The sequence below is a fragment of the Micromonospora sp. SL4-19 genome (assembly GCF_047921475.1).
Taxonomy (GTDB): domain Bacteria; phylum Actinomycetota; class Actinomycetes; order Mycobacteriales; family Micromonosporaceae; genus Micromonospora.
Window position 1 is genome coordinate 1 of the sequence record NZ_JBLROB010000021.1, and the last position, 57,671, is coordinate 57,671.

Here is a 57,671-nt window from a genome sequence, read left to right on the forward strand (position 1 = left end):
CCCTCCTCGATCGTGCAGTCATCTTCAACGACCCGAGCCGCCCACCATTCCGGCCTCGGCATGCCGCCGACCAGCCCGGAAATTGGACATCTCGCCCCAGACGGCACACCCGGCCCCGCCGCCACCGGTCAAGATCCGAACAACATCGGGGAAACTGCCGCCTCCCTACACACGGAGGCCCCAACTTCACCGAAAGTGCGGCCTCCCCCAGCACGTCGCAGGGAGCACCACACCAGGGCGACTCCCTCTCGTGGAAGGGCCACAGCCTCGATGTGGCCTGACCGCCCGGAGCGGGGCACGGCGGGCCACGCCCGAAACCGCAACCACCGACGGAGCCCAGCCAACGACGACATCCGAGACGAGCGAAGCCCTACCGGTCGTCAGTCTCCTCGGAGACCCACCAACCACCCCGGTACAAGGTCCCCCGAGGCGGCTCCGCCGGAGCCGACCGGGACCGCCGCGACCGGCGCACCCGGCTGACCACGAACCAGCCGACCGCTCCGACGCAGACCACGATGACGACGTTCTGGAGCGTCCCGACGTACGCCTCGACGAGGTGCCAGTTCTCGCCGAGCAGGAACCCGGCCAGCACGAACGTGGTGTTCCAGATCAGGCTGCCCAGGGCGGTGTACAGCAGAAAGATCGGTACGGGCATGCGTTCGACGCCGGCCGGGATGGAGATGAGGCTGCGGAAGATCGGGATCATCCGGCCGAAGAAGACCGCCTTGACGCCGTGCCGGAGGAACCACGCCTCGGTACGGTCGACGTCCTCGAGCTTCACCAGCGGCAGCCGCGCCACGATGGCGCGCATCCGGTCCCGTCCGAGGGCCGCGCCGACGTGGTACAGGGCGAACGCGCCGAGCACCGAGCCGAGCGTGGTCCAGGCGATCGCGCCGGCCAGGCTCATCCGCCCCTGGCTGGCGGCGAACCCGGCCAGCGGCAGGATCACCTCGCTGGGGATGGGCGGAAACAGGTTCTCCAGGGCCACGGCGGCACCGGCACCCGGGCCGCCGAGCCGTTCGACCAGGCCGGTGACCCAGCCGACCGGTCCTTCGCCGGCGGGCTCCGCCGCCCGCGCAGTGCTGACACGGGGGCCGACCAGGAGCTGCGCGTTTCCGATCATCCGACAACGTTACGGGGCGCCGCCGCCATCGACCACGGAACGGGACGCGGCGGTGTGGTGGGGCGGCCGGTGGCCCGGTGCCACCGGCCGCCCCACGCGCTGGGAATGATCCGGATCAGTCCTGGTTGTCGTTGCCGCCGCCGCGCAGCGACTCGTACGAGTCGAGGATTTGCTGGAGGCGGGCGGCGGTGTCGGCGGGGATCTTCCCGTCGTCGGCGGCGTCGGCGACCCGCTCACGCAGGTCGTCGACCCGCTTGGCGCGGTCCTTCGGCTTGCCCCGGTCCAGCTCGGCGGCCTTCTTCCACAGGTCCTCGGCGATCTTGCGGTCGATCGTCCCGCCAGCCACGGCCTCGGCGAGCACGTCGGTGAACTGGGCGGCGAGTTGGCGCAGGTTGACCGGGGCCGGCGCGGTGCTGGGTTCGGTGGTGGCCGGCTCCGGCGCCGTGGACGACTCCGGCGCGGGTTCCTCGGCGGGCGCCCCGGTGCTCGGCGCGCCGGCCCCCGGGGGGTCGGAGGGGCCGTCGAGCAGCAGGGTGCCGAGCAGGCCGAGCAGGAGCACCAAGCCGGCCGCGACCAGCACCCCGATGAGCCGGTTCGACCGCGCGGGCGGGCGGGACACGGCCGGTGGCGGGCCCGGGCGTACCGGCGCGGCGGCCCGGTCGATGAGGGTCGGCGGATGCTCGGCCCGGATGACCGTGGGCAGGATCGCGGTCGGCGGATCGGCCGGCTGGCCGGCGCCGAACCGGGTGGCGAACTGGGCGGCGGTGGGCCGGTGGGCCGGGTCCACGGCGAGGCAGGCCAGGGTGAGATCGGCGAGGTCGGCGGGCAACCCGGGGACGTGCAGGGGCGGCACCGGGGGCTGCCGGTGCTGCACGTCGAGCACGTCCTCCCAGGTCTGCACGGGCAGCGGCGCCCGCCCGGTGAGGGTGCGGTAGAGCAGCACGCCGAGCGCGTACACGTCGCTGGCCGGGTTCGCCGGGCCGGGTTGCATCCGCTCCGGGGCGAAGTACGCGGGGGTGCCCATCAGCAACTCACCGGTCTGGCCGGCGAGGGGGTGCCGGGGCCCGGCGAGGGTGGCGATGCCGAAGTCGAGCACCTTCGCACCGGTCTCGGTGAGCATCACGTTGCCGGGCTTGATGTCGCGGTGCACCACGCCGATCCGGTGCGCCGCGGCGAGGGCGGCCGCCACCTGACCGGCCATCCGGACCGCCTCCGGCCAGGCGAGCGGGCCGCCGGCGAGCCGGTCGGCGAGGGTACGCCCCTCCACCAGCTCCATCACCAGGTACGGCACCACCGAGCCGTCGGGCAGCGTCGCCTCGCCGTAGTCGTAGACCTGGGTGACGTGCGGGTGGGTGAGCCGGGCGGCGGCGCGGGCCTCGCGCTGGATGGTGGCGCGCAGTTGCGGGTCGGCGGCGAGCTGCGTGGCGAGCGCCTTGACCGCGACGGGGCGGTGCAGCACCTCGTCGTCGGCGCGCCACACCTCGGACATCCCGCCGAGCCCGATGCGCTCGCGCAGAACGTACCGGTCGTGCAACCGCAGGGTGGGCGTGAACGGCGACATGGTGGTCCAGTCTGCCTGGCGCCCCGCACGCCGCACCAACCCGGTGCCCGGTCCCGCCCCGCCGGGGCGGGACTGGGCTGTTCCGGGCCGTCGCCCAGGTGGCGCCGGCCACCCGGGCGACGGCCCCTCGGCCCTGGGTCAGGGGCAGCAGGAGGGTGCGGGGGCCGGGCGGGGTTCCATGTGGTCGGCAAGCCGGCGCAGGGCGCCCGCGGCGGCCAGCCGGGTCGGCGCCAACCGGGGCGCGCGGGTCCGGTCGGGACGGACCGGCGCGTCGGGGCGGGCCGAGTTGACGTGACGCGTCACCGCGTCGACGGCGAGGACGAAACCGGTGGAGTGTTCCATGGTCAGCTCCTTGAGACAGGACCGGTGGAGGTGCGGACGACGAGTTCGGTGGGGAGCAGGACGTGCCCGTCGGCCGGGTCGGCCGGCGGTTCCAGCAGCAGTGCGGCGGCGAGGCGGCCCTTCTCCTCGGCCGGTTGACGGACGGTGGTGAGCCCGGCCGAGGCGGCCTCGGCGATGTCGTCGAAGCCGGTGACCGAGACGGGATGCACCGGCCGCGGTCCGACGCCGGCGAGCGCGTCGAGTACGCCGAGGGCGAGCACGTCGGAGCAGGCCAGCACGGCGGTGGGCGGCTCGTCGCCGGCCAGGCCGGCGGTAACGGCGGCGGTGCCGGCGGCACGGCTGTTGCCGGCGGCGTTGAGCACGGTGATGGCGGACCAGTGCACGCCGACGGCGGCGAACGCCTCGGCGAAGCCGGTGAGCCGGCCGCGCGTCGTCGGGTGCGTCGCGTCGGACGGGCCGGCCAGGCGGAGCGGTCCGGACGGGGCGTCGGGCAGCACGGTGTCGCCGAGGATGGCCACCCGACGGTGGCCGAGGGCGGCGACGTGGTCGGCGACGGACCGGGCGGCCGCCCGCTCGTCGATGCCGACGTAGCGGTCGTCCGGGCCGGCGTCCCCGCGCGGGGCGGTGGTGACGTACGGCAGCCCCCGGTCGCGGATCGCGTCCAGGACCCAGTCCTCGTCCCCCGCGCAGTAGACACAGAAGCCGTCGACCCCGGCGTCGTCGATGGCGGTGCGGACCCGGGCCCGCTCGGCGGGCAGCGGCACCAGCAGGAGGCTGGTGCCGTGCCGCTCGACCGCCTCGCTCACCCCAGTGAGGAAGCGCACCGCGAACGGATCGGTGAAGGCGTACGACAACCGGGAGGTGAAGAGGACGCCGATCGCGCCGACGAAGCCTCGGCGCAGCGAGCGGGCGGTCGGGTTGGGACCGGGATAGCCCAGGCGCTGCGCCGCGTCGAGGATCCTCGCCCGGAGCGCGGCCGAGAGCTGGTCAGGCCGGCTGTAGGCGTTGGAGACGGTGCTGCGGGACACGCCCACCGCGTCCGCGACGTCCTGCAGGGTCGGCTTCACTGTCAGCCCTTCTGAATCGATGCAGTAACTGAATCGATCCAGAGGCTACCCGCACGGGTCGGCGAGAGTCAATGGCCTTGGAGATGGCGACGACCCGGGCTTGCGCCGGGTGACCGTCGCGTACGTCCGGTCAAGGGACATGCCCGCGCCGCCGGGACACCCGGCGGCCGGTCAGCCCGGGTAGAGCTCGTCGCGGACCCGGCGGAGCAGCTCGGGGGTCCGCTCCGGTGGCGCGGCCTCGACGCAGAGCCGTTCCATGGCCAGCGCGTAGTAGTCGAGGTCGTCGCGCTTGTCCAGGTAGATGGCGCTGGTCAACTGCTCGATGTAGACGATGTCCGGGAGGTCCTCGTCGCCGAAGCGGAGGATGCTGAACGCGCCGCTGGCGGCGGCGTGGCCGCCGGCGGTGAAGGGCACGATCTGGAGCCGGACGTGCGGCGCGGCGGTCGCCTCGATCAGCGCGTCGAGCTGACCGCGCATCACCTCGGGGCCGCCGATCGGCCGGCGCAGGGCGGCCTCGTCGAGCACGGCCCAGAGCTGGGGCGGGTCGGTGCGGCGCAGCAACTCCTGCCGCTTCATCCGCAGGCCCACCCGCCGGTCGAGCTCCGCTGCCGAGGCGCCACGGTGGCCGAGCAGGATCACCGCCCGGGCGTATTCGGGAGTCTGGAGCAGGCCGGGGACGAACTGCAGCTCGTACGTGCGGATCAGCGCGGCCGCGACCTCCAGCCCCAGGTAGGACTGGAACCAGGTCGGCAGCACGTCGCCGTAACGGTGCCACCAGCCGGGGCTGTTCGCGTCCCGGGCCAGCTTGAGCAGCGCCCCCCGCTCCTCGCGGGCGGTGACGCCGTAGAGGGTGAGCAGGTCGGCGACGTCGCGCTCCTTGAAGCCGACCCGGCCCAGCTCCATCCGGCTGATCTTCGACTCGGACGAGCGGATCTCCCAGCCGGCGCTCTCCCGGCTCACTCCGGCGCCCTCGCGGAGCCGGCGCAGCTGCGCCCCGAGCAGCATGCGCAGCACCGTCGGCCCGCTGGCTGGACCTCCCTCGGTGGGCACCGTCGTCACCTGGCTGTCCTCCGCATGCCGACTGTCGCCAACCGGACGCCCCAGCCCGGCCGACGTGTAAGCATGCCATGGACCCTCAGTGAGGTGAACTCCTCCGGATGGCCGAGTCAGTTTCGTCGATGGAACTGAGGACCGGTGATCAGATGGTCGAAGTCACCGTCCCGCGCGCCGAGCACGAAGGCGGCGATCTCGTCCACGGTGTAGATCAGCGCCGGGCCGTCGGGGTGCCGGGAGTTGCGCACCGCGATCCCGGCGCCGCCGGGCAGTTCGGCCAGTTCGACGCAGTTGCCGCTCGGGTTGCTCCGGCGGCTCTTCTGCCAGCGCAGCGGTGGCAGCTCGCTGATGGGTACGCCGTTCTGGGGCTGCTGCATGGGGGGCGTCTTTCTGTGCGAAGAGCCGCCGATGCCGCGGGGAGGAGCGGTGGGTGGCGACGTGGTTCTGTCGACTCAGGACCGAGATGCACGTGCATCTGCTCTTGCATCCGCAATGGACAGCGAGCATGATAACGCACATGTGGTGTACCCATCTGTTCACTGTGGGTCACCCGATTCCCGGTCACGGCCGGGGAGGACACGGGGCTGGCCCGATCGGGTTCAGATCCCGGCCGGCAAGGCCGAGAGCTGCCGTGAAGGAGGGCGAGTGCCGGATCCGATGACCGTCGCCTCCGGCATTTCCGCCGCCGGCGCGCTCGTCTCCGCCTGGCAGCTGCGCCGCCGGGCGCTGCGTGCGGAGGCGGAGATCGATCTGCTCCAGGCCGAGCTGGCGGCCGAGCGGCACGCGGCCAGCCACGACCCGCTCACCGGGCTGCCGAACCGAAGAGCCTTCTTCCGGCTCGCGGCAGCCCTGCTGACCGACGCCGCCGGCGAGCCGTTGGTGGCGATCGTCCTCGACCTCGACGACTTCAAGGAGGTCAACGACCGCTACGGGCACGCCGCCGGCGACCAGGTGCTGATCAGCGTGGCACAGCGGTTGGCCGCGTTCGCCGGGGACAACCTCGTCGCCCGCCTCGGCGGGGACGAGTTCGCCGGGCTGCTGGCCAGCCCGGCGGTGGACCGGCGGTGGATCGAGCACGCCACCCGTCGCCTCTGCGAGGCGCTCGCCGCGCCGATCCCGCTCGGCGCCCGCACCGTGCGGGTGACCGCCTCCGTCGGGCTCGCCCCGGTGCACGGTCCGACCCAGCTGTCCGACGCACTCGGCCGGGCGGACGCGGCGATGTACCAGGCGAAGAGCGTCGGCGCGGCGCGGAGCCACCGCCAGCTCATGGACACCGCGCAGCTGGCCGAGTGCTGAGGGGTCGTCCGGCCGGCCGGTCGGCCGTTCAGTGGTCCCAGCGGCCCAGGTCGCGCAGTGCGCCACGGGCGAGGCTGACCAGACCCAACGGCGACAGCAGGCCGTCCACGATCCGCAGGGCGCGGACCCGGTCGGCCTCGGATCGGCCGGCGTCGGCCACGTCCGCCGACCAGCTCCACAGGTCGTCCAGCGCCCGCACCCCGAGGTGGTAGGCGAGCCGGACCGGATCCGGCTGGACCGGGCCGTAGCCAGCGCGGAACGCGGCCTCGTCCACCCGGCCCTCGGAGGCGAACGCCGGCCCACCGCCGAGCACGAACATCAGGTCGCGTTCCCGCGGGGCGAGCACCGCGTCGTCCCAGTCGATCAGCCAGACCTGCCCGCCCGGGCCGAGCAGCAGGTTGCCCAGGTGCGGGTCGCCATGGCACACGACCAGCTCCGCCGGCCGGAGCCGCAGCTCCGCGCCGAGCCGGTCGACCCGGTCCAGCAGCCGGGCGACATCGGTGCCCGCCGCCAGCCAGTGGGCGGCCACCTCCCGGGTCCACCGGTCGGCGGAGTCGTCGACCGCCCGCAGCCGCCGGTCGGTCTCGCGCACCGCCGCCGCGGTCGCCGCATGGGTGTGATCCTCCCGGGGCAGCCCGGCCAACTCGTCGGTCACCGGCACCGCGTGCGCGGCGGCGAGGACCGCGCCGTACCGGCGCCAGTGGGCGGGACGCATGCCGTCGGCGTCGGCCCGCTCATCGGAGAGCCACGGCACCACGGTGAGCCGGCGTCCGTCGTGGACGGCGCTCAGCCGCCCGTCCCGGGTGGTCAGCGGCGCCGGCACGCCCGGTACGCCCCGCCGGGCGAGCCGCGCGGTCACCACCAGCCCGGCCGGCGTGCCACCGCCGCTGAGCTTGACCGCGTACTCATGGCCGTCCCGGGTGCTGACCCGCCACAGCACGGCCGCGGGATCCGCGCCGAATTCCACGGGCACGGCCGCCACCACGGTGAGCCCGAAGGCCTCGGCGACCCGGGCGGCGAGCCGGTCGTCCACGTGCCCCCCGTCAGCGCCAGCCGTAGCCGGCGCGCAGCGCCTGGCCCACCCGGTCGAACCGTGGCCGGTCCAGCACTGCGCCCTCGCGGCGGATGCCGTCCTCGCGCATGGTGAGCACCCGGTCGAGGCGTACCCAGCTCGGGCGCTTGTCCCGGTCCCACTCCCCCGGACCGAGGGCGAGCCAGTGCCGCTGGCCGTCCCGATCGCTCTGGCTGGAGAGCATCAGCCCGAACAGTGTCCGGCTCTGCCGGCCGACCACCAGCACCGGACGGTCCTTGCCCTGGCGGGGGTCGTCCTCGTACGGGACCCAGGTCCAGACGATCTCCCCCGGGTCGGCCTGCCCGTCCAGCTCCGGGGCGTACATCAGCTCGCGCCGCTGGAGCGCCGTGACCTGACGGGGCCTGGCCGGCTGGGCCGGAATGCGCCCGGCGGTAAGGGCGGGCGCGACCGCGCCCCCGGTGATCCGGCCGAGCCGGGACGCCACACTCCTCAACAGACCAGCCACGGCCGGCAGCCTATCGTCCGTCCGCACCCGGCGCGCGCTCCAGACCGGTGGGAAACCCGGTGGCCGCGGGGCGGGACGGTCCGCGACGATCCTCCGGTGACCGTTCCCACCCGCCAGATCCGGGCCGCCTTCACCGCCGACACCGTCACCGTCTACCAGGCGTACGGCCCGGAGATCGCCGAGCCGGCGCTGGCCGCCGGCCGGTTCGTGCCGCCGTTCAAGCGGGAGCGGATGACCTGGATCAAGCCTTCGTTCCGGTGGATGATGTACCGCTGCGGCTGGGCTCGGAAGCCCGGGCAGGAGCGGGTACTGGCCGTGGAGATCACCCGGACCGGCTTCGAGTGGGCCCTGGCGCACGCCTGCCTGAGCGGCTACGACCGCCGGCTGCACGCCGACCGGACCGCCTGGAGCCGGCAGCTGCGCACCAGCCCGGTACGGGTGCAGTGGGACCCGGAGCGGTCCCTGCGGCTGGCGCCGCTGCCGTACCGCGCGGTGCAGGTGGGCCTCGCCGGCGAGGCGGTGCAGCGGTACGTCGACGAGTGGCTGGTCGGCCTCACCGATGTCACGCCGCTGGCCCGGGCGGTGCACGACCGGCTCACCGCCGGCGACGAACCGGGTGCGGCCGCCCTGTTGCCGGTGGAGCGACCGTACCCGCTCCCGGTCGAGGTGGCCCGGGTGGTCGACGCCAGTTCGGACTGAAGCGCGGAGGCCACCGCCCCACCGGGGTGGTTGACTCGGTCCTGTCGGGAGCGGAGGTGGTCGGCATGACCTTCGAGGTACGCACGCGCAGCCTGCCGGGCCGGCCGGCGGCAATCGGTTCGGCGGGAGCTTTCACCCTGGTGGTGGACCGCCCGGCGGACGGTGGCGGGGACGGGCTCGGCTTCAACGGCGGGCAGCTGCTCTATCTCGCCGTCGCCGGCTGCGTCTCCAACGACCTGTTCCGCGAGGCCCGGGCGGCCGGGATCACCCTGCACCGGGTCGAGGTCACCGTGCACGGCGGCTTCGCCGGCGATCCGCCCGTCTCCACCGATGTCAGCTACGACGTACGGGTCGACGGCGACGCGAGCGAGGCGCGGCTGCGGGAACTGGTGTCCCTGGTCGACGCGATCGCCGAGATCCCCAACTCGCTGCGGCGGGGCACCGCGGTGCGGCTGCGCCATGCCGAAGTGACTGCCACCGCCGACGCCGGTTGACGGCCGGGAGGAACGATGACTCCGGAGTTACCCCGCGACCTGCCGGTGATCGAGCGCAGCGCGGTCCGGCTGGTGGTGCTCGACGCCGCCGAGCGGCTGCTGCTGTTCCACACCCGCGACCCGGACCACCCCCGCCTCGGCACCTGGTGGGAGCTGCCCGGCGGCGGCCTCGACCCCGGGGAGACGTACCTCGACGCGGCGGTGCGAGAGCTACGCGAGGAGACCGGCATCATGGTCACGCCGTCCGACGTGGGCGCACCGACCTGGCGGCGGCGGGCCAGCTTCATCCACCGCCAGCTGCGCCACCTGCAGGACGAGGTGATCGTGCCGGTACGGCTGCCCGGGCGCGGACCCGACGTGGACGAGGCGGACCGGCTGGACTACGAGGTGGAGGACTACTTCGACTTCCGCTGGTGGCCGGTCGCCGAGGTCGTCGCCGCCCGGCCGCGCTGCTATCCCGGGCGGCTGCCCGCACTGCTGCCGGCGTTCCTGGCCGGCGAGGAGATCGACGAGCCGTTCGAGCTGTGGTCGTGACGCCGGCCGCGGCAACGGCGTGACGTAACCGGCGGCAACCGGCACAGTGGAGCTGTGAACCCTCTCCACGAAGCCCTCGCCCACTACGCCGAGCGGCTGCACCGCGCCGCCGGGGACGCGCACCACGTCGCCTCCCCGCTCGGTGCCTGGCTGCTCCTCGCGCTCACCGGCCCCGCCGCCACCGGCGACGTCCGCAGGGCGCTGGAGGAGGCGCTCGGCACCGACGTGGATCGCGCCGCCGAGGCGGCCCACGCGCTGCTGGCCGCGCCGCACCCGCTGGTCGCCGCGGCCACCGCGCTGTGGGAGCGGACGCCCTTCGCGGGGCTGGACGGCTGGCGCGCCACCCTGCCGCCGACCACCGAGCGCGGCCCGCTACCCGGCCAGGCGGCGCTCGACGCGTGGGCGCGGGAGCACACCGACGGCCTGATCGACCGGTTCCCGATCGGCGTCGCGCCGGAGACGCTGCTGATCCTGGCCAGCGCGTTGGCCACCAGGGTGTCCTGGGCGAGCCCGTTCCAGGTGACGTCGGCCGACCAGCTCGGCCCGGGCAGCGCGTGGGCGAGTCGGCTGAGCCGGGTGCTGCGTACTCCCGGGCGCGGCCACCGGTGCTGGATCGCGGCCACCGCACGGGCCGGTGACGTCGCGGTGCACGCCGCGCCGGCTCGGCCGGAGCCCACCCCCGACGGGGAGGCCGGCCTGCTGGTGGTGTCGGTCGCCGCCGCGCCGGACGTGCCGGCGCCGGACGTCCTCGCCGCTGCACAGGAGATCGCCGCCGGTGCCGCCACCGCCCCGGACGGGATCGGACCGGGCCGGCGATCGCTGTACGACCTGCCCCTGGGCGACACCCCGCTGTGGGCGCTGCGGGAGGAGACCACCCGCACGTTCGCGCGCGACGGCCGGGAGGAGTGGGCCACCGCCGTACTGCCCTGCTGGGCAGCGGAGAGCCGGCACGACCTGACCCCGGCCGGGTTCGGCTTCGACGCCGCCGCGCGAGCGCTCGGCACGCTGCTCGGCCCGACCGACCTGCCGTACGAGGCGGTCCAGTCCGCGGTGGCCCGCTACGGCCGGTACGGCTTCGAGGCCGCCGCGGTGACCGGGTTCGCCGTGGCGACCGGCCTGCCGCCGGAGGGCGTCGCCCGGGTGGCGGAGCTGCGGTTCGGTCACCCGTACGCGGTGGTGGCGGTGGCCACCGACGCCGCGGGCGGCCCGTGGCACGGCCTGCCGGTCTACTCGGCCTGGGTGGCGCAGCCGCAGGAGCTGCCCGAGGACGAGCTGGCGGACCCGCCGACGCAGTGGTGAGCCCGGGGCCTCCGGTCACGCGGCCGGAGGCCCCGCGGGCCACGTCAGGCGGCGACCCCCTCCGGCTCCCGTTCGGCGGCCCGAGCGGCGAGGCGCCGTTCCCGTTCCTGGGCGCCGATCAGGTCGTCTGGGAGGGAGTCCTCCACCTCCAGGTCGAAGCGACGCAGCAGGCGGATCGCGAAGCCGCCGAGCGTGACCAGGACGAGGGCCAGCCCGAAGCAGACGTACGCGAAGCCGATGCCCCGGCCGGGACCGGTGCCGATCACCGCCCCCACCGACCCGGCGAGCGCCCCGCCCGGGGCGAGCATCGGCTCGAACAGGGCGGTGGCGCCCGGCGCGAGCAGCGCGAACCCGATGGGCAGGGTGGACCAGGCGATGGTCTGGTTGAGACTGAACACCCGGCCGTGGAACCGCTGCGGCACCTTCACCTGGACGATGGTCGCGTAGATCGACTGCGCGGTGGTCATCGCCATGGCCAGCCAGCACATGCCGACGCAGATCATCGCCACCGAGGCGTCCAGGCCGATCAGCACGCAGCCGATCGCGGTGCCCAGGTTGGCGACCAACACACCGATCATCCGCCGCCGGCGCGGGCCGCCCCAGAGCGACATGAGCACACCGCCGGCCACCGCGCCGACCGCCTCGGCCAACGCGACCTGCGCCACCTGGGTGGGGGTGCCGAAGGAGAGCACCAGCGGGGTGACGAGCACCAGGGCGGGGGCGAGGAAGATGTTGCCCAGCGCAAAGTAGCCGAGCATCAGCCGGAAGCCGCGGTGCTGCCAGGAGTAGCGCAGGCCGTTGGCGATGGCCACCAGGAGCCGTTCCCGGGGCCGCCAGCCGAGCAGGTCGGGGAAGCGGACCACGGCCAGGGTGAGCACCGCGAGCACGTAGCTGGCCACGTCGACGAGCAGGATGCCCTTGAGCTCGATGGCGGCGAGCAGGCCGGCGGCGAAGACCGGCATCAGCAGGGTGGCCACGCCGGTGGAGAGCTGGGTGATGCCCATCGCGTGGCCGAGGTAGCGCTTCGGCACCAGCTGCGGCACCGCCGACTGGAAGGCGATCCGCTGGAACGAGCCGGCCACGGAACTGAGCGCCACCAGCACGTAGATGTGCCAGAGCGCGAGGTTGTCGGTCCACAGCAACGCGGCCAGGACCAGCTGGATCGACCCGGCGACGGAGCTGGCCAGCATCATGATCCGGCGCCGGCTGACCCGGTCGACGAGCGCGCCGGCCACCGGGAGCATCAGCACGCCGCAGATCAGCGCGAGCGCCCAGAGCAGGCCTAGGTCGGCCACCGACCCGGTCCGGTTGAACAACCAGATCGGCAGGGCGAACGCGGTCAGCGCGGAGCCGGTGCTGGAGACGAGCTGCCCGACGGTGATCGCCAGGAACCGGCCCATGCTGGGCTTGACCGTGGCCTTGTCCGGCAGCTCCGCCGCGTCGACCCGCAGGTGGTCGAGGACCGCCCAGCCGGCGTCCTCGCCCCGCGCCTCGGGGGCGAGCGCCGAGACGTCCCCGGCGACGACCGCCGGGTGGACCAAGGTCACGATCTCGGCCAGCTCCTCGGCCCGGTACTTGAGGAAGAAGTGGCCGGCCTGGTCGAGGACCACCAGCCCGAGGGTGTCACTGAGGAACTGCCACTCGGCGTACCGCTCACGGTAGTAGTCGGTGACCGGGTCCTCGGAGCCGACCACGGAGATGATCGGGGCGCGCAGCTTCGTCGCCCGCTGGTCGAGCAGGCGGGTGAAGTACTCCTCCGAGGCGCGGGAGTCGGCCCGCATGTTGCTGATGATCCGGTCGGCCTGCTCCGGGTCCAGCTCGTCGGTGTCCACGCCCATCGACTTGAGCCAGCTCGCGTAGTGCTTGTTGCTGCGCAGCTGCTCCAGTCGGTTGCGCAGGGTCGCGAAGAGGCCCTTCGGGCGGGCGAACGGGAACATCGCGCCGATGTAGACGGCCTCCAGGTCACGCCCGGCGGCCTCCACCTTGCGGGCCACCTCGGCGACGATGGCGCTGCCCACGCCGCAGTGGCCGTAGAGGGCGATCGGTCCCTCGACCCGCTCCAGGATCTCGTCGGAGACCCGGGTGGTCAGCTCGTCGAAGGGCAGCGCGTCCTCGCTGAGGCCGACGTCGTGCCCGGGGATGGCCAGGGACCACAGGGCGTGGCCGGCCGGCAGCGCGTCGGCGAGCGGCTGGTAGACGATCGCGCTGCCGCCGCCGTACGGGACACAGACGTGGGACCGCACCCGCCTGCCGGCGGGAATCGGCTTGGTCAGCTCGTAGAGCAGCCGGCGCGGGCCCTCCTCGACGGCGTCGCCGGAGATGAACGCGGCCAGCTCGCGGATGGTCCGCTGCTGGAACAGGTCCATCACGCCGACGGGTCGGCCGCCGTGCTCCGCCTTGCGGATCTTCGCGACCACCTGGGTGGCGAGCATGGAATGCCCGCCCAGGTCGAAGAAGTCGTCGTCGATGCCGAGGGTGTCGACGCCCAGCACCTCGGACCAGATGGCGGCGAGCATCCGCTCGGTGTCGTCGCGCGGCTCGACCAGCGCCACCGACGCCTCGCGGGTGACCACCGGCGCGGGCAGCGCCTTGCGGTCGAGTTTGCCGTTGGGGGTCAGCGGCAGCGCGTCGAGGGCCACGAACGCGGCCGGCACCATGTACTCCGGCAGGGTCTCCTTCAGCGCGGCCTTCAGGGCGGCATGCTCGGCGGGTCCGACGAGGTACGCGGTGAGCCGCTTGTCGCCGGGGCTGTCCTCGCGGACGATCACCGCCGCCTCGGTCACCCCGGGCTGTTCGCGCAGCGCGCTCTCGATCTCACCCAGTTCGATACGCAGGCCGCGCAGCTTGACCTGGTGGTCGAGCCGGCCGAGGAACTCGATGACGCCCGCGGGCCGCCCGGCCGCCGCGGCGCCGGTCGCGGTGGTCGCCGGGTCGGCCGCGCTCTCCGGTGCGGTCGCGGCGGCGCCGGCCGCCTTCGGCGCGAGCACCCAGCGGGCCAGGTCACCGGTGCGGTAGAGGCGGGCGCCGGGTTCGCCGGAGAACGGGTCGGGGACGAACTTCTCGGCGGTCAGCGCCGGCCTGCGGTGGTATCCGCGGGCCAACCCGACCCCGCCGATGTACAGCTCACCCGCGACGCCCACCGGGCACTCGTCGCCGGCCTGGTCGAGCACGTGCAGGCGCAGGTTGGCGATCGGCGCGCCGATCGGCACGCCGGCCAGCCCGGCCAGCAGCGCCGGGTCGCAGGGCCAGGCGGTGACGTCGATCGCCGCCTCGGTGGGGCCGTACAGGTTGTGCAGCCGGCACCAGGGCAGCCGGGCGGTGAAGTCGACCGCGGAGGCCGGCGGCAGTTCCTCGCCGGAGCAGATCACCCGACGCAGCGCGGTGGCCGCCTCGATCCCCTCCTCGGCGAGGAAGACGGTGAGCATGGAGGGCACGAAGTGGGCGGTGGTGATCCGCTCGGTGATCAGCAGGTCCCGCAGGTAGCCGGCGTCCTTGTGGCCGCCGGGCTTCGCCAGGACCAGCCGGGCGCCCTCGCGCAGCGGCCAGAAGAACTCCCACACCGACACGTCGAAGCTGGCCGGGGTCTTCTGCAACACGGCGTCGTCGGCGCCGAGGCGGTACGCCTTCTGCATCCAGTCCAGCCGGTTGACGATGCCCCGGTGGGTGTTCGGCACGCCCTTGGGCCGGCCGGTGGACCCGGAGGTGTAGATGACGTACGCCAGGTGCTCGGGGCCGGCGGTCGGCTGCGGGTCGGTGCTGGGCTGGTCGGCCCAGGCGGCCGGATCGTCCAGGGCGACCATGGTGGCGGCGGTGGCCGGCAGCACCTCGCGGAGATGCTCTTGGACCAGCACCACCGGCGCGTCCGCGTCCGTGACCATGAAGGCCAACCGGTCGGCCGGATACTCCGGGTCCAACGGCAGGTACGCGCCGCCGGCCTTGAGCACGCCGAGCAGGCCGGCGACCAACTCGACGGAGCGTTCCGCGCAGACCCCGACCAGGGTCTCCGGGCCGATGCCGGTGGCGCGCAGCCGGTGCGCGATCCGGTTGGCGGCGGCGTTCAGCTCGGCGTACGTCAGGCTGCGCCCGTTGATGGTGACCGCGACCGCGTCGGGGGTGGCGGCGGCGCGCTCCTCGATGGGGCCGTGCAGCGTCTGCGCACGCGGGAAGTCGCCGGCGGTGTCGTTCCAGGCCGCCAGCAGCGCCCGCTCCTGGGCGGGAAGCAGCTCCAGGCGGGAGACCGGGGTGTCCGGCGCGGCGACGATCGACGCCAGCAGGGTGGTCCAGCGCCGGGCCATCCGCTCGACGGTGTCCCGGGTGAACAGGTCGGTGTTGAAGACCAGCTTGCCCCAGAGCCCGTCGACCGTCTCCACCGCGTGCAGCTCGAAGTCGAACCGGGTGGCCCGCAGCTCCATCGGGGTCCACTCGAAGCTGACCTCGTCGGCCCGCGAGAGGCCGGTGAACCGGCCCATCTCGTAGTTCTGCAGCACGAACATGGCCTGGAACACCGGGGACCGGCTCACGTCGCGGGGCAATCCCAGCTCGTGGACCACCTTGGCGAACGGCACGTCGGCGTGCTCGAAGCCGTCGAGCACGGTGCGCCGGGTGCGGTCCAGCAGCTCGGTGAAGGTCGGGTCGCCGGCCAGCTCCGACCGCAGCGGCAGCATGTTGATGAACATGCCGACCACGTTCTCCAGCTCGGGCGCGGACCGGCCGGCCACCGACGCGCCGACGGCGAAGTCGTCCTGACCGGCGTGGCGGGCCAGCAGCACCTGGTAGGCGGCGAGCAGCGTCATGAACAGGGTGCCGCCGCTGTCCCGGGTGAGTTCGTTGAGCCGTTCGGTGGCCGCCGGGTCGAGCTGGAACTCGACGAAGTCCCCCCGGTAGGTCTGGGTGGCCGGGCGGGGCCGGTCCAGCGGCAGCTCCAGCGGGGTGATCCCGGCGAGGCGCTGCTTCCAGTAGTCGACGTGTGCCCGGGCCTGCGGGCCGTCCAGCTCCTGCGCCTCCCAGACGGCGAAGTCGCCGTACTGGACGGGCAGGGTGGGCAGCTCACCGCCCCGATAGCGGGTGATCAGGTCGCGCAGCAGCACGTCCACCGACCAGCCGTCCCCGACGATGTGGTGCATGCCGAGGAACAGCACGTGGTCGTCGGCGACGCTCATCCGGTCCGGGGGAGTGCCGTCTTGCGGCGCGGAGGCCGGATTATCGTCGTCAGCCAACCGGACCAGCAGGGCGCGCAGCAGCGGCCCGTGGGCCAGGTCGAACGGCTCGGCGGCGGCCGCGTCGACCAGGGCCTGGCTCCCGCCAACGGCGTCCACGATGGAGAATGGGACCTCCACCGTCTCCTCGATCACTACGGTGGGACGTCCGTCGGAGTCGGCGGGGAACCGGGTCCGCAGCGACTCGTGCCGGGCGGTCAGCGCCCCCAGGGCGGCACGCAGCGCGTCGACGTCGAGCGGGCCGCGGACCCGCAGTGGCACCGCGATGTGGTACGCCGCCTCGCCCGGGGCGAGCTGGTCCATGAACCAGACCCGCTCCTGGGCGTAGGACAGCGGCACCTCGGCATCGGCGGGCCGGGGCGTGATCCGGGCCGCCGGGGCGGCCTGACGGGCGCGCAGCCGCCGGGCGATCAGCGCCTGCCGGGCCGCTTCCCGGGCCGGATCCTTCAGGTCGGTCATCAGCTGGTTTCCTCTTCCGCCGCGAGCAGCGCGGCGACCTCGGTGTCGGAGAGCCCGTCGAGTTCGGCGGCGATCCGCTGCTCGATCTGGGCAGCCAGGTCCGCCACCACGGGGCTGCTGAACAGCGCCCGCATCGGCAGTTCGACGTCCACCTCGGCCCGGATCCGGGCCATCGCCCGCATGCCGCGCAGCGAGTTGCCGCCGAGGGCGAAGAAGTCGTCCAGGGCGCCGACCTTGTCCACCTGGAGGATCTCGGCGTACACCTCGGCGACCAGGGCCTCGGCCTCGGTGCGGGGGGCGACGTAGCCGTCCTCGGCCGGAACGGCGGCGGCCGGGGCGGGCAGTGCGGCGCGGTCCAGCTTGCCGTTCGGCGTCAGGGGCAGCGCGTCGAGCCGGACCAGCGCCGCCGGGATCAGGTGCGTGGGCAGCTCCCGGGCCAGCTCGGCGCGGACCGACTCCTCGTGGGCCGGGCCGACCAGATAGCCGACCAGCACCGGCTCGCCCGAGTCGGTACGCACCGCGGCGGCGGCCGCCCGGACGTCGGGGTGGGCCAGCAGGGCGGCCTCGATCTCGCCCAGCTCGATCCGCATGCCGCGCACCTTCACCTGGTCGTCGCGGCGGCCCAGGTACTCCAGGGTGCCGTCGAGGCGCCGGCGGGCCAGGTCGCCGGTGGCGTACATCCGCTCGCCGGCCGGGCCGTACGGGCAGGGCAGGAAGCGCTCGGCGGTGAGGCCGGGCCGGCGCAGGTAGCCGCGGGCCAGCTGGGTGCCGGCGACGTACAGCTCGCCGACCACGCCGGGCGGGACCGGTCGCAGGGCCGCGTCGAGCAGCAGCGCCCGGGTGTTCCAGGTGGGCGTGCCGATCGGCACCGGCCCGGCCGGGACCGGCTCACCGGGGGCGATCCGGGCGGCGACACAGCCGACGGTGGCCTCGGTCGGGCCGTACTCGTTGATCACCGCGACGTCGGGATACCCGGCCCGCCATCCGGCGAGCTGCTCGCCGGTGAGCGCCTCGCCGCCGATCACCAGGTCGGCGGTGGGCGACAGCTCGCCGTCGAGCAGCGCCAGGTGGCTCGGGGTGACCTTGAGGAAGGCGGGCCGGCCACCGACCCGGGCCGCCGGCTCGTCGATCGCGGCGAGCCGGACCGTGCCGCCGGCCGTGAGCGTGCCGAGCAGGCCGGTGACGGTGAGGTCGAAGGAGACGGGCGAGTGCAGCAGCGCCGTGCCGGCCAGGCCGGGGTAGGTGTGCCGGGCCCAGGCCAGGTAGGCGGTCACCGCCCGGTGCTCCACCACCACGCCCTTCGGGCGGCCGGTGGAGCCGGAGGTGTAGAGCACGTACGCGGGGTGTTCGGGGCGCAGCGGGGCGCGCCGCTCGGCGTCGGTGAGATCGTCGCCGGCCTGGTCCGAACCCACCTCCCCGTCCAGCACCAGCGCGCCGGCCGGCACCAGCGCGGCGGTCTCCGGGGTGGCCACCACCAGGATCGGTTCGGAGTCCTCGAGGAGGTACGCGATCCGACCGGCCGGGTACGCGGTGTCCACCGGGACGTACGCCGCGCCGGACTTGAGCACGGCGAGGATCGCCACCACCAGCTCGCAGGAGCGGGGCAGGGCGAGCGCGACGCGACTCTCCGGGCCGGCGCCCCGGGCCACCAGCAGCCGGGCGAGCCGGTTGGCGGCGGTGTTCAGGTCGGCGTAGGTCAACGGCACGCCGTCGGAGACCAGGGCGGTGGCGTCCGGGGTGGCGGCGGCCTGCCGCTGCACCTCGTCGACCACGGTGGACGGCGACACCTCGGGCGCGCTGTCCGTCCCGGAGCCGAGCACCAGGTCGCGTTCGGTGTCGGTGAGCAGCGGCAGCGCGGCGACCGCCCGCTCCGGGTCGGCGACGACGGCGGTGAGCAGCCGGACGTACCGATCGACGACCGCCTCGGCGGTGGCGCGGTCGAACAGTGCGCTCCGGTACACCAGCCGGCTCTCGCCGGTGGTGATGTCGAACGCCAGGTCGTCCTTGGTGGTGCCCAGCTCCACGGGGTCAAGGCCGGAGTCGGGGATGAAGTTCAGCGCGGTCTGGAAGATCGGCTGCACCGACGGGTCGCGCTGCGGATCGATCGCCTCGACGATCCTCTGGAACGGGGTCTGCCCGTGCTCCATCGCGTCGACCAGGCCGCCGCGGACCCGGCCGACCAGCTCGGCGAAGGTCGGATCGCCGGAGACGTCGCAGCGCAGCGCCACCGGGTTGACGAACATGCCGATCAGCGGGCTCAGCTCGGCACTGTCCCGGCCGGCGGTGGAAACCCCGACCACCACGTCGGCGTCGCCGGAGATCCGGGACAGCAGCGCCGCGAAGCCGGCCAGCAACACCATGTACGGCGTGGCCGCCGCGCCGGCCGCGAGGGCGCCGACCCGGTCGAGCAGCCCCTCGGGCAGGTCGAACCGCACCTCGTCGCCGGCGAAGCCGAGCTGCGCCGGGCGGGGCCGGTCCAGCGGCAGGCCGGTCACCGCCGGCGCGCCGGCCAGGTGGCCGGTCCAGAAGGCGAGCTGGCGGTCCAGCTCCGCGCCGGTGAGCTGGTCGCGCTGCCAGACCGCGAAGTCGGCGTACTGGATGGACAGCTCGGGCACGGCCGGGTCCGCGCCGGTCAGCGCGGCCTCGCTGAGCGCGCCGAGTTCCCGGTGGAACAGCACCGCCGACTGGCTGTCGAAGACCGCGTGGTGCACCACGAACACCAGCGCCCAGGTGTCGTCGAGGCGGACCAGCCGGGCCCGCCACAGCGGCGGGGCGTCCAGCGGGATCGGGCTGCGGGCCAGGTCCTGGCGGAGCGCCTCGAACGCCGCGAGGCGCTCCGGCTCCGGCAGGTGCCGCAGGTCGTCGGTGGGGATCGGGACGGGCTCGTGGGCCCGCACCACCTGCGTCAGGGCGCCGTCGTCGACCCGCAGATGGGTCCGGAGCGCCTCGTGCCGGGCCACCACCTGGTTGACGATGTCGCCGGCGGTGTCCGCGTCGATCCCGGCCGGGAAGCGCCACGGGACGGAGACGTTGTATACCGGCGAGCGGACGTCGAGCTGGTTGGCCATCCACACCCGCTCCTGCGCGAAGGAGGCCGGGAAGGTCCATTCCTGGGTCATCGTTGCCCCCTTTCGTTCCCGACTGCGGGGCTCCGCTTCGCTGCACTCCTCGCGCTCACTGGCCTGCCTCGCGTACCGAGCGGGGCCGCATGTCGGTCCAGACGGTGTCGACGTGGGCCAGACACTCCTCACGGCTGCCGGCGAAGCCGGCGTCGTGCCAGCCCGCGGGGAGATCCCGGTCGGCCGACCAGATCGAGTACTGCTCCTCGTCGTTGCGCACGACCAGGAATCGGGGTTCGGCCATCTCAGTTCGCTCCAGGGGTGTCGGGGGTGTGCGGTTCGGCCATCGCGACGGCGATCTTGCGGGGGCCGGTGAACGGCTCCCGCCCGTGCGCGGCGGTCATGTTGTCCACCACCAGCACGTCGTCGCGCTGGTAGTCGAAGCGGACGGTCGCGGCCCGGTAGGCGGCGCGCAGGTGGTCCACGACATCGGCGGGGATCTCGCCGCCGTCGCCGTAGTAGGTGTTGGACGGCAGCCCGTCGGCGCCGAACATGGCCAGCAGCCCCTCCTGGTAGTCCTTGGGGAGGGTGGTGAGGTGGAAGAAGGTGGCGTGGTTGAACCAGCGGGGGGCGTCCGAGCCGGGCCGGTGGTGGACGACGTCCCGGACCGCTCGGGTGCGCAGGCCGTCCCTGCCGACCCACTCCACGGTGATCCCGTTCGCCTTCGCGTACGCCTCGACCTCGGCCCGGTTCTCGGTGTTGAACACCTCCTGCCAGCGGGTGCCGAAGTCGCCGTGGAAGTTGCGCACCAGCATCCAGCGCCGGCGGATGAACTCCTCGCGCACCGCCGGGTCGATCTCGGCGTACACCCGGCGCACGTCGGCCAGCGGGGTGGCGCCCTGGGTCTTCGGCGGGGTGATGCAGTAGAAGAACAGGGTCAGCGGCCAGCGCGCCTGGTACGAGTTCTCGTTGTGCAGGAAGATCTCCTCGTCCGGCGGATAGTCGGTCGAGGTGTAGACCCGGCCCTTGATGGAGTGCCGGGGCGAGGAACGTTCCGTGTAGGTCAGCGGTTCGCCGGACAGGGCACGGACCACCCGGTCGAAGCCGTCCACCCCGCCGACGTCGAAGCCGCGGAAGAGCAGCCCGCCGTGCTCGGCGAGGGCGGCGCGCAGCTCGGCACGCCGGGCGTCGATCAGGTCGGTCAGGACTCGGCCGTCGTTCTCGATGACCACCGGAAGCGTGGCAATCGTGTCGCTCATGCGGCCACCTCGCTCCGCTCGGCGGCCGCACGAGTCTCCACGGCACTGCGCTTGATGATTCGCTCGCTGCGCTCGCTCATGGTGCGGTGTCTCCTGTTCTTCGTGGTCACGCGCGGGGCAGTCGCGGGATGGCCGGGATCGCCGCCGGCGCGGCCGGCTGGTCGGCGGGCTGGGCGGCGCGCAGCTCCTCGATCCGGGCGGCCAGGCCGGCGACCGTGGGGGTCTCGAAGAGACTGCGCATCGGCAGCCGCACCCCGGTGGCCTTGCGCATCGCGGCGATGAGCTGCACCGCGACCAGCGAGTTGCCGCCGAGGGCGAAGAAGTCGTCGGCCACGCCGACCTCCGCCACGCCGAGGCCGTCCCGCCAGACCTGGGCGATGGTCTGCTCCAGCTCGGTGGCGGGCGCGGCCGAGCCACCGCCGGTGACGGTCGGCGCGGAGGCCGCCGGCTCGGCGTCGGCCTCCAGGCTGTCGGTGGTCACCCGGGCCGCCCGTCGGCGGATGTCGGCGACCGTGCGGGTGGCGATGACCACCTGCGCGCCGAGCCCCGCGGTGAGGCTGCGGCGGAACGCCTCCGCCCCGTCCACCGGCCGGATGTCCTCGGTCAGCGGGGCCGGGCCGGCCTCGGCCACGGCGGCCGGGGTGTCGGCCAGGCCGCCGGTGACCGCACCCTGGTCGACCCGGCGCAGCACGAAGTCGTTGATCGCGACGAGTTCCCGGCCCGCGTCGTCCGTCAGGGACAGGTCGGCGGCGACCACCTCGTCGGTGGCGCTGGCCCGGTGCCGCAGGTGGCTGTGGAAGCTCGCCGGCAGCGCCCCGCGCACCACGATCCGGCCGTACGACAGCGGCAGGTAGGTGCCGGAGCCCTGGCCCCGGCCGAACGCGGTGGCCACGTCCAGCAGGGCCGGATGCAGCCCCCACGAGGACAGGTCGCCCAGCGCGGTGGCAGGCGCCTCGACCCGGGCCAGCTCCTCCCCCTCGCCCAGGTGGTGCTCGGCCAGCCCGGCCCAGCGCGGCCCGAAGGTGAGCATGCTGGTCCGGCCCCGGCCGAACGACGCGTCGTCGTCCACCCGCCGCCCGGCGACCGCCGGCGGGCGTGCCGGCGGAGCCGGCTCCTCGGTCCAGCCGGCGGCACCCCGCACGTGGGTGCGCAACTGGCCGGCGGCGAGGCTCGCGACCGCGAAGTCCACCCCGTCCACGGCGGGGATCAGCTCCACCCGGTACTGGGCGACCGTGCCGTCGGGCACCGAGAACGGCTCCAGGAAGACGACGTCCCGCAGCTCCACCGCCGCCTGCGGGCCAGGGGCGGGCAGCGCGGCGGCCACCGCGGCGCGCACCGACTCCAGGTGGGCGGTGCCGGGCACCACCGGCACCCCGCCGATCCGGTGCTCGTCGAGCAGCCAGTGCGTACTGGCCGAGACCAGGCCGTGCAGCACGGTGCCGTCCGGGCCGGCCACCTTCGTGGTCAGCACCGGATGGTCCACCGGGCTGGTGACGGTGTCCCGGCCGGCGGCCCGGAACGCGGCCGGCGCATCGGTCTCCACGGCCATGCCGACCTCGGCCCAGCCGCCCCAGTTCTGCGACACCACGGGTGCGCGGAAGCCGACGCCGGCCCGCGCGAACGCGTCCAGGAAGGCGTTCGCCGCGCAGTAGTCGACCTGGCCGAAGCCACCGATCACCGCGGTGACCGAGGAGCAGAGCACCACGAAGTCCAGCGGCAGGTCGCCGAAGACCTGGGCGAGGGCGAGGGCACCGGCCAGCTTCGGGGCGAGCACCCGCTCCGCCTCGGCCCGCTCCTTGATCTCCACCATGCCGCCACCGGGCAGGCCCGCCGCGTGCACGATGCCGTCCAGCCCACCGAACCGGCCCTCGGCCGCCTCGCGTACCCGGCGCAGGTCGGCCGGGTCGATGACGTCGGCGGCGACCACCAGCACCTCGGCCCCGGCCGCCTCCATCCGGCGGATCGCCGCGATGGCCCGACCGGCCCGGTCGACTCCGCCGTGCACCGCCAGGTGTTCGTCCCAGCGGTCCCGTTCGGGCAGGCCGGAACGGGCCAGCAGCACCAGCTTGGCGCGTACCCGGCGGGCGAAGTCCTCGGCCAGCGTGACGCCGATGCCGCCGAGACCGCCGGTGATCAGGTAGCGACCCTCCTCGCGCAGCGCGCCCGGCTCACCCTCGGCGTCCACGGTGACCTGCTCGTAGCCGGCCACCCAGCGCCGGTCGCGGCGCACCGCCACCTCCGGCTGCTCCGGGTCGACCGGGCTGCGCAGCTCGCCGACCACGGCGTTGACGTCGCGGGCGGCGGCGTCAGCATTGACCGCGCTGACGGTGAAGTCCGCGTCGACCAGCCGGACGGTGAGGCCGGGCAGCTCCACCGGCAGCACCCGGGCCAGGCCGGCGAGGGTGGCGTGCTCCGGTCGGACCAGGTCGTCGCCCCGGACGTCGCCGATGCCGGCGGTGACCAGGTCGAGGGTGAGGCCGGGCTCGTCGGTGGTCAGGCCGGCGCCGGCGAGCGCCTGCACCAGGTGCAGCGCACTGAAGAAGCCCCGGTCCTGGGCGGCCCAGGCGGCGTCGAGGTCCGCCCCGGCCGGCTCCCCGTCGAGGGCGTACGCGTGCACCAGGCGACGCGGCAGGCCGGCGCCGAGCGCGGCGACCAGGGCCTCGTGGTCCTCCCGGGCGCCAGGGCGCAGCCGGAAGCCGTCGGCGGTGGTGGTGAAGGCGTCGCCGGCGCGTACCACGATCGGGTCGTCGCCGGCGGCCCGCAGCGAGGCGACCAGTTCCTCGCCGCGCGGGCCGTCGGCCAGGACCAGGCAGCGGCCCAGCGGCTCGATGGTCCGCGCCGGGGCGGCCTGCCGCCACACCGGCACCGCGAACCATTCCGGCAGCGCCCGGGGCCCGGTCTCGGCCGGGGCCGCCGCCACCTGCTCCACCGGGTCCGGGTCGACCCAGTAGCGGCGCCGTTCGAACGGGTACGTGGGCAGCGGCACCCGCTGGGCGTCCGGGTCGACGGCCAGCCGCACCGGCAAACCCGCGCACCAGAGCGCGCCGGCGGTGCCGAGCAGGGTGGCCAGGTCCCCGGTGGACTCGCCCGGGCCCGGCAGGCTGCCCAGCGGGGTGAGCTTCCGCTGCGCCTCGGGCGCCTTGGCGACCTGCATCCGGGCCAGGTTGGCCAGCTGCCTGCCGGGGCCGCACTCGAGCAGCGCCCAGGTGCCTTCGGCGAGCAGGGTGGCCACGCTGGCACCGAAGCGGACCGGCTGGCGCAGGTGCGCCGCCCAGTACGCCGGGTCGGTGGCCTGCGCCTCGGTGATCCAGGTGCCGGTCACGTTGGACAGGAACGGCACGGCCGGCGGGCGCAGCGGCACGGTGGCCAGCAGCGCGGTGAACTCGTCGAGGATCGGCTCCATCATCGGCGAGTGGAACGCGTGCGAGGTGCGCAACATCTTGCTCTTGCCCTTGAGGGTGGCGGCGAACTCCTCGACGGCCGCCGTCTCGCCGGCCACCACGCAGGTGCCCGGGCCGTTGACGGTGGCGATGGCGAGCCCCTCTGGCAGCCGGTCGGCGACCGCCGACTCGTCCAGCGCCACGGCCAGCATCGAACCGGCGGGCAGGGAGTGCATGAGTCGGCCGCGGGCGGCCACCACCCTCAGCGCGTCCGGCAGGCTGAGCACGCCGGCGACGGTGGCGGCGACGTACTCGCCGATGGAGTGGCCGATCATCGCGGCCGGGGCCACCCCGGCCCGCTGCCAGGCGGCGGCGAGCGCGTACTCGATGGTGAACAGGGCCGGTTGGGTGTAGCGGGTCTCCGTGAGCTTGTCCCCCGCCTCCGGGTCCCGGCCGAGGATGAGGTCGCGGATGTCCAGCCCCAGCTCGGGGCGGAGCAGTTCGGCGCACTCGTCCACGGTGGCCGCGAAGGCCGGGTCCTCGGCGTAGAGCTGCGCGCCCATGCCGGCGTACTGGGAGCCCTGACCGGAGAACAGGAAACAGACGGCCGGGGCTGGACGGTCGGTCAGACCGCGATGCCCGCGCCGCGAGTCGCGGAGAGCGGCCGCCGCGGTGGGGAGGTCGGTGGTGACGACGGCGGCGCGGTGCGGATAGTCCTGGCGGCCGACGCGCAGGGTGTGCGCGACGTCGGCGAGCAGCCCAGCGCCGCCTCCGGCGCTGCTGAGCAGCTCGGCGCCGCCTCCGCCGCCGTTTTCCAGGTGGTCGGCGAGCCGCCGCACCGCGCTGTCGAGGGCGGTCGGGGTCTTCGCCGACAGCTGGAGCAGGTGCGCCGGGCGGACCCGCCGCTCCGCCCGGTACGCGGCCGGCGCCTCCTCCAGCACCACGTGCGCGTTGGTGCCGCCGATGCCGAACGAGCTGACGCCGGCTCGGCGCGGCACCCCGTCGGTGTCCCACTTGGTCAGCGTGTTCGCCAGGTAGAACGGGGTGTCGGCGAAGTCGATCGCCGGGTTCGGCGTCTCGTAGTTGACGGTCGGCGGGATCAGGCCGTGCTCCATGGCGAGCACCGTCTTGATCACACTGACGATGCCGGAGGGCTGACTGAGGTGGCCGATGTTGGACTTCACCGAGCCGATGCCGCACCAGGCCCGGTCGTCGGTGTCCTTGGTGTACACCGCGGAGAGGGCGGCGACCTCGATCGGGTCACCCAACGCGGTGCCGGTGCCGTGCGCCTCGACGTAGCTGATGGTGCGCGGGTCGATCCCGGCCATGCCGACCGCCTGGGCCACCGCCTCCATCTGGCCGTCGATGCTGGGGGCGGTGAAGCCGACCTTGCCGGCGCCGTCGTTGTTGATCGCGTTGCCGAGCACCACCGCGCGGATGGTGTCGCCGTCGGCGACCGCGTCGGAGAGTCGCTTGAGCAGGGTGACCCCGGCGCCGCTGCCCCACACCGTGCCGTTGGCGCCGGCGTCGAACGGGCGGCACCGGCCGTCCGGGGAGGTGAAGCCGTCCATGCCGAGGTAGCCGACGTGCGGTAGCTCGATGTTGACCCCGCCGGCCAGTGCCATGTCGCACTCGCCGTTGCGCAGCGCCTCGCAGGCCAGGTGGAACGCGACCAGCGAGGTGGAGCAGGCGGTGTGCACGGTCAGGCTCGGCCCGCGCAGGTTCAGCCGGTACGACACGTTGGTGGCGACGTAGTTCGGCGAGTTGCTGGTGGCGATGGAGACCGCGCCGTGCGGGCTGCCGCCGACCCGCTTGTTCCGGAGGACGTACCGGTGCAGGTAGGTGTTGCCGCCGGTGCCCGCGTACACGCCGATCGCGCCGTCGTAGCGGGCCGGGTCGTAGCCGCCGTCCTGCAGCGCGGTGTAGCAGCTCTCGAGGAAGAGTCGGTGCTGCGGATCGGTGATCTCGGCCTCGCGGGCGGTCATCCCGAACAGGCCGGCGTCGAACTCGTCGTAGCCCTCAACCAGCGGGGCCCGGTTCACCCAGCTCGGGTCGTCGACCTCCTCGGCGGTGGCGCCCCGGGCGAGCTGCTCCTCACGGGTCAGCTCGGTGACCGACTCGACGCCGTCGACGAGGTTGCGCCAGAACTCCCCGACGTCTGTGGCGCCGGGCAGGCGGGCGGCCAGCCCGACGATCGCGATCGGCTCGATTCCGTCGTCGGTGGGGTGCTCCGTGGCGATCTCGTTGTTCATCGGGGTCGTCCTTCGGTTGCGGGTGCCGGGGTGGCCGGCGGGGAGGGTTACGGCGTCACGGTTGGTTCGGTCGTCGGGGTGGGGTACGGCGGGCCCGGCCGCGCCGGGCGGCGGCGCGCAGCGCGGCGCGAGCCAGTTCCGGCCGGTCGGCGGCGCCGTCGAGGCTGGCGGCGAGAGCCCGCACGGTCGGGTGGCGGAACAGGTCGAGCATGGTGATCGAGCGGCCGGTGGCCTCGGTGAGCCGGGCGTGCACCGCGGCCAGGGCCATCGAGTGGCCGCCGATGTCGAAGAAGTTGTCGGTGACCCCGACCCGGTCCCGGCCGAGCACCTCCCGCCAGATGCCGGCGATCAGCTCCTCGGTGGCGGTGAGCGCGTCGGGCCCGGTGGGCAGCGGGACCCGGGCCGGCTCCGCGGCGGCGACGGTCATCGCGCCGAGGGCGGCCACCCGGACCGCCGGCCGGGGCAGCGCGGTGGCCACCTGGTCGGCCGGCGCGTCCGGGGCGGCGGCCAGGGCGCCGACCAGGGCGGCCAGGTCGGCCAGGAGCGCCTCGATCCGGCCGGTGTCGAACAGGTCCGGGTTGTGCACCACCTCGACGCCGGTACGGCCAGCCCGTTCCACGACGTAGACGGTGAGGTCGAAGGGCGAGCCGGGTTTCGGCACCGGCACCGGCTCGCCGGCCAGGCCGGGCAGGGCGAGCCGGGGCGGGACGAAGTTGAGCACGTTGAACAGCACCTGCACCAGCGGGGCGCGGGAGGTGTCCCGGCCGACGCCGAGCGCCTCGACGATCCGTTCGAGGGGGGCGCCGGGGTGCCCGGTCACCTCGTGCAGCTCGGCCGCGCAGCGGTCGACCAGCTCGGCGAAGCTGGCCCCGCCACTTCGGACTCGGACCGGCACGGTGTCGATGAAGAAGCCGATGACGTCGTCGAAGGCGGCCAGCCGCCGGTCGGCGACGATCGCGCCGAGCACGTGGTCGTCGGCCCCGGTGAGCCGGCGCAGCAGCTCGCCGAAGCCGGCCAGGAGCACGGCGGCGACGGTGGTGGAGCGCCGGCCGGCCAGCTCGCGAACCGCCCGGTCGGCGGCCTCGGCGAGCAGCACCGCCGCCTCGACGCCGGCGTAGGTCTGCACGGCCGGGCGGGGACGGTCGCGGGGCAGGTCGAGCACGGTCGGCGCGTCGGCCAGGTGCTCGGTCCACCAGGCCAGGTCGGCCGCGCCCCGGCGACGGTCCCGGTCGGCCCGCCAGCCCGCGTAGTCGGCGTACGTGGCGGGCAGCGCGGGCAGGGCCGGCGGCTCGCCGGCGACCACGCGGGCGTACGCGCGGGCGAGGTCGTCGTAGAGCAGCGCCTCGGACCAGCCGTCGAACACCGCGTGATGCATGGTCAGGGCGAGGACGTGCTCGGCTGCCCCGAGCCGGTAGACGGTGACCTGCCAGGGCGGCCCGGTGGCCAGGTCGAACGCGTGCCCGGCCCCGGCGGCCAGCATGCTGGCCAGCTCCGCCTCGGCGTCGGCGGCCCCGGTCAGGTCCACCACCGGCACGGCCACGTCGGTCGGCTCCTCGCCCACGGCGTACGGCACACCGCCGGTCTGCGGGATCCGCCAGCGCAGCACGTCATGGCGTTGCGCCACCGCGCGCAGCGCGGCGCCGAGCGCGACGGTGTCCAGCGGCCCGCGCAGCCGGTGCGCGACCGCGATGTTGTAGGGCGCGCTGGACGGAGCGAGCTGGTCCATGAACCACAGCCGCCGCTGCGGCGGGGAGAGCGTGGGCGGGTTGCCGGTGGTCAGCCCGTCGCCGTCGGCGGGGGTGGCGGCGCGGACCCGGTCGAGCAGCGCGGCGAAGGTCCGGCCGGTGAACACGTCCCGGGTGTCGACCTGTCGGCCCAGCTCAGCGCGGAGCGCGGCGACCAGCCGCATCGCGGCGATCGAGTTGCCGCCGGCGGCGAGGAAGTCGCTGCCCGGACGAGGTGCCGCGCCGAGCAGCCGAGCCCAGAGCCGCCGGACGGCGGCCTCGACCGGGTCGGCGCCGTCCGCCGGCTCCGGCGGGTCGGCCGGCTCGGCGGGGCCGGCCCCGGCGAGGTCGCGCAGCGCCGGCCGGTCCAGCTTGCCGGTGGTCGGGCTGACCGGCAGCGCGGCCAGCCGCACCGTCCGGGCCGGCAGCATCGCGGTGGTCAGCCGGGCTCCGGCGTACACCCGCAGCGCGTCGTCGTCGGGGGCGTCGGCGGGGGTGAGGAAGGCGACCAGTTCGGTGCCGGCCGGTCCGGGCACCGCCTCCACGGCGACCCGGTCGACGCCGGGGTGCCCGGCCAGCACCGCCTCGACCTCGCCCAGCTCGATCCGCTGGCCGCGCACCTTGACCTGCCGGTCGGCCCGACCCAGGTAGACGATTCGGCCGTCGGGCGCCTGGCGGACCAGGTCCCCGGTGCGGTACAGCCGCTCGCCGGGCCGGTCACCGAACGGGTCGGGGACGAACCGCTCGGCCGTCAGCCCGGGCCGGTTGAGGTACCCGTCGGCCAGGCCGGGCCCGCCGATCAGCAGCTCACCGGTCTCGCCGGGCGGCACCGGGCGCAGCTCGGCGTCCACCACGTATGCGCGGTGGTTGGGCAGCGGGCGACCGATCGGCACCGGGTCGCTGTCCGCGGCGGTGAGGTCGCCGCTGAGCGCCAGCACCGTGGTCTCGGTGGGGCCGTAGCCGTTGAGGAAGCGCCGGCCGGGGGCCCAGCGGGCGACCAGCTCGGCGGGCACCGCCTCGCCCCCGCAGAGCACCACCCGCCAGGACGGCACGTCCGCCGGGTCGAGCAGAGCGAGCACGGTCGGGGTGATGAAGCCCCAGGTCACCTCGTGCGCGGCGACGAACCGGGCCAGCCGGACCGGGTCGGCCCGGTCGTCGGTGCCGAGCAACTGCACCGCGCCGCCGAGCAGCAGCGGCACGAACAGGTCCATGGTGGCCGCGTCGAAGCCGAGCGAGGCGATGCCGAGGCTGCGTACGGCCGCGTCGGCGCCGGTCAGCGCGGTGACCCCGGTGACGAACTCGACCACGTTGCGGTGGGTGGTGAGCACCCCCTTCGGCCGGCCGGTCGACCCGGAGGTGAACAGCACGTACGCCGGGTCGCCCGGGCGCGCCGGGCAGGGCGCGAGCGGGGCCGGACCGGGCAGCCCAACCGTCTCGACGACTGCTCCGGGTCGCGGCGTGGCGTCAGACACGCCGAGCCGGAGTGGTCGTCCGCCGGGCTCGGCACCGAACTCGGCCGCCGCGGCGTCGCCGACCACCACCCGTACGCCGGCGTCGCGGGCGATCTCGCGCAGCCGCGTACGGGGGCCGCCCGGCTCGAGGGGCACGTAGCAGCCGCCGGCCAGGAGCACCCCGAGCACGGTGACCACCAGATCGGGGGTGCGCGTGCCGCACACGCCGACCCGGTCTCCCCGGCCGACTCCGCGCTCGCGCAGCGCGGCGGCCACCCCGGCGGCCCGGTCGAGGAGTTCGGCGTAGGTGAGCCGGTCGTCCCACTGCCGCACGGCCACCGCGTCCGGGGTGCGGGCCGCCTGGGCGATGATCAGGTCGGCGATGGTCGCGTCCGGCCAGGGCAGCGCCTCGCCGGTCGCGGCGCTGGCGGTCAGGATGTCGGTCACCGGTGGTCTCCCCGAGCTGGATCGGTGATCTGCAGGCGCAGTTCGTTGACGTAGCCGCGCCCCTGCGCGTCGGTCACCCAGGAGCGCTCCGGGTCGGGCAGCAGCTCGCTGACCACCACGGCCACGTCGGGGCCGGTGCGCGCGGCGGCGTCGACCATCGCGCACAGCGACTGCGCGTACAGCGGGCCGGTCAGGTCCACGTAGCAGGGCTTCACCTCGGTGCCGACCTTGACGAAGACCCGCTCGGGCAGGCCGAGCCGGTGCCGCCAGCGGCGTACCGCGAGGTAGCGCTCCGGCTCGCCGGCGACGCCCGCCAGCCCGCACTCGGCCACCGTGGTGCGCCAGGTGCGCCGGACGACGACCAGCCGGTCGATGGTGATACGGGGCGTGTGCGGGGCGGCGTCGAGCAGCTTGAAGCTGTCCAGCAGCAGGGCGGCGAGGAGGTTGCCGAACACCTCGGTCAGTGGCCAGCGTCGCCCGTCGGGGAACGCCGCGACGAACTCGGCTCCCACGCGTTCGACGAACACGGCGGTGGCCGGCACCATCCGGTCGAGGTCGGCGCCCCGGACGGTGTCGATGCCGATCTGCCGGTCCTGGGGGGCAGTCAGCTCGTACGTGGTGCGGGTGGTGGTGCGCGGGAAGTTCGCCGGATAGAGCACCCGCAGCCGGACCGGTCCCAGGTCGGCGTCGAGCCCGGCGCGCAGCTCGGCGGGGTCCGGGTGGAACGGCGTGAGCACCACGCTGTCGAAGGTGGCCAGCGCCGGGTGCAGCTCGCCGAGGACGAGCAGGAAGTCGCCGCGGTTGAGCGCGTCCAGGTCGGCGGCGGCGATCTGCACGTCGGGGCTGTGGATCCGGGCGGACGGCCAACCGGGCCCGGGGGCGGCGAACAGCTCGGCGGCCCGGGCGGCCAGGTCGGCGCTACGCAGGTTCAGCTCGGCCTGCCCGGGCGGCACGTCGGCCAGTCCGAACAGCTCCCGGCAGCGGGCGGTCAGCCCGGCGGCGGCCCGGTGCAGCGGGCCGTCCGGCGCGAGCAGCATTCCCTGCGCGGGCGCCCACACGTCGGCGAGCCGGACCGGTCCGTCCCCGGCGAGCTCGTCGTGCAGGTCGGCGACGACCGCGGTGCAGCCGGCGCCGACCTCGGCCGTCAGCCAGCGGGCCGCGGTCAGGACCACGGCCAGCGGGGCGGCCAGCGCGTCGCGTACCGCCCGGCCGACCTGGACGTCGAGGTCCCGGGCGCTCTCCTCGTAGACGATCGTGCGGCCGGCGTACATCTGGCCGGCGTGCCGGGTCGCAGCCTGCCCCGTGATCGCGGTGAACTCGGTGTTCAGCGCGGCCAGCGCGGCACCGAGGCGGTCCGGCTCGCCGGCCGCGGCCGCCACCGCGTCCCGGGCGGCCCGGAGCCGGTCGAAGTCGGCGCCGGCCGCCGCCCGGGCCGCCGGATCACCGATCGCCGCGATCCGCTCGGCCAGCACCTGCTCGGCGGCGGGGCTGGTGGGCAGGGCGGCGTCCCAGGCGAGCAGGCCCCGCTCGACCAGCCGGTCGAGCAGCAGGAAACCGTCGTCGGCGGTCCGCAGGCCGCCCTCGGCGCGGACCCGCTCCACCAGCTCCACCGCCGGCGTCCGGCCGTCGCACCCGGTCAGCAGCCGGGCCTCCAGCGGGGCCAGCTCGACGGACGGGTGCAGCGGCCGGAGCAGCCGGTGCCCGTCCACCGTCAGGTGCGGCGGCCGGGCAGGCGGCCACCAGCTCCGCACCGCCAGGTCGGCGCGGAGCCGGTCGGCGTACGCGGCCAGCGCCCACGCCTCGAAGTGCACCCGGCGGCGGCGGACCAGGCCGGGGCCCGGCGCGATCCGGGTCCCGGCGCGCTCCGGTTCCAGCACGCCCCAGCACACCGGCCCGAAGAAGCCGATGGTCTCCGCCTTGCCGCAGTAGCGCTGCCAGTAGCGCAGCAGGGCGATCTCCCGCTTGCGGCGGGGCTTGTTGCGCACCGCCGGGTCGGTCCGCAGCAGCCCGTCCAGGGCCGTCAGCATGTCCGGGTTCTGCCAGGTCACCGCCTCACGCAGCAGGGGGTCCGCGGCGATCTCGCCGGCCGTGACGGACCCGTCGGCGAACGCCTCCCGCAGCGCCTTGTCGAACGCCTCCCGGATGCCCTCCCCGGCGAGCAGTGCGTCCGCCGCGGCCGCGGCCTCCGGGGCGGCGAACCGGGCCAGGCCGGCGGCCGGGAAGCCGGCGGTGCGCAGCACCACGTCCCGCCAGACCGACCAGCCCGTCCGCCCGAGCGGCAACAGGTGATTCATCGGGGGTCCGTCCCCTGGGTGTCCACGATGTGCAGCCGCAGCTCGCTGAAGTAGCGGCGGCCGGCCACGTCGGGCACCCACGCCTGGTCCGGCGTGGGCAGCATCTCGCTGACCATCAGCGACACGCCGTCGCCGCCGTCGACCCGGGCAGCCCGGACCATGGCGCAGAACATGTTCGCGAAGGCGGGGCTGCCCAGGTCCACGAAGCAGGGCTTGGTCTCGGTGCCGAGCTTGACGTAGACCTGCTCGGGCAGGCCGAGCCGGCGGCGCCAGTCCCGGACGGCGAGGAACCGCCCCCGCTCGCCGGTCGCCGTGGCCAGGCGGCTCTCCCCGACCGTGGTCCGCCAGGTCTGCCGCGCCACCACCAGGTTGTCCAGTGTGATCCGGGGGGTGTACGGGGCGGCGGCGACCAGCTTGAACCCGTCGACCGCGTGCGCGCTGAGCAGCTCGGCGAAGATCTCGGTGAGCGGCCAGCGCTGGCCGTCGGAGGCGGTGGCCACGAGCTGCCCGTCGACGTCGGTGACGGTCAGGTCCACGGTGGGCAGCACCCGGCCCGGCTCGCCGCCCGGGGCGGCCTGGAAGGCGAGATGCCGGTCGGTCGGGCCGGCCAGCGACTCCGAGGTACGGCTGGTCCGGCGCGGCCAGTCGGTCGGGAAGAGCAGCCGGATCCGCCGCTCGCCCAGATCCTCGGCGAGCGCCGCGCGCAGCCGCTCGACGTCGGGATGCGAGGGGGTGAAGACCGCGCAGTCGAACGACGACCAGGCGGCGTGCAGCTCCCCGAGGACGACGCGGTACTCGCCGCGGCGCAGCGCCTCCGCGTCCGTGGCGCAGATCTGCAGGTCGGGGCTGTGCATCACGGCGTTGGACCAGTCCGGCCGGGCGCCCGGGAAGACCTCGTCGATCCGGTCGGCCAGGTCGGCGACCCGCAGCCGCACGTCGGTGGTGCCGGGCGGCAGCGCGTCCAGCCCGAACAGCCCGGCCCAGCGGGCGGCGAACTCGGCGGCGACGGCGTCCACCGGCCGCTCGCCGCCGCCCCAGAACAGGCCCTGCGTCAGGAACCACAGGTCGGCCAGGGCCACCGGCCCGCCGTCCGCCTCGGCGCGCAGCTCCTCGTAGAGCCCCCGGAACACCTCCCCGTACGCGTCGGCCAACGCGTTGGCCATCCACCGGGCGGCGCGCAGCAACACGTCCAGCGGGGCGGCGAGCACGGCGAGCAGCGGCGCGCCGAAGACCACGTCCAGGTCGCGGGCCGTGTCCTCATAGCAGATCGTCCGGCCGGCGTACATCTGGCCGGCGCGGCGGCTGGCCGGAACCCCGGTCAGCTCGGTGAACGTGCCGTCGAGGGCGTCGAGGGCAATACGCAGCCGCTCCGGGTCGCCGGCCGCGGCGGCGACGCTGTCCCGCGCGGCACACAGCTGGTCGAACCCGGCCCGGGCGGCCGCCCGCGGCTCCGGATCGCCGATCGCCTCGATCCGGGCGAGGAGCACCCGCTCGGCGTCCGGACTGACCGGCAGAGTCGCGTCCCAGGTGATCAGTTCCCGCTCCACGAGGCGGTCGAGCAGGGCGTACCCGTCGTCCGGCCGGCGCAGCCCGACGGCCGGGTCGGCCACCAGGTCGGCGGCGGACCGCTGACCGTCGGCCGCGGCGAGCAGCGCGGCCTCCACCGGGGACAGCGGCACCGGCGGGCGCCCGGGGCGCAGCACCGTGCGGTCGCGGATCGCGAGCTGCGGGCGCAGCATGGGCGGCCACCAGCGGCGTACGGACAGGTCGGCGCCGATCCGGTCGGCGTACGCGGCCAGCGCCCAGGACTCGAACCACACCCAGCGGCGGCGGGTGAGCCCGGTGCCGGGGCGTACCCGGACGGCCTCCGGCTGGTCGGGGTCGAGGGTGACCCAGCAGCTGGGCCCGAAGAAGCCGACCGTCTCGTTCTTCCCGCCATAGCGCTGCCAGTACTTGAGCAGCGCGCGTTCCCGGTCCCGGCGCCGCACGTTGCGGGGCGCGTCGCCGCCGCCGCGGACCAGCCCGTCCAGCGCCACCAGCGCGCCCCGGTTCTGCCAGGTGACCGCCTCGCGCAGCAGCGGGTCGGCGGCCAGCTCGCTGAGCCGGTGGGCGGCGGCGCGGACGGCCTCGTCGAACTCCTTGTCGTACCGGTCCTCGCCGGTCTCGCCGGCGAGCAGCTCGTCCGCCGCCGCGGCGGCCCGGGGGGCGGAGAGGAGGTCGAGTCCGGCGGCCGGGAAGCCGGTGGTCCGCAGGATGGCGTCGCGCCAGACCGACCAGCCGGTGCCACCGAGTGGCACCCGGTGTGCGCCCGCCGGGGCGACGGCCACCTCGGGGGCCGGCGGGTTCGCGGCGGCCGGGGCGGCGGTGGCAGCCGGTGACGCCCGATCGGGCCGGGGGGCGGCGACCGCGGCGGCCAGGTCGGTGCGGATCGCCGCCAGCAGCTCGGGGAGCCCGTCGTTCAGGAAGAAGTGTCCGCCCTCGACATCGCGGAGGGTGAACCCGGCGGCGGTGTGCTCCGCCCAGGCCGCGCTGTGTGCGCGGGTCACCGCCCGGTCGTGGAGGCCGCTGAACGCGACGATCGGCACCGGCAGCGGCTCGCCGGGGACGTACCGGTAGCTGTCCACCCGACCGAAGTCGGCCCGCAGCAGCGGCAGCAGCAGCTCCACCAGCTCGGGGTGGTCGAGCAGCTCGGCGGGGAGGCCGCCGCCCTCGCCGAGGCGGCGCAGCAGTTCCTCGTCGTCCACCCGGGACAGCCCGTCGAAGAGGCTGGGGGCGGTGACGTGCGGGGCGCGGGCGCCACCGACGTACAGCCGCAGCGGCAGGGGCGCGCCGGACCGGCGCAGCTCCCGGACCGCCTCGAACCCGACCCGGCCGCCCATCGAGTGGCCGTAGACGGCGTACGGGCGGTCGGCCCGGGACGCGATGGCGGCGGCCACGTCGGCGACGGTGAAGCGCGGATCCTCGCTGATCCGGTTCTCCCGGCCGGGCAGCTGCACCGCCAGCACCTCGACGTCCGGGCCGATCCCCTCCTGCCAGCGCCGAAACGCGCTCGCGCCGGCGCCGGCGTAGGGCAGGCAGAACAAGCGTGCCGGCGCCTGGGGTCGGCTTCCGGCGGAGACGAACCAGTTCACCGTGGGCCTTTCTGCACAGGGTCGATCCAGTACCGCTGACGCGCGAACGGATAGGTGGGCAGCCCGGTACGGCGGACCGTGCCGGCGGGATGCAGGGCGTCCCAGTCGACGTCCCGCCCGGCCACCCAGTCCGCCGCCAGTTCGCGCAGCGCGCCGCCTTCCCCGGCGATCCGGGCGCCGGTGTCGAGCAGCAGGTCCAGCGCGGCGAGCGCGCCGGGCAGGTCGGCGGCGACCACGGCGGCCCGGTGCCCGAACGCCCGCCGGCCGAGCGCCAGGGTGGCGGCCACCTCGGGCAGTGCGGGGGCGCCGCCGGCCAGGTGGGCCCGCAGCCGGGTGAGCGCGGCGCGCAGCGCGGCCGACGTACGCGCGGACACCGGCAGCAGCCACGGACCGGCGCCTGGGAAGCCGATCCGGTCGTCCGGGGGCGGCTGCTCCACCACCACGTGCGCGTTGGTGCCGCCGAGCCCGAAGGCGCTGACCCCGGCCACCCGGCGCGGGTCACCGGGCCAGTCCCGCGCCTTGGTGGGCACGTAGAACGGGCCGGCGGCCAGGTCGATCTCCGGGTGCGGGCGGGTGAAGTGCAGGTTGGGCGGGATCACGCCGTGCCGGACGGCGAGCACCGCCTTGATCAGTCCGGCGATCCCGGCGGCGGCGTCGAGGTGACCGATGTTGGTCTTCACCGAGCCGAGCGCGCACGACTCGGCGGGGGCACCGGCGTACACCTCGTGCAGCGCGGCGACCTCGATCGCGTCGCCGAGCGGCGTACCGCTGCCGTGTCCCTCGATGAACCGGACCTCGCCGGGGGCGACCTCGGCGGTGGCGAGGGCGTTCGCGACCGCGGCGGCCTGGCCGGCCGGTCCGGGTACGGCGAAGCCAGCCCGGTCCGGGCCGTCGTTGGTGACCGCCCAGCCCGGCAGCACGGCGTAGATCCGGTCCCCGTCGGCCTGCGCGTCGGCGAGCCGGCGCAGCGCGACCACCCCGGCGCCGGAGCCGAAGCCGGATCCGTCGGCGCCCTCGTCGAAGGCGCGGCACCGCCCGTCCGGGGAGGCCAGCCCGCCGGGGGTGTGCCGGTGCCGGGGCCAGGTGACCGTGACGCCACCGGCGAGGGCGAGGTCGCACTGGTAGTCGGCGAGACTCTGCGCGGCGACGCAGACCGCGACCAGGGAACTGGAGCAGGCGCTCTGCACGGCGAGGGCCGGCCCGGTCAGCCCCAGCCGGTACGCGACCTGCCCGGGCAGGTGGTCGGTGAACTGCCGGCCGATCAGCCGGGCCTCCCAGTCGTCCGGATCCACGTCACCGACCACGGCCGGGTTGTCGAGCAGGTGGAACAGGAAGTACCGGTTGGCGGAGGTGGCCGAGTAGACCCCGATCAGGCCGGGGAACCGCTCGGGATCGTGCCCGGCGTCCTCAAGGGCCTCCCAGGCGGTCTCCAGGAAGAGCCGGTGCTGCGGGTCGGTCCGGGCGGCCTCGTCGGCGCCGAAGGAGAAGAATTCGGCGTCGAAGTCGGCCACCCCGTCGAGCCGGCCGGTCGCCCGGACGTGCCGAGGGTCGTCGCGCAGCCCCGGTCCGATGCCGAGGGCGGCCAGCTCCTCGTCGTTGTGATCGTGAATGGAGTCGACGCCGGTGCAGAGGTTCCACCAGAAGGTGGCCACGTCGGGGGCGCCCGGGAAGCGCCCGGCCAGCCCGACCACGGCGATCTCTTCGCCGGTGTACTCCCGTGCCGCGGTGGCCGGCGCGACCGGCGCGGGCAGCACCGGCGCCCGGACCGCCTCGGGCGGGGCGTCGAGCAGCGCCGCCTGGCCGGCCACCGTCGGGTGGTCGAAGAGGCGCAGCATCGGCAGCCGGACGCCGAACCGCTCGGCCAGCCGCTGCTGCACCTGCCCGAGGAGCAGGGACTGCCCGCCCACGTCGAAGAAGCTGTCGGCGCGGCCGACCGCGTCCCGGCCGAGCACCGCGCACCAGATGTCGTGCACGACCCGCTCGGTGTCGGTGGCCGGGGCCGCGTCGGTCGACAACGCGCTGGCCGGAGCGGGCAGCGCCCGCTCGTCCACCTTGCCGGTGACGGTCAGCGGGAACTCGTCGAGCACCACCACCGCACGGGGCAGCGCGTAACCGGGCAGCGCCGCGGCGAGGGCGGCCCGCAGCGCCGACGGGTCGGCGCCGGCCGGCCGGACGTACGCCAGCAGCTCGCCGTCGCGGGCGATGGCGCGCACGCCGGCCACGCCGGGCTGGGCGGCGAGCACCGCCTCGATCTCGGTCAGCTCGACCCGGTGCCCACGCACCTTGACCTGCCGGTCGAGCCGGCCGAGGCAGACCAGCTCCCCGCCGGGCAGCAGCCGGCCCAGGTCGCCGGTGCGGTACGCCCGGACGCCGCCGCCCTCGTCGACGAACCGGTCGCTGTCCTGGTTGAGGTAGCCCGGGGCAACGAACGGACTGCGCACCACGATCTCGCCGGTGTCGGGCCGGAGCAGCAGCTCGTAGCCGGGGAACGGGGTGCCGATCGGCAGCGGGCCGCCGGCGGCCGGATCCAGCTCGGACAGTCGGGTGACGTACCGGGCGACGAAGGTCATCTCGGTGGCGCCGTAGCCGTTGACCAGCTCGCATCCGGGGGCGAACCGGCCCCGGCCGCGGGCCGCGTCGGCGTAGGTTGCCTGCTCGCCGCCGAGCAGCACCACGCGGACCGCGTCCAGCCGCCGCTCGCCGAGGGCGTCGAGCAGATGGCGGTAGACGGTGGGCGTGCAGTGCAGCACGGTCGCCCGGTGCCGGCCGAGCTGCTCGACGGCGTACGCGAGCCCCTGCCGGCGCAGGTCGACCGGCACCACCGCGGCGCCGGTGAGCAGCGCCGGGTAGAGGTCGGGGATGGCGGCGTCGAAGCTGAACGAGGCGAGCAGGCTGAGCCGGTCGGCGGGGCCGACGGCCAGCGCGTCGATCTGGTTGTCGACGACGTGCGCCAGGTTGCGGTGGGTCTGCCCGACCGCCTTGGGCACCCCGGTCGAGCCCGAGGTGAACAGCACGTACGCGAGCGCGTCCGGATCGACCGGGACCGGCCGCAGCGGGGCGGGCGGTACGTCGTCCAGCGGCACCACGGCCAGCCCGTCGGCCAGTACGCGGGCCAGCGCGCGGTGCTCGGCGGCGCAGGCGAGGGCACTGACCCCGGCGGCGGCGAGCATGTGGCGCAGCCGGTCGGCCGGGAAGCCCGGGTCGAGCGGCACGTACGCGCAGCCGGCGGCGAGGGTGCCGAGGAGCGCCGCGACGGTCGGCACGCCGTGCGCGGTGAGCAGGGCGATCCGGTCGCCGGGTCGGGCGCCGGCGGCGACGAGCGCGGCCGCGTGTCCCCCGGCGGCGCCGGCCAGTGCGGCGTAGCTGACCTCGTGGGCCTCGCCGAGCAGGGCCCGACGATCACCCTGATGTGCCGCGACCGCGGCAAAGCGATTGACGATCAACGAATCGGCCATGTCAGGGAGCTGGCGTTTCCCTGCAGACGGCAGGCGCGCAGCAATCGACCAATGTGATCATGATCCCCCCCAGGACTTCACACTGGAGTCAGAATAGAGCTCGATATCTCGATGGAACCCGCATCGATCGATGTCGAGCCGAAGGGACGATGAGCAACCTGGAACCTCGGACGGCCGAAACAGTCCGATCATCCCTCTAGCGTGAAGACAATCTCCGGCGTAGGCATCTACCGACGAGTAATTCTCCGGTGAAACCGCCGTAAAGGCGCGGAATCTCCGCCGTCGCGGCCCCTTCGCCGCAGCTCAACCCGTGCTGTCGGGGAGCGGTCGTCAGTCATCGTACGGCGGATGCGGGATCGGGTCGACCATCGCGTCGAACCCCTTCGGCAGTTGCGCCACGAGGTCCTGGAACTCGCCGACCGTCACCGCCTCGCGCAACGTGGCGAGCACCGCGCGGGTGCCCACCTCGGCGACCGCCGGGTCCACCCCGGCGCGCTCGGCCACCCGGTGCAGGAAGGTGACTGCTCCCCCGGTCACGCCGCCGTCCGTCGGGGCGGTGAGGTAGCCGCTCAGCTCGCCCGGCACCTGCGCGGCCAGCTCCTCGGCCTCGCCCCCGGTCACCCGGTCGGCGAGGGTCTGCAGCACCGCGCGGGAGATCGTCGCGGCCTGCTCGGTGGGCAACTCGGCACGGCGGGACACCGCCTCGACGAATCGGGGAAACCGCACGCCGCCTCCTGTCGTCGCCGCCCGCCGCCGGGCCTCCGGCGACTCCAGCTCGACGCGCCCGACGGGCGGACCGACCTGGAGCCGCCGTCGGTTACCCGCGGCCGGTGGCGGCAAACGGCGGTCACCGCCCGGCGACCACCGCCGGGTCGGCCCCGGCCGGGGCCGGCAGGTCGTCCGGTGTCGGGAAGTCCCGGGTCCGCCACACCGGCGAGCAGCGGGTGACCAGCGCCGCCGCGGCCATCCCCAGCGCGGCCAGCGCGAGGTACGCCGGCGCACCCAGCAGGCCGGTCAGCGCGCCGCCGAGGGCCGCGCCGAGCGGCATCGCCCCCCAGATCACGAACCGGCTGGTGGCGGTCATCCGGGACAGCATCGCCGGAGGCGTGGCGGCCTGCCGGAGGCTGACCGCGTTGACGTTGTACAGGCCGCTGGCGAAGGCGTTCACGGCCAGGCCGGCGCCGATGCCCAGCGGGTGCGGCACCAGCGCCAGCACCGCACCCACCTGAAGCACCGCCGCCGTGGTGATTGCCCGCCCGACGCCGAGGCGGGCGCGGGCCCGGCCGGCCACCGCCGCGCCGAGCAGGTAGCCGACGTTGGCGCCGGCGACCAGCAGGCCGACCGTGGCGGCGGGCAGGCGCAGTTCGCGGACCGCGTACACCAGCAGCATGGCCAGGAACCCGGCGTGCCAGAGGTTGGTCAGCCCGGAGCAGAGGGTCAGCGCTCGCACCACCGGGTTCCGCAGCACGAAACGGATCCCGCCGGCGGCGTCCCGCCACATGCCGTCGACGCCGGGAGCGGCCCGGCGGGCCAGCCGGGGCGTGCGGGCGAGGAACAGGGCCGAGACGACGAAGCTGGCCACGTCGAGCAGCAGGGCGACCGGCGCACCGAGCGCGCCGACCAGGACACCGGCCAGGCCCGGTCCGGCGGTCTGTCCGACCGCCCGGGTCGCCTCCAGGCGGGCGTTCGCGTCGGCCAGCCGCCCGGCCGGCACCACCTCCGGCACCACGGCAAAATACGCGACGTCGAACAGGACCGTGCCACAGCCGACGAGCAACGCCACCACCACGAGCTGGGCGAGGGTGAGCAGCCCGGCCGCCCAGGCGAGCGGCACGCTGGCCAGCAGCAGCGCCCGGACGAGGTCGGCGGCGACGAGCACCGCGCGGCGCGGCAGCCGGTCCACGATCGCGCCGGCCGGGATGCCGAGCAGCAGGTACGGCAGGGTGGTCGCGGCGGTCAGCACGGCGACCCCGGTCGGTCCCGCGCCGAGCACGGTCAGCGCCGCGAGGGGCAGCGCCACGGTGGTGACGTGGGTGCCGAGGGTGCTCACCGCGTCGGAGAGCCAGAGCCGACGGAAGGTGGCGTGCCGCCAGAGGGCGGCGGAGTTGACGGTCATGCGGGCAGCGTCCGCCGCGTATTCCGGAAGTCGGGCGGGCCGGATTGTCACGGTGACAATCCGGCGGCGGCCGGGCGGCCGTGGCGCTAGATTGTCACGGTGACAATCTGGGAGCCGGCGGCGCTGTCCGGGGCTGTTCCCCGCTACCTGGCGCTCGCCGACGCGATCGGCGCGGACATCGCGGCCGGCCGGCTCGGCCCCGGTGAGCGGCTGCCGCCGCAGCGGGAGTTGGCCCGGCGGCTCGGCGTCACGATCGCTACCGTCGGCCGCGCCTACCAGGTGGCCGCCCGACGCGGACTGCTCACCGGCGAGGTCGGCCGGGGCACCTTCGTCGCCCCGGCGCCCACCTCGCCGGCCCCCGACGCGGCGCCGGCGCTCGACGTGGCCACCGTGCACCCGCCCGGGCACGGCCCGGTGCACCGTGCCGTCGCGCCGATCCTGCACCGGATCGCCGCCGACCCCCTGGCCGTCGGCGCCGAGGACGCCGACGCGGCCCGGCACCGGATCGCCGGCGCCCGCTGGATGGCCCACGCCGGCTGGCGACCCGACCCCGGGACGGTGGAGGTGACCGCCGGCGGGCAGCACGGTCTCGCGGCCGCGCTGGCCGCCCTCGCCCAGCCCCGGCACGTGGTGGTCACCACCGAGCTGACCAACCCCGGGCTGCTCGCCGCCGCCCGGCTGCTCCGCGTCGAGCTGGCCACCGTGCCCAGCGACGCCGACGGACCCCGGCCGGAGGCCGTCGACCGGCTCTGCGCCCGCCGCCGGGTCGCCGCGCTGCATCTGCACCCGACCCTGCACAACCCCACCGGGCTCACCATGCCGGCCGGCCGCCGCCAGGAGATCGCCGCCGTCGCCGCCGCCCACGACCTCACCGTCATCGAGGAGGACCCGTTCGGGGCGCTGCTGCCCGACCGACCGCCACCGGTGGCCGCCTGGCACCCGCGTACGGTCCACCTGACCGGCATCACCAAGACCCTCGCCCCCGGCCTACGGATCGGCTACCGGTACGCCCCGGCGGCCCTCGCCGAGCCGCTACGCGCCGCCGCCCGGGCGATCGCCTGGGCGCCCGCGCCACTGGTCGCCGAGGTCGCCACCCAGCTCGTGCTGAGCGGGAACGCCCACCGGCTCGCCGCCGCCCGAGCCGCCGAGCTGGCCGGCCGCGCCGCGCTCGCCCGGGAACTGCTCGGCGACCGGGTCTCCGCCCCCGGGCCGGCCCCCTTCGCCTGGGTGGGCCTCGACCACGACGCCGAGGCGGTCACCGCGCTGGCCCGCCGCCGGGGCGTCGCGGTCGCCGGCGCCGACGAGTTCGCCGCTCGGCGCGGCGCACCGGCCGGCCTGCGGGTCAGCCTCAGCGCCGACGAGGACACGGTCCGCACCGCGCTGCGTGCCCTGGCCCGGCTGCTGCCCGGCTAGAGCACCTTGCTCCCGGATCCCTTTTCTCCCGCCCGAGTTCCGCCACAGCTGCGCGCGTCCAGCGATGTCCTCCCCGTGCAGGAGCACCTCCACGCAGCCCATGGCCGCGAAGCCCTCCGGATGCGGATGGGCGGGTCGGTAACATCCGGGCCATGGCCCCCACCACGCACCCCGGCGCCTGCCCGCTGGACTGCCCCGACACCTGCGTCTGGCAGCTCACCGTCGCCGACGGCCGGGCCGTGGCCCTGCGCGGTGACCGCGACCACCCGTTCACCCGTGGGGCGCTCTGCGGCAAGGTCAACCGCTACCTCGACGCGGTCAACGGGCCCGACCGACTGACCACCCCGTACGTGCGGACCGGGCCGAAGGGCGTCGGGCAGGTCTCGTACCGGCCGGCGAGCTGGGCCGAGGCGGTCGACCGGGTGGCCGCCGGACTGCGCGCGAGCATCGACCGGGACGGCCCGGAGGCGGTTCTCCCCTACTACTTCGCCGGCACGATGGGGCACGTGCAGGGCTGGAGCATGGGCCCGCGGCTGTTCGCGTACCTGGGCGCATCGCGGCTGGACACCACCATCTGCACCGCCGCGTCGCGGGCGGGGCTGCGCTCGGTCTACGGCGGCTCGGTCGGCTTCGAGCCGGAGTCGATCGTGGACGCGAAGCTGATCGTCCTCTGGGGGGCCAACCCGCTCGCCACCAACCTGCACCTGTGGCCGTTCGTGCAGCAGGCCCGGGAGCGTGGCGCATACCTGGTCACCATCGACCCGCTGCGCACGGACACCGCGGCGCGCAGCGACGAGCACGTGGCCCCGCTGCCCGGCACCGACGCGGCGCTGGCGCTCGGGCTCATGCGGCACGTCCTTGACACCGGCGCGGCCGACGAGGGGTGGCTGGCGGCGCACACCGTCGGCTGGCCGGCGCTGGCCGCCCGGCTCGGCGAGTGGCCGGTGGAGCGGGCCGCCGCCGAGTGCGGCCTGCCCGTCGAGGTGGTACGCCGCCTCGGCGAACGGATCGCCACGACCCGGCCCACCGCGGTCCGGGTCGGGCTGGGCCTGCAACGGCACCACGGCGCCGGCCAGGCGATCCGGGCGATCTGCGCGCTGCCGCTGGTCACCGGCGACTTCCGGTACCCGGGCGGCGGCGGCCTGGTGTCGACCAGCGGGCACCACCCGATCGACGAGGAGCCGGTCGTCCTCCCCCCGGACATGCCGGCCCCGCCCGCCCGGACGCTGAACATGAGCCGGCTCGCCGCCGTGCTCACCGGGGAGGCCGACCCACCGGTGACCTCCCTGGTGGTGTTCAACGCCAACCCGGCGGCCACCGCCCCCGACCAGACCCGGCTGCTCGCCGGCCTGCGCCGCGACGACCTGTTCACCGTCGTGCTGGAGCAGCGCTGGACCGACACCTGCGACTTCGCCGACGTGGTGCTGCCGGCCACCATGCAGCCCGAGCACCTGGACCTGCACTCCTCCTACGGCCACCACTACACGACGCTGAACCTCCCGGTCACCCGGGCGCCCGGCGAGGCGCTGCCGAACACCGATATCTTCCGCCGCATCGCCGCCGCGCTCGGCATCGACCACCCGCGGCTGCGGGACAGCGACGAGGACCTGGCCCGGCAACTGCTGCGCGGCACCCCGGTCAGCTTCGAGGAGCTGTGCGAGCGGACGTACGCCCGGACCACGGGGGTGGCGGTCGGCTCCGCTCCGTACGCCGAGGGCGGATTCCCCACCCCGGACGGCCGGGCCCGACTGCACGACCCGGCGCTCGCGCGGCACGGGGTGGACCCGCTTCCCGGCTACACCCCGCCGGTGGAGGCCGCGGACCCGGAGCTGGCCCGCCGGTTCCCGCTGGTCCTCATCGCCCCGGCCGGCCGGTTCCTGATGAACTCCACCTTCGCCTCGCTGCCCTGGCACGCCCGGCGGACCGGGCCGCCCCGGGTGCACCTGCACCCCGACGACGCGGCGGCGCGCGGCCTCGCCGACGGCGACGCGGTACGCGTCCACAACGACCGGGGCGCCTTCCTGGCCGCGGTCGCGGTGGACGACGCGACCCGCCCGGGGTTGGCGTTCACCTACAAGGCCTACTGGGCGCGGTTGAGCCCGGGCCGGGCCACCGTCAACGCGGTCACCGCCGTGCGGGACACCGACCTGGGCGGTGCGCCGACGTTCCACGACTGCCGGGTCGAGGTCGAGCCGGTGCCGGCCGAGCTGCTGACCGCGGAGCCGCCCCACGACGCGGCGGCCGCACCGGCCGAGCCGTCGCCCGAGGTGGCCCTCACCTGACTGCCGGTTCGCGGCACGGCACTCACAAGATCAGTTACGGTGACGGCATGGCTAAACCGACCCGCTGGGTGACCGACACCGAGCCCGGGCACTCGCAGTGGTACATCGACCGGTTCCGCCGGCTTGCCGCCGAGGGGGCCGACCTGGCCGGCGAGGCGCGGCTGCTGGACGCGCTGGTGCCGCCGCGCGCCCGCATCCTGGACGCCGGCTGCGGCACCGGCCGGGTCGGCGCCGCGCTGGCCGACCGGGGGCACACGGTGGTGGGCGTGGACGCCGACCCGATGCTGGTCGAGGCCGCCCGCGCCGACCACCCCGGCCCGCGCTGGCTGGTCGCCGACCTGGCCGAGCTGGACCTCGCCACGCAGGGCGAGCCCGAGCCGTTCGACGCGGCGGTGGTGGCCGGCAACGTGCTGGCGTTCGTCGCCCCGGGCACCGAACAGGCGGTGCTGGCCCGGATCGCCGCGCACGTCCGGCCGGACGGGCTGGTGGTGGTCGGCTTCGGCACCGGGCGGGGCTATCCGCTCACCGACTTCGACGCCGACGCGGTGGCGGCCGGGCTCCGGCTGGAGCACCGCTTCGCCACCTGGGACCTGCGCCCCTGGCGGGACGACGCGGACTTCGCGGTGACCGTGCTGCGCAGGCCCACGGACTGATCCGCCCTGGCTGTGGGCCTGCCGCCCAGGGCAGCGCAGCGGCCGCCCGCCGCCCCGTCGTTGCCGGTCAGGCCGGGGCAGCGACCGTCCGGGCGGCGGCCGGATCGAGCGGGCTGCCGGCCGGGACCAGGCTGACCAGGCTCGCCGGCAGCCGGACCGGGCGCACCCCGCCGTAGCCGAGCATGCCGAGCACGTCCGCGCCGGTGAGCACGTGCCGCCGGCCGAGGTCGGTGACGACGCAGATCGCGCCTCCCGTGGCGCCGGGCGCTGGGGCGGACTCCACGACCGCGGCCCGCCCCGGTTCGATCACCACGTGGTCGGCGAGCCCGCCCCGGCCGGCCGACGGGTGTGCGGCGGCGGAGAGGTCCGGCGGCTGCGCGCCCACCCGGACGTCGCGTACGCCGCGGTCGTCGCCGGCCCCGACGCAGAGCGCGCCACCGTCCACGGTGGCCAACCGGGGCGGCACGGCCGGTGGGGCGGTCGGCCCGGTGGGCACCCGGTCGGGAAGCTGGGGCAGGGCGGCGAAGCGGCCGAGGGTGATCGGCTTCGGGTCGCCCTGGCCGGTACGGGCGAGCAGCAGCGCGGCCTGAAGCTCGGTGACGCCGGCCAGGCCGTCCCGCTCGGCCACCGCGTACTGGCGGCCACCGCCGGAGTTGCGGACCAGGTAGACGTCACCGACGGTGGCGCCGTCGACCCGGTCGGAGGGCTCGCCGAGGTCGGGTACCGCGGGCGGGGCCAGGTCGGCGCCGGCGGGCACGGTGTTGAGCAGCGCCGCGGCGACGGGCACCGCCCGGGCGCGGGTCGCGGCCAGCGCGGCCAGCACCCGGTCGGGATCGCGGAGCAGGTAGCGCCGGCCGTGCCAGAGCAGGTGCAGGGTGTGGTCCGGGTGGCCCAGCAGCAACGCCTGCTCGCCGAGCGGCCGGCCGCCGGTGGCGTCCCGCCCGATCAGCAGCGCCGAGCGGGCATCGGTCCGCCCCGCCTCGGGGTCGTCGACCGAGCAGACCGTCCACGTGCCGGTGGCGAGCCGGCCGGGCGAAGGCAGGGAGTCCGGGGCGTCGGCGATGCCGAGCGGCAGGCCGCGCGGCACGCCGTCGATGGAGCGGCGGGAGACCAGGACGGTCTTCGGCTGATCCGCCCCGATGATCAGCAGGGCGGAGGCGTAGTTGAGCACCGGGTGGAGTTTCTCCTCCCGGTAGACGAACCGCGCACCGGACTCCTTCTCCACGATGACCGCGTCCGGGTCGCGCCAGGAACTGCCCCCGCCGGCGAACAGGCCGTACAGGGCGACGCCGCCGAGCGCGATCACGGCGACCAGCACGCTGGCCAGGCCCGCGCCGGCCAGTCGCCGCAACGGCGACTGCGCGGGGTCGGTCTCCCGCATGACCAGCGCGGCGACCGCCCGCTGGACGGCGAACTGGTACGAGTGGAGCTGGTCCTGCCGCGACGGCATCGGGTCCCTTCCGAGGAGATCGTCGCGGCACAGGATAAGCGCTGCGTCGATCCCTCGTGGACCCTGCGTGTCGCCGGAGCGCCCCGGTCCGGGTCAGGCGGTGCCCCGGCCGGCGTGCGTCTCGACCATCCGCAGCGCGACGAGCAGGCCGGAGGCGGCGGTGAGCGCCGCCACCGCCACGGTGGCGCCCCGGATGCCGGCGAGGTCCGCCAGCAGCCCGGCCGACAGGGCGCCCACGGCGAATCCGGCGTCGCGCCACAGCCGGTAGACACCCACCGCGCGAGCGCGCCAGGCCGGGTGCGCGACGTCACCGATGGCAGCCAGCAGGGCGGGATACACCATCGCGGTGCCGACGCCGAGCAGAACCGTGGCGGCCGCCCAGGTCCCGAAGGTGTGCGCGCCGGCGACCAGGCCGAGCGCCGCGGCCTGGGTGAGCATCCCGACGACGATGAGGGGTTTGCGGCCGAGCCGGTCGGAGAGCGGGCCGGTGAGGATCTGGCCGAGGCCCCAGAACGCGGGATACAGGGCCGCCAGCAGGCCGATCCGGGGCAGGGAGAGGCCCGCGGCGGCGAAGAGCACCGGGAACAGCCCCCAGGCGAGCCCGTCGTTGAGGTTGTTCACCAGGCCCACCTGGCTGACCGAGCCGAGCGTCGGTTCGCGCCAGCTGACCAGTTCGAAGATCTGCCGGGTGGTGAGACCCTGCTGGGCGCCGCCCTGGTGGCTGGCCGCCTCGTGGTGGGCGTGGTCCCGCGTCTCCCGGACCAGGAGCAGCGACAGGCCCAGGCCCACCGCGACGTACGCGGCGCCCAGCAGGAACGGCGCCGGTCGCAGCCCGTACCGGGCGGCGAGGGCCCCGGTCGCCAGCGCGGTGGCGGCCACCGCGAGGTAGCCGGCGGCCTCGTTCAGGCCCATCGCGAGGCCGCGCCGGCGCGGCCCGACGAGGTCGATCTTCATGATCACGGTGGTGGACCAGGCGAGGCCCTGGTTGACGCCGAGCAGCACGTTGGCGGCGATCACCCACCACCAGGTGGGGGCCCAGATGAGCATCAGGGGTACGGGGACCGCGGCGAGCCAGCCGGCCAGCAGCACCGGCTTGCGCCCGTACCGGTCGGAGAGGGCGCCGGCGAAGAAGTTCGTCACCGCCTTGGTGGCGCCGAAGGCGAGGATGTACGTCAGGGCGGCGGTGTAGGCGGCCAGGTGGAACTCCCGCTCGCCGAGCAGCGGCAGCACGGTGCGTTCGGTGCCGAGCACCCCGCCCACCAGCGCGTTGACCGCGACGAGCAGGAGGAACTGGGCGGCGTTCGCCCGCAGCCCCAGCCTCGGCCCGACGGGCGCGGCGGTCGTCTCCACCGGATGTCTCCCTTGGTCGTCTCGTGGGTGGCCGGGCCGGTGACCGGGGGCCGGCCCCCCGGTCACCCGCCGTCGCCGTGTCCGCCGCGCAGTGTCAGGCGGCGGCGGTGTCGAGCAGGGTCCGCCAGGCGCCGTAGCCGCCGAGCAGGTCGGAGACGTCCGGTCGGCCGGCGTTGCGGAGCAGGCTGGCCGCGACCGAGGAGCGGTAACCGCCGGCGCAGTGCACGACCACCGGCCGGTCCGTCGGCACCTCGTCGAGACGCCGGGTCAGCTCGGCCAGCGGGGTGTGCCGGGACCCCTCGACGGTGCCCTGCTCGCGCTCACCGGCGTTGCGCACGTCGAGCACCACCGGCGGTACGGCCGAGTCCCGCGCCGCGCGAAGTTCGGTGGCGGTGAGCCGGCTGGCCCGGGTCAGGTCGGCGGCCAGCTCGACCAGGGCCGCCTCCGGCTCGCGCAGGTAGCCGACCACCCGGTCGAAGCCGATCCGGGCGAGCCGTACGACGATCTCCTCCTCGCGGTCCTGCGGCGCCACCACGAGCACCCTGCGGTCCGGGGTGACCACGCTGCCGGCGGTCTCGGCGAACCGGCCGTCGGCCGGAATGTTGATCGCGCCGCGCAGGTGGCCGGCCGCGAACTCCTGCGGATCCCGGGCGTCCACCACCACCGCGCCCTCGTCGCGGGCCCGGGCGAACTCGGCGGCGTCGAGCGGACGCGGGGCCCGGCTGTGGTCGAACAGCTCGCGGGCCTTGCGGTTGAGCACCGCGTCGAAGGCGAAGTAGCCGGGCGCGGCGGGCTGGCCGCCGGTCACCAGGGCGAGGAACTGTTCCTGGCTCATCGGGGTGCAGGCGTAGTTGGTGCGACGCTGCTCGCCGATGGTGGACTGCCGCTGGGTGGAGAGGTTCTTGCCGCAGGCCGAGCCGGCGCCGTGGGCGGGGAAGACGCGCACCTCGTCGGGCAGGCCCATGAGCTTGCGCTGGACGCTGTCGTAGAGCATCCGGCCCAGTTCGTCGGCGGTCACGCCGAGCGAGGCGAGCAGGTCGGGGCGGCCCACGTCACCGATGAAGAGGGCGTCACCGGTCAGCACCCCGTAGGGCACCGCGTCGTCGGCGTGCTCGTAGACCAGGATGCTGACGGACTCCGGGGTGTGGCCCGGGGTCTCCATGATCTCGACGGTGACGTCACCGAGGCTGACCCGCTCGCCGTCGGCGAGCTTGCGGCTCGGGTACTCCGTCTCGGCGCGCCGCCCGTAGCCGATCCAGGCGCCGGTGGCCGCCGCGACCTCCAGGTGACCGGCGAGGAAGTCGGCGTGGAAGTGGGTGTTGATCACCCCTTCGATGGTCAGGCCGTGCGCTCGCGCGTCGGCCAGGTACTCGTCGATGTCGCGCCGGGGGTCGACGAGCACCGCCCGCCCGGTGGCCTCGTCACCGATCAGGTACGACGCCTGGGACAGGCAGTCCAGGTAGTACTGGGTGAACAACATGTGCCGAACTCCTTCTCAGCGATGACCGGCGATGCACTCACAGTAGCGCATACCCCCGGGGGTATATTCCGACGACTCGGCGACACCCGACGCCGGGTCACAGCGGGAATCCACCGAGAAGCGGCGCGGTTCAGAATACCCAGGGGGGTATCCGATGGCGGAGGCAGTACCCCCTGGGGTATGTTGAGTGGCGGGAGGTAGTGCGATGAAGCTTCGACCTGACATGACCAGCGAGGCGCTGACCCGGCTCAAGCGGGCCCGGGGTCAGCTCAACGCCGTCATCGAGATGATGGAGAACGGCGAGGACTGCCGGGCGGCGCTGACCCAGCTCGCCGCCGTGTCCAAGGCGATCGACCGGGCCGGCTTCAAGATCATCGCTTCCGGGATGCGGCACTGCGGCGCCGCCCGCGACCGCGGCGAGGAGCCCGAGATGACCGAGGAGGAGCTGGAGAAGCTCTTCCTCGCCCTGGCCTGATCCAGAAATTCACCGCCCCCACCGCCTGATCGCGGCGGGGGCGGGTAAGTCGCCTGCACGCGGGCGGAAGTCTGCCCCCTGCATACCCCGGGGGGTATGTAGGGAATGAAAGGAGAACAGCACATGGCAGTCGAGGTGTCCGTCATCGCCACGTCCTCGCTCGGCGACCGCAGCTACCTGGCCTCGGACGGGCGGGTGGGCATCGTCGTCGACCCGCAGCGGGACATCGACCGCATGCTGTACCTCGCCGGGGCGAAGGGGGTGCGGATCACCCACGTCGTGGAGACGCACGTCCACAACGACTACGTGTCCGGTGGCCTCGAACTGGCCCGGATCACCGGCGCCCGGTACCTGGTGGCCGCGGCCGACACGGTCGGCTTCGACCGGCAGCCGGTCACCGACGGCGACGTGGTGCCGGTCTCCGACACGTTGCGCCTGCGGGTGGTCGCCACCCCGGGCCACACCTTCCACCACCTGTCGTACGTCCTCGACGAGGCCACCGACGGCGGCTGGCAGCCGATCGGGGTGTTCACCGGCGGCTCGCTGCTGTTCGGCACCACCGGACGCACCGACCTGCTCGGTCAGGAGCACGCCCACGAGCTGGCCCACCACCAGCACGCCTCGGCGAAGCGGCTGACCGACCTGCTGCCCGACGGCGCCCAGGTGTGGCCCACACACGGCTTCGGCAGCTTCTGCTCGGCCGGCCAGGCCGACGCCTCCGACTCGACGCTCGGGCGGGAGAAGCAGGCGAACCCGGTGCTGCGGCTGGCCGCGGACCAGTTCGTCACCGAGACCCTCGCCGGTCTCGACGCCTACCCGGCGTACTACGCCCACATGGGGGTGGCGAACACCGCCGGCCCCGCCCGGGTCGACCTCACCCCGGTCACCCGGGCCGACGCGGCGCAGTTGCGCGAGCGGATCGCCGCCGGCCAGTGGGTGGTGGACCTGCGGCACCGCAAGGCGTACGCGGCGTCGCATCTGGCCGGCACGGTCGGCCTCGGGCTGGACGGGCCGATGTCCACCTGGCTCGGCTGGCTGATCGACTGGGGCGCACCGGTCACCCTCCTCGCGGAGACGCCGGAGCAGGTCGCCGACGCCCAGCGCGAGCTGGTCCGGATCGGCATCGACCGGCCCGCCGCGCAGGCCACCGGCACGGCCGAGCAGTGGGCAGCCGAGCCCAGCCAGCTCCGCGCGCTGCGGATGGCCGACTTCCCGGCCCTGGCCGCGGCCCGCGCCGGCGACGTCCCCGCCGGACTGCCCGTGCCGGACGTGGTGCTCGACGTGCGGATGACCTACGAGTGGCGCGCCGGCCACCTCGACGGAGCCGTGCACATCCCGCTGCCCGACCTGCCCAGGCGGCTCGCCGACGTACCGCCCGGCGTCGTCTGGGTGCACTGCGGCTCCGGCTACCGCGCCACCGCCGCAGCGTCGCTGCTGGCCAACGCCGGCCGCGAGGTCGTCGTCATCGACGACACGTTCGACCGGGCCGAGGCGGCGGGCGTCGCCATGGCCGACAACGCCTGACCCGTACCCGAGTCCGGCCGGCGCGACGTGGCGCCGGCCGGCGTCCCATCCTGCCGTCAACCACGACGGTTTGTCCCTGAACGAGGAGAGATGAGCACTTCCGAGCCCACCCGCGCAGCCACCCTGGACGCCGCCACCCTGCGCGAGCTGATCGACTCCGGACGGTCCCCCCGCCTGCTCGACGTACGCACCCCGGCCGAGTTCGAGACCGTCCACATCCCCGGCTCCTACAACGTCCCCCTCGACCTGCTCAAGGAACACCGCGAGGAACTGCGTAACCACCTCGACGAGGACGTGGTCCTGATCTGCCGTTCCGGCGCTCGCGCCACCCAGGCCGAACAGGCCCTCGCCGGGGTCGGCCTGCCGAACCTCAGGGTCCTCACCGGGGGCATGCTCGCCTGGCAGGCGACCAACGCACCGATCAGGCAGGGCAGGCGGCGCTGGGACCTGGAGCGTCAGGTCCGGCTCGTCGCCGGCTCGATCGTGCTGGTCAGCGTCCTGGCCTCGGTGTTCGCACCGGGTCTGAAGTGGATCGCCGGGTTCATCGGCGCGGGCCTCACCTTCGCCGCCGTCACCAACACCTGCGCGATGGGCATGCTGCTCAGCAGGCTGCCCTACAACCGCGGCGCCAGCTGCGACCTGGACACGATCGTCGGCCAGCTGCGTTCGCCCGGCGGGCGGGCATGAGCGTCGCCCTGCTGCTGACCGTCGGGCTGGCCGTGCTGATCGGGGTCAGCCTCGGCCTGCTCGGCGGCGGCGGCTCGATCCTCGCCGTGCCGCTGCTGGTCTACGTGGCCGGCCTGCCGACCAAGGAGGCGATCGCCACCTCGCTGCTCGTCGTCGGCGCCACCAGCGCCGTCGGGGTGCTGCCGCACGTCCGGGCGGGCCGGGTTCGCTGGCGTACCGGGCTGATCTTCGGCCTCGCCGGGATGACCGGCGCCTACGCGGGCGGCCGGCTGGCCGCCTTCATCCCGGCGGCGTTCCTGCTCACCGGCTTCGCGGTGATGATGCTGGCCACCGCGATCGCGATGATCCGGGGACGGCGCGCCGCCGCGGGCCGGCCGGTGCCGCACGAACTGCCGGTGCTCCGGGTCATTCTCGACGGCATCGTGGTCGGGCTGGTCACCGGCCTGGTCGGCGCCGGTGGCGGCTTCCTGGTGGTGCCCGCGCTGGCCCTGCTCGGCGGGCTGCCGATGCCGGTGGCGGTCGGCACCTCGCTGGTGGTCATCGCGATGAAGTCCTTCGCCGGCCTGGCCGGCTACCTCTCCAGCGTGCACATCGACTGGGAACTGGCGCTCGCGGTCACCGCGGCCGCCGTGGTCGGCAGCTTCATCGGCGGGCGACTCGCCGGACGAATCCCGGCCGACCTGCTGCGCAAGGCGTTCGGCTGGTTCGTGGTGGTGATGGGCGTCTTCGTGCTCGCCCAGCAACTTCCGCCCGACATGGGCATTGGGCTGGCCGTGCTGGGAGCGCTGGCACTGGCCGGTACGGTCACGATGGCGGCGCGCAGCCGCCGGAGGGAGAGAGACAGTGGACAGCAGCGCATGGGACGCCCGGTACGCCAGCACGCCGGATCTGGTGTGGAGCGCTGAGCCGAACCGCTTCGTCGTCGAGGCGGTCGGCGGGCTCACCCCGGGCAGCGCGCTGGACCTGGCTGCCGGCGAGGGCCGCAACGCGCTCTGGTTGGCCGGCAACGGCTGGCAGGTCACCGCGGTGGACTTCTCGCCGGTGGCCGTCGAGCGGGGCCGCGAGCTGGCCGCCCGCCGGGGCGTACCGGTCGAGTGGCTGGTCGCGGACGTGATCGCATACCAGCCGCTGCCCGGCAGCTACGACCTGGTCCTGATCAGCTACCTGCACCTGCCCGCCGAGGCCCTGGCGCGCGTGCTCGACTCGGCGCGGCAGGCACTGCGCCCCGGCGGCACCCTGGTCGTCGTGGGGCACGACCGGGCCAACCTCACCGGCGGCACCGGCGGCCCGCAGGACCCGACGGTCCTGCTCACCCCGGAGGCGGTGGTCGACGGGCTCGCCGGGCTGCGCATCCAGCGCGCCGAGACCGCCCGCCGCCCGGTGCCCACCGGCGACGGCGGGAGCGTCGACGCCCTCGACACGGTCGTCGTGGCGACCCGGCCCGTCGCCTGATCCGCCCTCGTCCCGACGGCGCGCGGAACAGCCCCGGCGCCCCGGGTTCACGGGCGCAGGATCAGGCGGATGGGGTTGCCCTGCTTGTCGCGCGCCCGGCGCACCGCCTCCGGCGCCTCGGCCAGCGCCAGCACGTCGCTGACCGACGCGGACAGGTCGAGCCGGCCCAACCCGGTGAGCGTCACCAACTGCCCGACGTGTTCCGCCTCGGAGCCGTAGTGGCCGAGCACCGCCTGCCGGTTGTAGGTGAACCGGCTGTCCGACGGGATGCTGATCGGCTGGTTGGCGATACCGGCGAGCACCAGCCGGCCGTGCCGGCCGAGCACGGTCATGGCCTGCTCGCGGACCGCGGGGACGCCGGCGAAGTCGAAAGCCACGTCGAGTCCCCGGGTGCCGACCAGCTCCAGCACGGCGTCCTTGAAGCCGTCGCCCTTCGGGTCGAGGGCCACGTCCGCGCCGAGGGCGATCGCCCGGTCCCGGGCCGCCGGCAGCGGGTCCACGGCGATCACCGGGGCCGCGCCGACCAGCAGCAGCAACTGCACCGCGTGCGCACCGAGGCCACCGACTCCCCACACCGCGACGGCCTCCGCCGGCCGCACCCGACCGGTGTCGGTCACCGCCGCCCAGGGCGTGGAGACCGCGTCCGGGATGATGCAGGCCTGCTCGAACGGAAGCAGGTCCGGGACGGGGACCAGGGTGTCCTCGCGGGCCAGGGCGTACTCGGCCCAACCGCCGTCGTAGTCGACGCCGCGGGTGAGCACGAGACCGAAGCGGTCCCGCTCCCCCGCCTGGAGCAGCACCCGCTGGCCGGGCCGCCAGCCCCTCACCCCGTCGCCGAGCGCGTCCACCGTGCCGGCGACCTCGTGGCCGAGGGTCACCACGTCGCCGTCCAGGTACAGCGGGGTGAGGGTGCCGTCGATCAGATGCACGTCCGACAGGCACACCCCGGCGGCGGCGACCCGGATGCGGACCTGCCCGCGTTCCGGCTCGGGCACCGGCACCGATTCCATCCGCAGCGCCCGCTCGGTCAGGTGCAGCCGTCCGGCCAGCATGTCCGCCACGCTCGGCTCCTTCCTCCGCCGTCCTCGAACCCGACGGCTCCAGCGTCGTGGGCGTACCCGGCGTGGCGCGGGCGATGCACCGGGCGAGGAAAAAGGGGCAGCCCCGGCGGATGGCCGGGCCGTGCCGCGAGCCCCCGGTAGCATCCAGTCACGGGATCGGTGGAGAGGACCAACCGCGTGGGCGCTCGATTCGAAGAACTGGCCTGGCGGGAGACCCCGATCGGCGAAATCAGCCTGCGCCGGCGCCGCGACCCGTCGCTAGACGTCGACGTGTACGAGGTGAAGCTCGACGACGAGTTCCTGATGTCCAGCCTCTTCCCGGTCGCGGAGATCGAACTCGCCCGACTCGGGCTGGCAACGCTGACCGGGGACAACCTGGACGTGGTGGTGGGCGGTCTCGGGCTCGGCTACACCGCGCGGACCGCGCTGGAGGATTCTCGGGTCCGCTCCCTGCTGGTGGTCGAGGCGATCGAGGACGTGATCGACTGGCACCGGCAGGACCTGCTGCCGTTCTCCGCCGGGCTGGCCGCCGACCCGCGTACCCGGTTCGTCCGGGCCGACTTCTTCGCGGCGGTCGCCAGCGGCGCCGGCTTCGACCCGGAGTCACCGGCCCGGCGGTTCCACGCGGTGCTGCTCGACGTGGACCACTCGCCCCGTCAGGTGCTGCACCCCAGCCACGCCTCCTTCTACACCGTGGACGGGCTGCGCCGGCTCGCCGCGTTGCTGCACCGCGACGGGGTCTTCGCGCTGTGGTCGAACGACCCGCCCGACCCGGCGTTCCAGCGGGTGCTGACCGAGGTGTTTCCGACCTCGGTGGCGCACGTCGTCCGCTTCGCGAACCCGCTGCAGGGCCGGCAGGCCGCGAACACCGTGTACGTGGCGCGGCACTGACCGGCGGGCGTGACCCGAGCCGAACCGGGAGGGCGGGAACCCCGCCGCGGGGTCACCGGAGCGGCCCGGGTGGGCGCCGGACGTTGCCGGCACCCACCCGGGCGGAGGTCCCTCAGGCCAGCACCCGCTCGGGGTTGGCCCGGAGCGCGGCGACCAGCGGTGTCGGGGCGGTGTGCGGCGACCCGGCGGAGTACGGCGGCCGGGGGTCGTACTCGATGCCGAGCTGGACCGTCTGGGCGACCGTATCCCCGGCGATCCGGCCGGCCAGCGCGAGCGCCATGTCGACGCCGGCGGAGACCCCGGCCACGGTCACGTACTTGCCGTCCACGACGACCCGTTCGGCCGTGGGCAGCGCGCCGAAGGCAGGCAGTTGGTCCAGGGCCAGCCAGTGCGAGGTGGCCCGGCGGCCGTCGAGCAGCCCGGCCGCGGCGAGCAGCAGTGAGCCGGTGCAGACCGAGGTGGTCCAGGTGGTGGTGGCGTCCACCGCACGCAGCCAGGCGAGGAGCCGGGCGTCGGCCATCCGGGCGATCTGCCCGGGGCCGCCGGGGACGACCAGCACGTCCGGGCGGGTCACCTCGTCCAGGGTGGCGGTGGCGGCGAGAGCGAGGCTGCCCATGTCGGTGGTGACCGGGCCGGTCCGATCGGCGACGAAGACGGTACGGGCGCCGGGGAGCCGGCCGAGCACCTCGTAGGGGCCGACGGCGTCCAGGGCGGTGAACCGGTCGAAGAGCAGCACGGCGATCTGCATGGGTTTTCCTTTCTACTTTGAGGGGAGGTCAGCGGGCGTCGACGGTGAACGGAACGGTGATCACGTGGCCGTCGGCGAGACGGAACTGGCCCCAGAGCCGGTAGCGGCCCGGGCGGGGGAAGTCGACATGCACGTCGAGCTCCGGCCCGTAGGTCTGACCGGGCAGGGCGAAGACCGGCCGGCCGTCGGCGTCCTCGGTCTCGGCGTGCTCGTGGGCGAAGCTGTCTCCCGCCGCCGACATGATCACCACGTGCCCGGCCGCGGCGAGGTACGGCCGCAGCCCGGTCACCGGCCGGCCCGTGGCCGCGTCGGCGAAGCGGAGGGTGAAGCGGGTGCCGCCGACCCGCGCGGTCCCGTCCAGGGTCACCCGCACGCCGTCGACGACCTGCTGCCGCCCGGACACCGTCGGCGGCTGGTGGATGACCTCGGCCGGGTCGCCGACCGCCACGACCCGCCGCTGCAGCACGTCGGTCAGCTCGCCCTTGCGGCGGAACTCGGTGTGAACGATGTACCGGCCGGGGGTGGGGAAGGTGAGCATCACGTCGAACTCGCCGGGCCGGCCCGTCGGCTGCGGGTGGACGTGCGCGAAGCTGGCCAGGTCGTCGCGGACGGCGATCAGGTGCATCCACGCCTCGTGGCTGCGTCCCACGTCCCGGACCGGCCGGCCGGTCTGCGCGTCGGTGACCCGGATCCGCACGGTGGCGGGTTGGCCGGGCACCACCGGGGTGGGCATCCGGAGGTCGACCCGGACCCCGGCGTCCTCGGCGGACACCGGTTCGGTCTCCGCGGTCATCATGGTGCTCATCGCCGGCCGCATCGGCATGCCGGTGCCCTGCGTCCAGGCCAGCACCCCGTTCATGCCACGTGCGGCGGCGTCGGTGCGGCTCAGCGCGGTGAAGCCGGCGCCCACGGCGAGCGCGAGCACGGCCACCCCGGCCAGGTACGCCCACTCGCCG

At 75.0% G+C, this 57,671-nt stretch carries 39 protein-coding genes (1 of these 39 running past the window's edge); 14 read left to right on the forward strand and 25 right to left on the reverse strand.

Features of this window, described 5'->3' with window-relative positions:
- Positions 1–370: 370 nt before the first annotated feature.
- From ACNAVT_RS22165 to ACNAVT_RS22190, 6 genes are all read right to left on the reverse strand, one after another.
- The gene (locus ACNAVT_RS22165; protein WP_416299056.1) at positions 371–1,123 is read right to left on the reverse strand and encodes a DedA family protein; all 753 of its coding nucleotides are present in this window, start codon (positions 1,121–1,123) and stop codon (positions 371–373) included.
- Positions 1,124–1,238: 115 nt separating this feature from the next.
- The gene (locus ACNAVT_RS22170) at positions 1,239–2,684 is read right to left on the reverse strand and encodes a protein kinase domain-containing protein (protein ID WP_416299057.1); all 1,446 of its coding nucleotides are present in this window, start codon (positions 2,682–2,684) and stop codon (positions 1,239–1,241) included.
- Positions 2,685–2,822: 138 nt separating this feature from the next.
- Complete coding sequence (locus ACNAVT_RS22175) at positions 2,823–3,026, reverse strand: hypothetical protein (RefSeq protein ID WP_416299058.1); 204 nt, start codon at positions 3,024–3,026, stop codon at positions 2,823–2,825.
- Positions 3,027–3,028: 2 nt separating this feature from the next.
- A complete protein-coding gene (locus ACNAVT_RS22180; protein ID WP_416299059.1) occupies positions 3,029–4,093 on the reverse strand; it encodes a LacI family DNA-binding transcriptional regulator in 1,065 nt (354 codons plus the stop codon).
- A gap of 171 nt (positions 4,094–4,264) precedes the next feature.
- Positions 4,265–5,152, reverse strand: a complete 888-nt coding sequence (locus tag ACNAVT_RS22185; RefSeq protein WP_416299060.1) for a helix-turn-helix domain-containing protein — start codon at positions 5,150–5,152, stop codon at positions 4,265–4,267.
- A 107-nt stretch (positions 5,153–5,259) separates the two neighbouring features.
- Positions 5,260–5,523, reverse strand: coding sequence for a DUF397 domain-containing protein (locus tag ACNAVT_RS22190; protein ID WP_416299061.1), 264 nt, complete (start codon positions 5,521–5,523; stop codon positions 5,260–5,262).
- 268 nt (positions 5,524–5,791) lie between these two features.
- Between ACNAVT_RS22190 and ACNAVT_RS22195 the strand changes: the two genes are divergently transcribed.
- Entirely contained in the window at positions 5,792–6,442 is a 651-nt protein-coding gene (locus ACNAVT_RS22195) for a GGDEF domain-containing protein (protein WP_416299062.1), read from the forward strand.
- A gap of 28 nt (positions 6,443–6,470) precedes the next feature.
- Here ACNAVT_RS22195 and ACNAVT_RS22200 read toward each other — a convergent pair whose 3' ends face one another.
- Both ACNAVT_RS22200 and ACNAVT_RS22205 read right to left on the reverse strand, forming a co-directional pair.
- Positions 6,471–7,475: a phosphotransferase enzyme family protein gene (locus tag ACNAVT_RS22200; protein ID WP_416299063.1), complete on the reverse strand. Its 1,005-nt coding sequence runs from the start codon at positions 7,473–7,475 to the stop codon at positions 6,471–6,473.
- A 10-nt stretch (positions 7,476–7,485) separates the two neighbouring features.
- Positions 7,486–7,980, reverse strand: a complete 495-nt coding sequence (locus tag ACNAVT_RS22205; protein WP_416299064.1) for a type II toxin-antitoxin system PemK/MazF family toxin — start codon at positions 7,978–7,980, stop codon at positions 7,486–7,488.
- A gap of 96 nt (positions 7,981–8,076) precedes the next feature.
- Here ACNAVT_RS22205 and ACNAVT_RS22210 point away from each other — a divergent pair, with 96 nt between their 5' ends.
- From ACNAVT_RS22210 to ACNAVT_RS22225, 4 genes are all read left to right on the forward strand, one after another.
- Entirely contained in the window at positions 8,077–8,679 is a 603-nt protein-coding gene (locus ACNAVT_RS22210) for a DUF4291 domain-containing protein (RefSeq protein WP_416299065.1), read from the forward strand.
- 65 nt (positions 8,680–8,744) lie between these two features.
- Positions 8,745–9,173, forward strand: coding sequence for an OsmC family protein (locus ACNAVT_RS22215; RefSeq protein WP_416299066.1), 429 nt, complete (start codon positions 8,745–8,747; stop codon positions 9,171–9,173).
- A gap of 15 nt (positions 9,174–9,188) precedes the next feature.
- Complete coding sequence (locus tag ACNAVT_RS22220) at positions 9,189–9,707, forward strand: NUDIX hydrolase (RefSeq protein ID WP_416299067.1); 519 nt, start codon at positions 9,189–9,191, stop codon at positions 9,705–9,707.
- 54 nt (positions 9,708–9,761) lie between these two features.
- Positions 9,762–11,006, forward strand: a complete 1,245-nt coding sequence (locus ACNAVT_RS22225) for a hypothetical protein (protein ID WP_416299068.1) — start codon at positions 9,762–9,764, stop codon at positions 11,004–11,006.
- A gap of 44 nt (positions 11,007–11,050) precedes the next feature.
- Here ACNAVT_RS22225 and ACNAVT_RS22230 read toward each other — a convergent pair whose 3' ends face one another.
- The 11 genes from ACNAVT_RS22230 to ACNAVT_RS22280 form a co-directional block, all read right to left on the reverse strand.
- A complete protein-coding gene (locus tag ACNAVT_RS22230) occupies positions 11,051–16,681 on the reverse strand; it encodes an amino acid adenylation domain-containing protein (RefSeq protein WP_416299069.1) in 5,631 nt (1,876 codons plus the stop codon).
- Positions 16,681–19,800, reverse strand: a complete 3,120-nt coding sequence (locus ACNAVT_RS22235; protein WP_416299070.1) for a non-ribosomal peptide synthetase — start codon at positions 19,798–19,800, stop codon at positions 16,681–16,683. Before ACNAVT_RS22235 ends, ACNAVT_RS22230 begins: the two co-directional genes overlap by 1 nt.
- A gap of 55 nt (positions 19,801–19,855) precedes the next feature.
- On the reverse strand, positions 19,856–20,044 hold the full coding sequence (locus ACNAVT_RS22240; RefSeq protein ID WP_416299071.1) for an MbtH family protein: 189 nt from the start codon (positions 20,042–20,044) through the stop codon (positions 19,856–19,858).
- 1 nt (position 20,045) lies between these two features.
- Positions 20,046–20,999 carry a TauD/TfdA family dioxygenase gene (locus ACNAVT_RS22245; RefSeq protein ID WP_416299072.1) on the reverse strand — a complete coding sequence of 318 codons (954 nt, stop codon included), beginning with the start codon at positions 20,997–20,999 and terminating at the stop codon, positions 20,046–20,048.
- 106 nt (positions 21,000–21,105) lie between these two features.
- Entirely contained in the window at positions 21,106–26,631 is a 5,526-nt protein-coding gene (locus ACNAVT_RS22250) for an SDR family NAD(P)-dependent oxidoreductase (protein WP_416299073.1), read from the reverse strand.
- Between the two features lie 55 nt (positions 26,632–26,686).
- Positions 26,687–30,253, reverse strand: coding sequence for an amino acid adenylation domain-containing protein (locus ACNAVT_RS22255; RefSeq protein ID WP_416299074.1), 3,567 nt, complete (start codon positions 30,251–30,253; stop codon positions 26,687–26,689).
- The gene (locus tag ACNAVT_RS22260; RefSeq protein ID WP_416299075.1) at positions 30,250–32,547 is read right to left on the reverse strand and encodes a lantibiotic dehydratase; all 2,298 of its coding nucleotides are present in this window, start codon (positions 32,545–32,547) and stop codon (positions 30,250–30,252) included. The genes ACNAVT_RS22255 and ACNAVT_RS22260 overlap by 4 nt, the downstream gene beginning before the upstream one ends.
- Positions 32,544–35,678, reverse strand: a complete 3,135-nt coding sequence (locus ACNAVT_RS22265; protein WP_416299076.1) for a thioesterase domain-containing protein — start codon at positions 35,676–35,678, stop codon at positions 32,544–32,546. Before ACNAVT_RS22265 ends, ACNAVT_RS22260 begins: the two co-directional genes overlap by 4 nt.
- Complete coding sequence (locus tag ACNAVT_RS22270; RefSeq protein WP_416299077.1) at positions 35,675–39,133, reverse strand: AMP-binding protein; 3,459 nt, start codon at positions 39,131–39,133, stop codon at positions 35,675–35,677. Before ACNAVT_RS22270 ends, ACNAVT_RS22265 begins: the two co-directional genes overlap by 4 nt.
- A gap of 330 nt (positions 39,134–39,463) precedes the next feature.
- Positions 39,464–39,859 (reverse strand): DUF2267 domain-containing protein, encoded by a 396-nt coding sequence (locus ACNAVT_RS22275; RefSeq protein WP_416299078.1) that lies wholly within the window; start codon positions 39,857–39,859, stop codon positions 39,464–39,466.
- 121 nt (positions 39,860–39,980) lie between these two features.
- On the reverse strand, positions 39,981–41,249 hold the full coding sequence (locus ACNAVT_RS22280) for an MFS transporter (RefSeq protein ID WP_416299079.1): 1,269 nt from the start codon (positions 41,247–41,249) through the stop codon (positions 39,981–39,983).
- Between the two features lie 99 nt (positions 41,250–41,348).
- On the opposite strand from ACNAVT_RS22280, the gene ACNAVT_RS22285 reads away from it, so the two are divergent.
- From ACNAVT_RS22285 to ACNAVT_RS22295, 3 genes are all read left to right on the forward strand, one after another.
- The gene (locus ACNAVT_RS22285) at positions 41,349–42,662 is read left to right on the forward strand and encodes a PLP-dependent aminotransferase family protein (RefSeq protein WP_416299080.1); all 1,314 of its coding nucleotides are present in this window, start codon (positions 41,349–41,351) and stop codon (positions 42,660–42,662) included.
- Positions 42,663–42,814: 152 nt separating this feature from the next.
- Positions 42,815–44,944 (forward strand): molybdopterin-containing oxidoreductase family protein, encoded by a 2,130-nt coding sequence (locus ACNAVT_RS22290; protein WP_416299081.1) that lies wholly within the window; start codon positions 42,815–42,817, stop codon positions 44,942–44,944.
- Between the two features lie 47 nt (positions 44,945–44,991).
- The gene (locus tag ACNAVT_RS22295) at positions 44,992–45,597 is read left to right on the forward strand and encodes a class I SAM-dependent methyltransferase (protein ID WP_416299082.1); all 606 of its coding nucleotides are present in this window, start codon (positions 44,992–44,994) and stop codon (positions 45,595–45,597) included.
- Between the two features lie 67 nt (positions 45,598–45,664).
- Here ACNAVT_RS22295 and eccB read toward each other — a convergent pair whose 3' ends face one another.
- The 3 genes from eccB to ACNAVT_RS22310 all read right to left on the reverse strand — a co-directional run bounded on the left by eccB (position 45,665) and on the right by ACNAVT_RS22310 (position 49,877).
- Positions 45,665–47,047 carry a type VII secretion protein EccB gene (gene eccB / locus ACNAVT_RS22300; RefSeq protein WP_416299083.1) on the reverse strand — a complete coding sequence of 461 codons (1,383 nt, stop codon included), beginning with the start codon at positions 47,045–47,047 and terminating at the stop codon, positions 45,665–45,667.
- 93 nt (positions 47,048–47,140) lie between these two features.
- Positions 47,141–48,397: an MFS transporter gene (locus ACNAVT_RS22305; protein WP_416299084.1), complete on the reverse strand. Its 1,257-nt coding sequence runs from the start codon at positions 48,395–48,397 to the stop codon at positions 47,141–47,143.
- A 94-nt stretch (positions 48,398–48,491) separates the two neighbouring features.
- Positions 48,492–49,877 carry an MBL fold metallo-hydrolase gene (locus ACNAVT_RS22310; protein WP_416299085.1) on the reverse strand — a complete coding sequence of 462 codons (1,386 nt, stop codon included), beginning with the start codon at positions 49,875–49,877 and terminating at the stop codon, positions 48,492–48,494.
- A 205-nt stretch (positions 49,878–50,082) separates the two neighbouring features.
- On the opposite strand from ACNAVT_RS22310, the gene ACNAVT_RS22315 reads away from it, so the two are divergent.
- From ACNAVT_RS22315 to ACNAVT_RS22335, 5 genes are all read left to right on the forward strand, one after another.
- Entirely contained in the window at positions 50,083–50,352 is a 270-nt protein-coding gene (locus ACNAVT_RS22315) for a metal-sensitive transcriptional regulator (RefSeq protein WP_416299086.1), read from the forward strand.
- Positions 50,353–50,475: 123 nt separating this feature from the next.
- A complete protein-coding gene (locus ACNAVT_RS22320) occupies positions 50,476–51,876 on the forward strand; it encodes a rhodanese-like domain-containing protein (RefSeq protein ID WP_416299087.1) in 1,401 nt (466 codons plus the stop codon).
- 90 nt (positions 51,877–51,966) lie between these two features.
- Positions 51,967–52,563: a rhodanese-like domain-containing protein gene (locus ACNAVT_RS22325; protein WP_416299088.1), complete on the forward strand. Its 597-nt coding sequence runs from the start codon at positions 51,967–51,969 to the stop codon at positions 52,561–52,563.
- Positions 52,560–53,468, forward strand: a complete 909-nt coding sequence (locus tag ACNAVT_RS22330) for a sulfite exporter TauE/SafE family protein (RefSeq protein ID WP_416299089.1) — start codon at positions 52,560–52,562, stop codon at positions 53,466–53,468. Before ACNAVT_RS22325 ends, ACNAVT_RS22330 begins: the two co-directional genes overlap by 4 nt.
- Positions 53,407–54,015 carry a class I SAM-dependent methyltransferase gene (locus tag ACNAVT_RS22335; RefSeq protein ID WP_416299090.1) on the forward strand — a complete coding sequence of 203 codons (609 nt, stop codon included), beginning with the start codon at positions 53,407–53,409 and terminating at the stop codon, positions 54,013–54,015. Before ACNAVT_RS22330 ends, ACNAVT_RS22335 begins: the two co-directional genes overlap by 62 nt.
- A gap of 47 nt (positions 54,016–54,062) precedes the next feature.
- Here the strand turns inward: ACNAVT_RS22335 and ACNAVT_RS22340 are convergent, their stop codons facing one another.
- Complete coding sequence (locus ACNAVT_RS22340; protein WP_416299128.1) at positions 54,063–55,067, reverse strand: zinc-binding dehydrogenase; 1,005 nt, start codon at positions 55,065–55,067, stop codon at positions 54,063–54,065.
- A gap of 186 nt (positions 55,068–55,253) precedes the next feature.
- On the opposite strand from ACNAVT_RS22340, the gene ACNAVT_RS22345 reads away from it, so the two are divergent.
- Entirely contained in the window at positions 55,254–55,967 is a 714-nt protein-coding gene (locus ACNAVT_RS22345) for a spermidine synthase (RefSeq protein ID WP_416299091.1), read from the forward strand.
- 112 nt (positions 55,968–56,079) lie between these two features.
- On the opposite strand, the gene ACNAVT_RS22350 is transcribed toward ACNAVT_RS22345, so the two are convergent.
- Entirely contained in the window at positions 56,080–56,715 is a 636-nt protein-coding gene (locus ACNAVT_RS22350; RefSeq protein ID WP_416299092.1) for a DJ-1/PfpI family protein, read from the reverse strand.
- Positions 56,716–56,743: 28 nt separating this feature from the next.
- Positions 56,744–57,671, reverse strand: the final stretch of a protein-coding gene (locus ACNAVT_RS22355; RefSeq protein ID WP_416299093.1) for a heavy metal translocating P-type ATPase. It continues 2,324 nt past the right edge of the window; 928 of the gene's 3,252 nt are visible here — the last part of the coding sequence; the start codon falls outside the window, past its right edge; the stop codon is at positions 56,744–56,746.

Coding starts and splice junctions, on each gene's coding strand:
- ACNAVT_RS22320 (WP_416299087.1), top strand. CDS start 50,476: ATGGCAGTCGAGGTGTCCGTCATCGCCACGTCCTCGCTCGGCGACCGC.
- ACNAVT_RS22280 (WP_416299079.1), bottom strand. CDS start 41,249: ATGACCGTCAACTCCGCCGCCCTCTGGCGGCACGCCACCTTCCGTCGG.
- ACNAVT_RS22325 (WP_416299088.1), top strand. CDS start 51,967: ATGAGCACTTCCGAGCCCACCCGCGCAGCCACCCTGGACGCCGCCACC.
- ACNAVT_RS22215 (WP_416299066.1), top strand. CDS start 8,745: ATGACCTTCGAGGTACGCACGCGCAGCCTGCCGGGCCGGCCGGCGGCA.
- ACNAVT_RS22295 (WP_416299082.1), top strand. CDS start 44,992: ATGGCTAAACCGACCCGCTGGGTGACCGACACCGAGCCCGGGCACTCG.
- ACNAVT_RS22170 (WP_416299057.1), bottom strand. CDS start 2,684: ATGTCGCCGTTCACGCCCACCCTGCGGTTGCACGACCGGTACGTTCTG.
- ACNAVT_RS22310 (WP_416299085.1), bottom strand. CDS start 49,877: ATGTTGTTCACCCAGTACTACCTGGACTGCCTGTCCCAGGCGTCGTAC.
- ACNAVT_RS22250 (WP_416299073.1), bottom strand. CDS start 26,631: ATGAACAACGAGATCGCCACGGAGCACCCCACCGACGACGGAATCGAG.
- ACNAVT_RS22220 (WP_416299067.1), top strand. CDS start 9,189: ATGACTCCGGAGTTACCCCGCGACCTGCCGGTGATCGAGCGCAGCGCG.
- ACNAVT_RS22240 (WP_416299071.1), bottom strand. CDS start 20,044: ATGGCCGAACCCCGATTCCTGGTCGTGCGCAACGACGAGGAGCAGTAC.
- ACNAVT_RS22290 (WP_416299081.1), top strand. CDS start 42,815: ATGGCCCCCACCACGCACCCCGGCGCCTGCCCGCTGGACTGCCCCGAC.
- ACNAVT_RS22165 (WP_416299056.1), bottom strand. CDS start 1,123: ATGATCGGAAACGCGCAGCTCCTGGTCGGCCCCCGTGTCAGCACTGCG.
- ACNAVT_RS22235 (WP_416299070.1), bottom strand. CDS start 19,800: ATGACCCAGGAATGGACCTTCCCGGCCTCCTTCGCGCAGGAGCGGGTG.
- ACNAVT_RS22245 (WP_416299072.1), bottom strand. CDS start 20,999: ATGAGCGACACGATTGCCACGCTTCCGGTGGTCATCGAGAACGACGGC.
- ACNAVT_RS22230 (WP_416299069.1), bottom strand. CDS start 16,681: ATGACCGACCTGAAGGATCCGGCCCGGGAAGCGGCCCGGCAGGCGCTG.
- ACNAVT_RS22260 (WP_416299075.1), bottom strand. CDS start 32,547: ATGAATCACCTGTTGCCGCTCGGGCGGACGGGCTGGTCGGTCTGGCGG.
- eccB (WP_416299083.1), bottom strand. CDS start 47,047: ATGCCGTCGCGGCAGGACCAGCTCCACTCGTACCAGTTCGCCGTCCAG.
- ACNAVT_RS22270 (WP_416299077.1), bottom strand. CDS start 39,133: ATGGCCGATTCGTTGATCGTCAATCGCTTTGCCGCGGTCGCGGCACAT.
- ACNAVT_RS22190 (WP_416299061.1), bottom strand. CDS start 5,523: ATGCAGCAGCCCCAGAACGGCGTACCCATCAGCGAGCTGCCACCGCTG.
- ACNAVT_RS22350 (WP_416299092.1), bottom strand. CDS start 56,715: ATGCAGATCGCCGTGCTGCTCTTCGACCGGTTCACCGCCCTGGACGCC.
- ACNAVT_RS22330 (WP_416299089.1), top strand. CDS start 52,560: ATGAGCGTCGCCCTGCTGCTGACCGTCGGGCTGGCCGTGCTGATCGGG.
- ACNAVT_RS22340 (WP_416299128.1), bottom strand. CDS start 55,067: ATGCTGGCCGGACGGCTGCACCTGACCGAGCGGGCGCTGCGGATGGAA.
- ACNAVT_RS22315 (WP_416299086.1), top strand. CDS start 50,083: ATGAAGCTTCGACCTGACATGACCAGCGAGGCGCTGACCCGGCTCAAG.
- ACNAVT_RS22175 (WP_416299058.1), bottom strand. CDS start 3,026: ATGGAACACTCCACCGGTTTCGTCCTCGCCGTCGACGCGGTGACGCGT.